At 68.1% G+C, this 55,954-nt stretch carries 57 protein-coding genes; 25 read left to right on the plus strand and 32 right to left on the minus strand.

Annotated elements, in window-relative coordinates; translation table 11 throughout:
• The first annotated feature begins 247 nt into the window (after positions 1-247).
• Together DKG74_RS03400 and DKG74_RS03405 are read left to right on the plus strand one after the other, a co-directional pair.
• The gene (locus DKG74_RS03400) at positions 248-988 is read left to right on the plus strand and encodes an arginyltransferase (RefSeq protein WP_109902675.1); all 741 of its coding nucleotides are present in this window, start codon (positions 248-250) and stop codon (positions 986-988) included.
• 34 nt (positions 989-1,022) lie between these two features.
• Positions 1,023-2,135 (plus strand): TRAP transporter substrate-binding protein, encoded by a 1,113-nt coding sequence (locus DKG74_RS03405; protein WP_109902677.1) that lies wholly within the window; start codon positions 1,023-1,025, stop codon positions 2,133-2,135.
• Positions 2,136-2,141: 6 nt separating this feature from the next.
• On the opposite strand, the gene DKG74_RS03410 is transcribed toward DKG74_RS03405, so the two are convergent.
• Together DKG74_RS03410 and DKG74_RS03415 are read right to left on the minus strand one after the other, a co-directional pair.
• Complete coding sequence (locus DKG74_RS03410; protein ID WP_109902679.1) at positions 2,142-3,635, minus strand: TRAP transporter large permease; 1,494 nt, start codon at positions 3,633-3,635, stop codon at positions 2,142-2,144.
• A complete protein-coding gene (locus DKG74_RS03415; RefSeq protein ID WP_109902681.1) occupies positions 3,632-4,183 on the minus strand; it encodes a TRAP transporter small permease subunit in 552 nt (183 codons plus the stop codon). The genes DKG74_RS03410 and DKG74_RS03415 overlap by 4 nt, the downstream gene beginning before the upstream one ends.
• A gap of 96 nt (positions 4,184-4,279) precedes the next feature.
• Here DKG74_RS03415 and DKG74_RS03420 point away from each other — a divergent pair, with 96 nt between their 5' ends.
• Positions 4,280-4,960 (plus strand): hypothetical protein, encoded by a 681-nt coding sequence (locus tag DKG74_RS03420; RefSeq protein WP_109902683.1) that lies wholly within the window; start codon positions 4,280-4,282, stop codon positions 4,958-4,960.
• A 7-nt stretch (positions 4,961-4,967) separates the two neighbouring features.
• Here the strand turns inward: DKG74_RS03420 and DKG74_RS03425 are convergent, their stop codons facing one another.
• The 4 genes from DKG74_RS03425 to yajC form a co-directional block, all read right to left on the minus strand.
• Positions 4,968-5,795 (minus strand): phytoene/squalene synthase family protein, encoded by an 828-nt coding sequence (locus DKG74_RS03425; RefSeq protein WP_109902685.1) that lies wholly within the window; start codon positions 5,793-5,795, stop codon positions 4,968-4,970.
• Entirely contained in the window at positions 5,796-6,173 is a 378-nt protein-coding gene (locus DKG74_RS03430) for an Mth938-like domain-containing protein (protein WP_109902687.1), read from the minus strand. It abuts the gene before it with no gap.
• A gap of 4 nt (positions 6,174-6,177) precedes the next feature.
• A complete protein-coding gene (gene secD, locus DKG74_RS03435) occupies positions 6,178-8,757 on the minus strand; it encodes a protein translocase subunit SecD (protein WP_109902689.1) in 2,580 nt (859 codons plus the stop codon).
• Positions 8,758-8,850: 93 nt separating this feature from the next.
• Positions 8,851-9,210 (minus strand): preprotein translocase subunit YajC, encoded by a 360-nt coding sequence (gene yajC, locus DKG74_RS03440; protein WP_243404011.1) that lies wholly within the window; start codon positions 9,208-9,210, stop codon positions 8,851-8,853.
• A gap of 110 nt (positions 9,211-9,320) precedes the next feature.
• On the opposite strand from yajC, the gene DKG74_RS03445 reads away from it, so the two are divergent.
• Entirely contained in the window at positions 9,321-10,181 is an 861-nt protein-coding gene (locus DKG74_RS03445; RefSeq protein ID WP_109902691.1) for an ATP-binding protein, read from the plus strand.
• A 15-nt stretch (positions 10,182-10,196) separates the two neighbouring features.
• Here DKG74_RS03445 and DKG74_RS03450 read toward each other — a convergent pair whose 3' ends face one another.
• The 17 genes from DKG74_RS03450 to DKG74_RS03530 form a co-directional block, all read right to left on the minus strand.
• A complete protein-coding gene (locus DKG74_RS03450) occupies positions 10,197-10,820 on the minus strand; it encodes a nucleotidyl cyclase domain-containing protein (RefSeq protein WP_109902693.1) in 624 nt (207 codons plus the stop codon).
• Between the two features lie 285 nt (positions 10,821-11,105).
• The gene (locus DKG74_RS03455; RefSeq protein ID WP_165837507.1) at positions 11,106-12,422 is read right to left on the minus strand and encodes a LysM peptidoglycan-binding domain-containing M23 family metallopeptidase; all 1,317 of its coding nucleotides are present in this window, start codon (positions 12,420-12,422) and stop codon (positions 11,106-11,108) included.
• A 31-nt stretch (positions 12,423-12,453) separates the two neighbouring features.
• The gene (locus DKG74_RS03460; protein ID WP_109902697.1) at positions 12,454-13,095 is read right to left on the minus strand and encodes a protein-L-isoaspartate(D-aspartate) O-methyltransferase; all 642 of its coding nucleotides are present in this window, start codon (positions 13,093-13,095) and stop codon (positions 12,454-12,456) included.
• Between the two features lie 4 nt (positions 13,096-13,099).
• On the minus strand, positions 13,100-13,903 hold the full coding sequence (surE, locus tag DKG74_RS03465; protein WP_109902699.1) for a 5'/3'-nucleotidase SurE: 804 nt from the start codon (positions 13,901-13,903) through the stop codon (positions 13,100-13,102).
• Entirely contained in the window at positions 13,896-15,164 is a 1,269-nt protein-coding gene (gene serS / locus DKG74_RS03470) for a serine--tRNA ligase (RefSeq protein WP_109902701.1), read from the minus strand. The genes surE and serS overlap by 8 nt, the downstream gene beginning before the upstream one ends.
• 69 nt (positions 15,165-15,233) lie before the next feature.
• Positions 15,234-16,073 carry a twin-arginine translocase subunit TatC gene (tatC, locus tag DKG74_RS03475; RefSeq protein ID WP_109902703.1) on the minus strand — a complete coding sequence of 280 codons (840 nt, stop codon included), beginning with the start codon at positions 16,071-16,073 and terminating at the stop codon, positions 15,234-15,236.
• Between the two features lies 1 nt (position 16,074).
• Positions 16,075-16,485 carry a Sec-independent protein translocase protein TatB gene (gene tatB, locus DKG74_RS22385; RefSeq protein ID WP_109902705.1) on the minus strand — a complete coding sequence of 137 codons (411 nt, stop codon included), beginning with the start codon at positions 16,483-16,485 and terminating at the stop codon, positions 16,075-16,077.
• Positions 16,486-16,579: 94 nt separating this feature from the next.
• On the minus strand, positions 16,580-16,813 hold the full coding sequence (locus tag DKG74_RS03485; protein ID WP_109902707.1) for a twin-arginine translocase TatA/TatE family subunit: 234 nt from the start codon (positions 16,811-16,813) through the stop codon (positions 16,580-16,582).
• Positions 16,814-16,936: 123 nt separating this feature from the next.
• Entirely contained in the window at positions 16,937-17,965 is a 1,029-nt protein-coding gene (locus tag DKG74_RS03490; protein WP_109902709.1) for an ABC transporter ATP-binding protein, read from the minus strand.
• A gap of 18 nt (positions 17,966-17,983) precedes the next feature.
• Positions 17,984-19,675, minus strand: coding sequence for an ABC transporter permease (locus tag DKG74_RS03495; protein WP_243404012.1), 1,692 nt, complete (start codon positions 19,673-19,675; stop codon positions 17,984-17,986).
• Between the two features lie 88 nt (positions 19,676-19,763).
• On the minus strand, positions 19,764-20,480 hold the full coding sequence (gene scpB, locus DKG74_RS03500) for an SMC-Scp complex subunit ScpB (protein WP_109902711.1): 717 nt from the start codon (positions 20,478-20,480) through the stop codon (positions 19,764-19,766).
• Positions 20,477-21,274, minus strand: a complete 798-nt coding sequence (locus DKG74_RS03505) for a segregation and condensation protein A (protein ID WP_109902713.1) — start codon at positions 21,272-21,274, stop codon at positions 20,477-20,479. The genes scpB and DKG74_RS03505 overlap by 4 nt, the downstream gene beginning before the upstream one ends.
• A 9-nt stretch (positions 21,275-21,283) precedes the next feature.
• Complete coding sequence (locus tag DKG74_RS03510; protein ID WP_207779226.1) at positions 21,284-21,976, minus strand: site-2 protease family protein; 693 nt, start codon at positions 21,974-21,976, stop codon at positions 21,284-21,286.
• Entirely contained in the window at positions 21,973-23,004 is a 1,032-nt protein-coding gene (nagZ, locus tag DKG74_RS03515) for a beta-N-acetylhexosaminidase (protein WP_109902717.1), read from the minus strand. Before nagZ ends, DKG74_RS03510 begins: the two co-directional genes overlap by 4 nt.
• Positions 22,991-23,950 carry an SPOR domain-containing protein gene (locus tag DKG74_RS03520; protein ID WP_109902719.1) on the minus strand — a complete coding sequence of 320 codons (960 nt, stop codon included), beginning with the start codon at positions 23,948-23,950 and terminating at the stop codon, positions 22,991-22,993. Before DKG74_RS03520 ends, nagZ begins: the two co-directional genes overlap by 14 nt.
• Complete coding sequence (argS, locus tag DKG74_RS03525; protein ID WP_109902721.1) at positions 23,950-25,710, minus strand: arginine--tRNA ligase; 1,761 nt, start codon at positions 25,708-25,710, stop codon at positions 23,950-23,952. The genes DKG74_RS03520 and argS overlap by 1 nt, the downstream gene beginning before the upstream one ends.
• Positions 25,707-26,891: a deoxyguanosinetriphosphate triphosphohydrolase gene (locus DKG74_RS03530; protein WP_109902723.1), complete on the minus strand. Its 1,185-nt coding sequence runs from the start codon at positions 26,889-26,891 to the stop codon at positions 25,707-25,709. Before DKG74_RS03530 ends, argS begins: the two co-directional genes overlap by 4 nt.
• 129 nt (positions 26,892-27,020) lie before the next feature.
• On the opposite strand from DKG74_RS03530, the gene erpA reads away from it, so the two are divergent.
• The 7 genes from erpA (at position 27,021) to DKG74_RS03565 (ending at position 32,117) form a co-directional block, all read left to right on the plus strand.
• Positions 27,021-27,410, plus strand: coding sequence for an iron-sulfur cluster insertion protein ErpA (gene erpA / locus DKG74_RS03535; protein ID WP_109902725.1), 390 nt, complete (start codon positions 27,021-27,023; stop codon positions 27,408-27,410).
• A 6-nt stretch (positions 27,411-27,416) separates the two neighbouring features.
• The gene (gene xth, locus DKG74_RS03540) at positions 27,417-28,184 is read left to right on the plus strand and encodes an exodeoxyribonuclease III (RefSeq protein ID WP_109902728.1); all 768 of its coding nucleotides are present in this window, start codon (positions 27,417-27,419) and stop codon (positions 28,182-28,184) included.
• Between the two features lies 1 nt (position 28,185).
• The gene (locus DKG74_RS03545; protein WP_109902730.1) at positions 28,186-28,638 is read left to right on the plus strand and encodes a GFA family protein; all 453 of its coding nucleotides are present in this window, start codon (positions 28,186-28,188) and stop codon (positions 28,636-28,638) included.
• 138 nt (positions 28,639-28,776) lie between these two features.
• Positions 28,777-29,274, plus strand: coding sequence for a MarR family winged helix-turn-helix transcriptional regulator (locus DKG74_RS03550; RefSeq protein WP_109902732.1), 498 nt, complete (start codon positions 28,777-28,779; stop codon positions 29,272-29,274).
• Positions 29,275-29,288: 14 nt separating this feature from the next.
• On the plus strand, positions 29,289-29,972 hold the full coding sequence (locus DKG74_RS03555; RefSeq protein WP_423841692.1) for a response regulator: 684 nt from the start codon (positions 29,289-29,291) through the stop codon (positions 29,970-29,972).
• Positions 29,960-31,315 (plus strand): ATP-binding protein, encoded by a 1,356-nt coding sequence (locus tag DKG74_RS03560; protein ID WP_109902736.1) that lies wholly within the window; start codon positions 29,960-29,962, stop codon positions 31,313-31,315. The genes DKG74_RS03555 and DKG74_RS03560 overlap by 13 nt, the downstream gene beginning before the upstream one ends.
• 4 nt (positions 31,316-31,319) lie before the next feature.
• Positions 31,320-32,117 (plus strand): hypothetical protein, encoded by a 798-nt coding sequence (locus DKG74_RS03565; RefSeq protein WP_109902738.1) that lies wholly within the window; start codon positions 31,320-31,322, stop codon positions 32,115-32,117.
• Here DKG74_RS03565 and DKG74_RS03570 read toward each other — a convergent pair.
• Positions 32,114-33,076 carry a GlxA family transcriptional regulator gene (locus DKG74_RS03570; RefSeq protein ID WP_109902740.1) on the minus strand — a complete coding sequence of 321 codons (963 nt, stop codon included), beginning with the start codon at positions 33,074-33,076 and terminating at the stop codon, positions 32,114-32,116. The genes DKG74_RS03565 and DKG74_RS03570 overlap by 4 nt on opposite strands.
• Before the next feature lie 134 nt (positions 33,077-33,210).
• Between DKG74_RS03570 and DKG74_RS03575 the strand changes: the two genes are divergently transcribed.
• The 14 genes from DKG74_RS03575 to cysE all read left to right on the plus strand — a co-directional run bounded on the left by DKG74_RS03575 (position 33,211) and on the right by cysE (position 49,263).
• Entirely contained in the window at positions 33,211-34,461 is a 1,251-nt protein-coding gene (locus DKG74_RS03575) for a sarcosine oxidase subunit beta family protein (RefSeq protein ID WP_109903735.1), read from the plus strand.
• A 10-nt stretch (positions 34,462-34,471) separates the two neighbouring features.
• Positions 34,472-34,759 (plus strand): sarcosine oxidase subunit delta, encoded by a 288-nt coding sequence (locus DKG74_RS03580; protein WP_109902742.1) that lies wholly within the window; start codon positions 34,472-34,474, stop codon positions 34,757-34,759.
• A complete protein-coding gene (locus DKG74_RS03585) occupies positions 34,756-37,707 on the plus strand; it encodes a sarcosine oxidase subunit alpha family protein (protein ID WP_109902744.1) in 2,952 nt (983 codons plus the stop codon). Before DKG74_RS03580 ends, DKG74_RS03585 begins: the two co-directional genes overlap by 4 nt.
• On the plus strand, positions 37,700-38,266 hold the full coding sequence (locus tag DKG74_RS03590; RefSeq protein WP_207779227.1) for a sarcosine oxidase subunit gamma: 567 nt from the start codon (positions 37,700-37,702) through the stop codon (positions 38,264-38,266). The genes DKG74_RS03585 and DKG74_RS03590 overlap by 8 nt, the downstream gene beginning before the upstream one ends.
• A 243-nt stretch (positions 38,267-38,509) precedes the next feature.
• Positions 38,510-39,736, plus strand: a complete 1,227-nt coding sequence (locus tag DKG74_RS03595; RefSeq protein WP_109903739.1) for an SAM-dependent methyltransferase — start codon at positions 38,510-38,512, stop codon at positions 39,734-39,736.
• 109 nt (positions 39,737-39,845) lie between these two features.
• On the plus strand, positions 39,846-41,363 hold the full coding sequence (locus DKG74_RS03600; protein WP_109902746.1) for a replicative DNA helicase: 1,518 nt from the start codon (positions 39,846-39,848) through the stop codon (positions 41,361-41,363).
• Positions 41,347-42,495: an alanine racemase gene (gene alr / locus DKG74_RS03605; RefSeq protein ID WP_109902748.1), complete on the plus strand. Its 1,149-nt coding sequence runs from the start codon at positions 41,347-41,349 to the stop codon at positions 42,493-42,495. The genes DKG74_RS03600 and alr overlap by 17 nt, the downstream gene beginning before the upstream one ends.
• On the plus strand, positions 42,492-43,268 hold the full coding sequence (locus DKG74_RS03610; protein WP_109902750.1) for an MlaE family ABC transporter permease: 777 nt from the start codon (positions 42,492-42,494) through the stop codon (positions 43,266-43,268). Before alr ends, DKG74_RS03610 begins: the two co-directional genes overlap by 4 nt.
• On the plus strand, positions 43,265-44,038 hold the full coding sequence (locus DKG74_RS03615) for an ABC transporter ATP-binding protein (protein ID WP_109902752.1): 774 nt from the start codon (positions 43,265-43,267) through the stop codon (positions 44,036-44,038). The genes DKG74_RS03610 and DKG74_RS03615 overlap by 4 nt, the downstream gene beginning before the upstream one ends.
• A complete protein-coding gene (gene radA, locus DKG74_RS03620; RefSeq protein WP_109902754.1) occupies positions 44,038-45,444 on the plus strand; it encodes a DNA repair protein RadA in 1,407 nt (468 codons plus the stop codon). The genes DKG74_RS03615 and radA overlap by 1 nt, the downstream gene beginning before the upstream one ends.
• 2 nt (positions 45,445-45,446) lie before the next feature.
• Positions 45,447-46,181 (plus strand): CvpA family protein, encoded by a 735-nt coding sequence (locus DKG74_RS03625; protein ID WP_109902756.1) that lies wholly within the window; start codon positions 45,447-45,449, stop codon positions 46,179-46,181.
• Positions 46,182-46,193: 12 nt separating this feature from the next.
• Positions 46,194-47,648, plus strand: coding sequence for an amidophosphoribosyltransferase (gene purF / locus DKG74_RS03630; RefSeq protein ID WP_109902758.1), 1,455 nt, complete (start codon positions 46,194-46,196; stop codon positions 47,646-47,648).
• A gap of 4 nt (positions 47,649-47,652) precedes the next feature.
• On the plus strand, positions 47,653-48,375 hold the full coding sequence (locus DKG74_RS03635; RefSeq protein WP_207779228.1) for an SDR family NAD(P)-dependent oxidoreductase: 723 nt from the start codon (positions 47,653-47,655) through the stop codon (positions 48,373-48,375).
• Between the two features lie 21 nt (positions 48,376-48,396).
• On the plus strand, positions 48,397-49,263 hold the full coding sequence (gene cysE / locus DKG74_RS03640; RefSeq protein WP_109902760.1) for a serine O-acetyltransferase: 867 nt from the start codon (positions 48,397-48,399) through the stop codon (positions 49,261-49,263).
• Positions 49,264-49,272: 9 nt separating this feature from the next.
• Here the strand turns inward: cysE and DKG74_RS03645 are convergent, their stop codons facing one another.
• The 8 genes from DKG74_RS03645 to rpsU all read right to left on the minus strand — a co-directional run bounded on the left by DKG74_RS03645 (position 49,273) and on the right by rpsU (position 55,696).
• Positions 49,273-49,644 (minus strand): type II toxin-antitoxin system RelE/ParE family toxin, encoded by a 372-nt coding sequence (locus tag DKG74_RS03645; RefSeq protein ID WP_109902762.1) that lies wholly within the window; start codon positions 49,642-49,644, stop codon positions 49,273-49,275.
• Between the two features lie 2 nt (positions 49,645-49,646).
• Positions 49,647-49,940 (minus strand): type II toxin-antitoxin system ParD family antitoxin, encoded by a 294-nt coding sequence (locus DKG74_RS03650; protein ID WP_109902764.1) that lies wholly within the window; start codon positions 49,938-49,940, stop codon positions 49,647-49,649.
• 93 nt (positions 49,941-50,033) lie between these two features.
• A complete protein-coding gene (locus tag DKG74_RS03655) occupies positions 50,034-50,927 on the minus strand; it encodes a hypothetical protein (RefSeq protein ID WP_109902766.1) in 894 nt (297 codons plus the stop codon).
• Between the two features lie 26 nt (positions 50,928-50,953).
• A complete protein-coding gene (der, locus tag DKG74_RS03660) occupies positions 50,954-52,369 on the minus strand; it encodes a ribosome biogenesis GTPase Der (RefSeq protein ID WP_109902768.1) in 1,416 nt (471 codons plus the stop codon).
• Positions 52,370-52,445: 76 nt separating this feature from the next.
• Entirely contained in the window at positions 52,446-53,795 is a 1,350-nt protein-coding gene (locus tag DKG74_RS03665; protein ID WP_109902770.1) for a PQQ-like beta-propeller repeat protein, read from the minus strand.
• Positions 53,792-54,493 (minus strand): tetratricopeptide repeat protein, encoded by a 702-nt coding sequence (locus tag DKG74_RS03670; protein WP_165837508.1) that lies wholly within the window; start codon positions 54,491-54,493, stop codon positions 53,792-53,794. The genes DKG74_RS03665 and DKG74_RS03670 overlap by 4 nt, the downstream gene beginning before the upstream one ends.
• Before the next feature lie 87 nt (positions 54,494-54,580).
• A complete protein-coding gene (gene panB, locus DKG74_RS03675; RefSeq protein ID WP_109902774.1) occupies positions 54,581-55,435 on the minus strand; it encodes a 3-methyl-2-oxobutanoate hydroxymethyltransferase in 855 nt (284 codons plus the stop codon).
• 54 nt (positions 55,436-55,489) lie between these two features.
• Positions 55,490-55,696: a 30S ribosomal protein S21 gene (rpsU, locus tag DKG74_RS03680; RefSeq protein ID WP_109902776.1), complete on the minus strand. Its 207-nt coding sequence runs from the start codon at positions 55,694-55,696 to the stop codon at positions 55,490-55,492.
• Positions 55,697-55,954 lie beyond the last annotated feature (258 nt).

Consider the following 55,954-nt stretch of genomic DNA (forward strand, 5'->3'; position numbering starts at 1 on the left):
TATAATCGACCATTCCTTGTCCGACAGATCGAAGCGGGCCATGAGCGAACTCCCTTGTATCAGGAAGTTTGAATCACGGCTCCGCTTCTTTGGGAATCCCGTTTATGGGTACAGAACCTAGGCGGATCGCCCGGCTTTCGACGCCCGTCCCACATCCGTGCCTTCGGCATCGCCGACATCCATTGACACGGCCGGCGGAAGGCCATGGAATTGCACATCGGATGCAGGACGAAAGAGACGCGATCCCTTGACCGAACACACCACGGTTCGATTTCCCTATTTCTTCGTGACCGTGCCCGCCCCCTGCCCCTATCTGCCGGGGCGGCTGGAGCGAAAGGTGTTCACGCGCCTGAACGGCGACGATCCGGCCGGCCTGAACGATAATCTGACCAACGCCGGTTTCCGCCGCAGTCAGAGCATCGCCTACAAGCCGGCCTGCGAGGGCTGCAACGCCTGTGTCTCGGTGCGTGTGCCGGTCGATCGCTTCACACCCTCGCGCGGTTTTCGCCGTGTGTTGGCCCGGAACGACGATCTGGTCATGGCCGAACGCCCGCCCGTCGCGACCGAGGACCAGTTCGCCCTGCTGCGCACCTATCTCGAAAGCCGGCATCCGGGCGGCGGCATGGTCGAGATGGATGCCCTCGATTATGCCGCCATGATCGAGGACAGCCCGATCGAGACTCATGTCGCCGAATATCGCGATCCCGACGGCCGACTGCACGCCGCCTGTCTGATCGACCGGCTGAGTGACGGCCTGTCCCTCGTCTACAGTTTCTACAACGCGGGCGATGCCGCCCGTTCCCTCGGCACCATGGTCGTGCTCAGCCAGATTTCACGCGCGCGCCAGCTGGGACTGCCCTACGTCTACCTCGGTTACTGGATCGAGGATTGCCGCAAGATGAACTACAAGGCGCGCTACCAGCCGCTGGAAGGACTTGGCCCCGAGGGGTGGAAACCTCTACAAATCAGTCCCGACCGCGATTCGTGACAAGCCGCCGGCACCCGAGGGGGGAATACGCAAGATGAAGGGTCCCATCGACGCCAAGCGTCGCCGCTTCCTTGCGTCGGCCGCCGTCGGCGCCGCCGCGGCCGCCGCGGCCTTTCCCGCCCCGGCCATCGCGCAGGAGAAGCGCGAATGGAAGATGGTCACCTCCTGGCCGAAGGGCCTGCCCGGCGTCGGCACCGGGGCCGAGCGGATCGCCCAGCGCATCACCGACATGTCGGGCGGCCGCCTGACGGTGAAGGTCTATGCCGCGGGCGAGATCGTGCCGGCGCTCGAATGCTTCTCGGCCGTCGCCGAGGGCAAGGCCGAAATGGGCCACGACGCCTCCTACTACCATATCGGCAAGCACCGCCAGGCCCCCTTCTTCACCACCGTGCCCTTCGGCCTGACCGCCAATGAATTGTCGGCCTGGATCCATTTCGGCGGCGGGCAGGAGCTGTGGGACGAGCTTTATGCCGGTTTCGGCCTGAAACCCTTCCTCGCCGGCAATACCGGCACCCAGATGCTGGGCTGGTACCGCAAGGAGCTGAAGACGGCCGACGACTACAAGGGCCTGAAGGTGCGCATGGCCGGCCTCGGCGCCGAAGTCGTCAAGCGCCTGGGCGCCACCGTCGTCACCGTGCCGGCGGGCGAGATTTTCCAGGCGCTGCAGAACGGCACGGTCGACGCGGCGGAATGGGTCGGCCCCTATAACGATCAGGCGCTCGGCCTCAACCAGGTCGCGGAATATTACTACGGCCCCGGCTTCCAGGAGCCGAGCGCCGGCCTCGAGCTGATCGTGAACAAGAAGCTCTATGACGAGCTGCCCAAGGATCTGCAGATGATCGTCGCCGTGGCCGCCCAGGCCGCGCATGACGATCTGTGGGCCGAATATGCCCTGCGCAACGGCGAGGCACTGGCCAATCTGATCACCAAGGGCACCAAGGTCGCCCGCGTGCCGAACGAGCTGATGATCGCCATGGGTTCGGCGTCCGGCGAAGTGCTGGCCGAGGAACGGGACAAGGCCGACGCCATCGGCAAGAAGATCTTCGAGTCCTTCCTGAAGGCGCGCGGCCCCGCCAGCGCCTACACCCGCATCGGGGAGCAGGCGATGGCCAACGCCCGGGCCCTCGCCTACAAATACATCGAATAGACGGGCCTATTGCCCGGCATCGGCCGGGTCGCCCTCGAAGTCATTCATGAAGGTCTTCAGCGCATCGCCCGGGGATTGCTCCCCGGCGGCGCCGGGCGTCGTCGCGCGCCCCGTCCGGAAGATCTGATCGGGCAGCCAGGTCGCCAGTACCGGCGCCGCCGCGACGATTGTCAGGGCCAGCAGCTGAATGCCGACGAAGGGCAGGACACCGCGATAGATGTCGGCGGTGCGGATCGCCGCCGGCGCGATGCCACGCAGGTAGAACAGGGCGAAGCCGAAGGGCGGGGTCAGGAACGAGGTCTGCAGGTTGACCCCGATCATGACGCCGAGCCAGATCGGGCTGATGTCGAAGCCGAGCAGCACCGGCCCCGCGATCGGCAGCACGATGAAGACGATCTCGAAGGTGTCGATGAAGAAGCCGAGGACGAACATCACGGCCATCACCGCGAACACCGCCCCGAAGGCCCCGCCCGGCAGGTCGCGCAGCACGGATTCGACCAGAAGATCGCCGCCAAGCCCCCGGAACACCAGACTGAAGGCCGAAGCCCCCATCAGGACGACGAAGACCATCGAGGAAATGGTCAGGGTGGAGCGCATGACCGAGCGCAGCTCGGCAAGGCCGAGGCGCCGCCGCAGGACGGCCAGCAGCATCGCCCCCATGGCGCCGACCGAGGCCGATTCGGTCGGCGTCGCGATCGACGCCATGATCGAGCCGAGCACGGCGAGGATGAGAAGGAGCGGCGGCAGCAGCGCGAAGACGACATCGCGGGCGAGCGAGGCGCCGGCCCTCGTTTCCTCGCGGAGGGCGGGGGCGGATGCGGGCTGCGTCCAGGCGCGGAACAGCACGAAGCCGAGATAGAGCAGGACGAGCAGCAGCCCCGGCCCCACCGCCCCGGCGAACAATTGCCCGACCGAGACCGGGTCCGGCGCGTAATTGCCCTTGGCCATCTGGGCCGAGGCATTGGCGCCCTGCAGGATGTCGCCGACGAAGATCAGCACCGTCGAGGGCGGAATGATCTGGCCGAGAGTGCCCGAGGCGCAGATGACCCCGGTCGCCAGCTTGGGATCGTAGCCGGCACGCATCATCGCCGGCAGGCTGAGCAGCCCCATGGTGACGACGGTCGCGCCGATGATCCCGGTCGATGCCGCCAGCAGGGCGCCGACCAGCACGACCGAGACGCCGAGACCGCCGCGCATCCGCCCGAACAGGCGCCCCATGGTCAGCAGCAGGCTCTCGGCGATGCCCGAGCGCTCGAGCACGACGCCCATGAAGACGAAGAGCGGCACGGCGACCAGCACCTCGTTGGTCATGGTGCCGAAATAGCGCTCGGCGAGGCTCGACAGATCGAAACTGAAGGCGCCGAAGGCTTCGCCGACGAAGGCGAAGAGCACGGCACTGCCGCCCAATGTGAAGGCGACCGGAAAGCCGATCATCACGAGAACGACCGACGACAGGAACAGCAGGACGGACAGCAGTTCGCCGATCTCGTGGCCGGTCATCGCGCCACCTCCCCCTCGCCTTCCAGCCGGCTGGCAAAGTCCTCCTCCCCGCGCAGCACGAGAATGGAACGGGCCATCAGCGCGAGGCCCTGCAGCCCGACCAGCAGGCAGAAGGCAACCAGCATGAACTTGAGGACATAGAGTGCCGGCAGGCCACCGGGCTGGCCCGACGATTCGCCGATGACATAGGAGGCGGCAAAGAAGCGCCAGGCCGCGCCGGTCACGACGATGAGCCAGGGAAACAGAAAGAACAGGCAGCCGAAGAGGTCGATCCAGGCCCGCCGCCGGGCCGAGGCCGGGCGGTAGAACAGATCGACCCGGACATGGCCGCCGACCTTGAAGGTAAAGCCGGCGCCGACGAGGAAGACCGCGGCATGAAGCCAGACGTAAGCTTCCTGCATCCAGACGAAACCGACCCCGGCGACATAGCGCAGCACGGCGACAAGGAAGCAGATCACGACGCAGGCCAGCGTCGCATAGGACAGAACGCCGCCCACCGCCTCGTTCAGGCGCTCGATCCAGCGGACGAAACCGCGCAGCAATGCCATGGTTACCCCTGCCCCCCAAGGCCCGCGATCTTGACCGAGCGGCACGCCCCCCACAAGGCGCTTGACCGCAGGCGGTCGACAGGGTCCCTTGTCGGGATGGTGCCGCTCCTTCGTCCCGTTGTCCTCGTCGCGCTGCTTGCCATCGCCGCCTGCGCCGAATCTCCCGATGCGGCGCCGGGCGTCGCCGTGCTCACGGCCGCGCCGCTGCAACCGCCGGTCATGCCGACCCGGCGACCGACCTGGAAGCCGGCCACCCCCCGCGAGGATGTCGGCGCGGTCCCGCCGCCGGCCCTGCTGGGCCAGCCTGCCACCTACGTGCCCGAGGCGCGCCCTCTCGCCCCCGGCGACCTCGCCGCGACGCCGCCGCCGCCGACGGTCACCCCGGCCTCGACCCCGGCCATTTCGCCCGGCGCGACCGCGCCCGGGCTACGCCTGTCCCTGCGCCTGCCGAAGAAGCTGCCGCACAGCGACGGCCCCCTGATTCTTCCGGTCGAAGCCAAACTGAGCAACATCGGCACCCGCGAGGCGCGGCTGAATGCCCCCACGCCATGCGATGTCGCGGTCTGGCAATTGCAGGATGCGCGAGGCGAGGTGCTGCTGGCCAAGGATGCCGATATCTGCGCCCAGGTCGTCGCCGAATCGAGCCTGAAGCCGGGCGAGACCCTGATTACCCGCGACCAGATCGCCATCCCCGGCCATCTGCTCGGCATCGGCAGCTATCGCCTGCGCTATGCCTTCTGGGGCACGGTCGCGGAAGAGACCGTCACCGTCGAATAGCGGCGCGCTACAGCCGGCCGCGCCAGCCGGCGAGGCCGACGCGCAGGACCTGTGGCAGGCCCCGCTCCGCCGGCAGGGCGAAGGGATCGTGCCCGGCCCTGTCCAGCGCCTTCAGCCAGCCCTCGGCGACGACGACGGGCAGCAGCGCCGGCACGGCCGTCTTCGGCAGGTCACGCGCGGCAAGGCGCGCCGCCTTCAGATGCTCCGCCGCATGGCCGGCCAGCTCAGCCACCAGCGCGCGCAAGGGAAGGCCGGACTTGCCGGCCGCGATCTCGTCGGTCTCAACGCCGTGGCGCGCCGTCAGGTCGGCGGGCAGATAGATCCGGTTGGCCCCGGCATGGAAGGGCAGCGCCCGCAGCAAGCCGGTCAGGCCATAGCCGATACCAGCGGCATGGGCCGCCTGCCGTCCCGCCGCCCCGGTGCCGAGCACGCCAAGGGCGAGTTCGATCAAGGCACCCGAAGCCCCGTCGAGATAGGTCGAGAGCGAGGCGAGGCTGGGCGGCGGCTGGTCGTCGAGATCGAGTTCCCGCGCGTCGATCAGGCGCTCGAAGGTGGCGAGGGGCAGATCATGGGTCCGGATCGCCTCGGCCAAAGGGGTGACCACTTCGTGGGCGCGGGGCGAACGCCCCTCGGCAATCTCGGTCAGGGCATCGCGCCACCATTGCAGGCGGATCTGGCCGATCATGGCGTCGGAGACGATCTCGCGAACCCGCGCGACCTCGAAATTGAAGGCGTAGAGCGCGAAGAGCGCCTCGCGCCGCTCCGGCGGGGCAAACAGGGCGGTCAGGAAACGGTCAGGGTCATGCGCCCGGACGAAAGCGGCGAGCGAGGTCACTCAGGGCACCGGCAGCAGGGCCGCCGCCACCCGCCGGCCTTCGGCGACCAGCACGTTATAGGTCCGGCAGGCCGCGCCCGTGTCCATTACGTCGAAACGGATGCCGGCATCGCGCAGGGCCTGTTTCGCCGCCTTGGGCAGCAGGCCGAACTGTGCCCCGCATCCGATCAGGACGAACTCGTAGTCGTCGCGCCGTGCGATCAGCGGCGCCATGGCCGCGGCGTCGAGCGCGTCCAGCGCCGCGACCGACCAGGGGGCGACACGCCCGCTGGTCACCAGCACGCCGCCCTCGTGGGACATGCCGCTGATGCGGAAACCGCCCGCGCCATAGCGTTCGATGCGACGCTCGGCCTGGTCGAGTTCCCGCAGCGGCGGCATGGCCTCAGCCCTTCTGCGGCGCCTGCGCGCCCGGATTGGCGGCCGCGGCCGCGGGCGAGCCCCGGCGCAGCTTGCCTTCGCCGAGGAACAGCAGGATCGGCGCGGCGATGAAGATCGACGACGAGGTGCCAACGACAACGCCGAACAGGATCACCTGGGCAAAGCCCGACACCGCCGAGCCGCCGAACACCGCCATGGGCGCCATGGCGAGGAAGGTGGTGACCGATGTGAAGATGGTCCTTGTCAGGGTCGAATTGATCGACAGGTCGATCAGCTCGCGCAGCGGCATCGTCTTGTATTTGCGCAGGTTCTCGCGCATCCGGTCATAGACCACGACCTTGTCGTTCATCGAATAGCCGATGAGGGTCAACAGGGCCGCGATCGCCGTCAGATTGAACTCGATGCCCGTCACCGCGAAGAAGCCCACGGTCTTGGTGATGTCGAGGATCAGGGTCAGCACGGCGCCGACCGCGAACTGCCATTCGAACCGCCACCAGATGTAGATCAGCATGGCGCCGAACGACAGCACGACGGCAAGCACGCCGCTGCTCACCAGCTGCTCCGACACCCGGGGACCGACGACCTCGACCCGGCGCAGGTTGGCGCCCGGCGCGATTTCCGCCAGCTTGGCGCGGACCTGTTCGACGGCGGCGCCCTGCGCCTGCTCCCCGCCATCCTGACGCGGCAGGCGCAGCAGGACGTCGGACGGGCCGCCGAATTCCTGCAGCGAGACTTCGCCGAGCTGCAGGGCATCGAGGCCGGAGCGCATCTTCGCGAGATCGGCCGGGCCTTCCGTCCGCACCTCGACGACGATGCCGCCGGCGAAGTCGATGCCGTAATGAAGGCCCGGGAAGAAGAACAGCACGATCGAGGCGGTCGAGAGCACGGCCGAGGTGGCGATGCCGATGAAGCGCCCGCGCATGAAGCGGATCGACGTGTTCTCGGGGATGATCTTGCGCGCGCCGAACAGGGCGTGGATGTCGAGGATCTTCTTCTTGCCCCACTTCACCCAATAGACCATCAGCACGCGCACCAGCGCGACCGCGGTGAACAGCGACAGGATGATGCCGATGCCCATCGCGATGGCGAAGCCGCGCACCGGACCCTCACCGAAGAAGAACAGGGTGGCGACGGCGAAGAGCGCGGTCAGATGGCTGTCGATGATCGTGGCATAGGCACGGTCGAAACCCTGATGCAGCGCCGCCATGGCACTTCGGCCCAATAGCGTCTCTTCCCGGATGCGTTCGTTGATCAGCACGTTGGCGTCGACCGCGATGCCGACCGACAGCACGAGACCGGCGATGCCCGGCAGGGTCAGGGTCGCGCCCATCAGGGTCAGCAGGGCGATGGTCAACACGATGTTGGCGATCAGCGCGACCACGGCGATGACACCGGTCACCGAATAGAACAGCACCATGAAGATGATGACGAGGGCGGTGCCGATCAGGCCGGAAATCTGCCCGGCGGCGATCGCGTCGGAGCCGAGGTCTGGGCCGACCGTCCGCTCCTCGATCACGGTCAGGGGCGCCGGCAGGGCGCCGGCGCGCAACAGGACCGAAAGGTCGTTGGCGCTCTGGACGTTGAAATTGCCACTGATCTGGCCCGAACCGCCGAGGATCGCCTCGCGGATCACCGGCGCCGAGATCGCCTTGCCGTCGAGCACGATGGCAAAGCGGCGGCCGACATTTTCCTTGGTCACGGCGGCGAAGCGCTTGGAGCCTTCAGCGTCGAACCGGAAACTGACCACCCACTGGCCGGACTGCGGATCCGCCTGGGCGCGGGCGTCGACCAGCATTTCGCCGGTCAGCAGCACCTTCTTGCGCACGGCGATCAGCTCGGGCGTGGAGCTGCCCGGCTGGGGTTCGCCCTCGATGATTTCGGTGCCCGCGGGGGCGCGGCCGGCCTTCAGTTCGGCGTCGCTGACATTCTCGACCAGGCGGAAGGTCATCTTCGCGGTCTGGCCCAGCAATTTCTTGATCCGCTCGGGATTCTGCTCGCCGGGCAGCTGGATCAGGATCTGATCGGCGCCCTGGCGCGCCACCGTGGCTTCCGCGGTGCCGGCGGCGTCAATACGGCGGCGGACGATCTCCAGGCTCTGGCTGATCGCGCCCGTCGTGCGCTCCTGAATGCCGGCGGGACTCAGGGTCAGGGTAAACTTGCCGTCGGACTGGCTCACGTCGATGTCGGGCACGCCGCCGCCGAGCACGCCGCCGCCTACCGGAGTCGCCAGATCGCGCAGCAGCTGGCGGGCATCGTCGAGCCTGGCGTTGTCCGTCACGGTGACGGTCACGCTCTGGCCCGAGACGCCGAGGCCCGTGTAGCGGATGCCGGCGCCGACGAGGGCGTTACGGGTGGAATCGACCAGCGTGTCCAGCCGCTCCTTGACCACCGCGCCGACATCGACCTCGAGCAGGAGGTGCGAGCCGCCGCGCAAGTCGAGGCCGAGGTTGAGCTGCTTCTGCGGCACCCAGCCCGGCAGGCCTTCGAGCGAGGCACGGCTGAACAGGTTCGGCGCGGCGAATATCACGCCCAGGGCGACAATCGCCATGTAGAGCATGATCTTCCAACGGGAATACTGGATCATCTTGTGCCGCTCGATCTGTCGACGGGGAGAGCCGAAAAGACATCGCCCCGCGGGCCGGGCCCACGGGGAGACGAAAAGGATGTGAAGGCCGCCTTACGCCGACTTTTCGTCGTCGGCGACCGGCTGGCCCTTGGTGCGGACTTCGGCGACGGTGCTCTTCAGGATGCGGATGCGCACGCCTTCCGCGACCTCGAGCAGGATTTCGCCTTCCTGCACCTTGGCGACCTTGCCGATGATGCCCGCGTTGGTGACGACGGTATCGCCACGGCGCACCGCCGCCAGCAGGGCGCGGTGTTCCTTGGCCCGCTTCTGCTGCGGACGGATCATCAGGAAATAGAACACCACCAGGATGAGCACCATCGGCGCGAACTGGAGGAGCATTTCCGTGCCGCCGGCACCGGGGCCGCCCGCGGCCGTCTGGGCATAGGCCGAAGAAATCAACAAGGACGACATGGACACCATCTCTGCACGGTTCGAAACGGGCGGACTATACCGGTTGAGCCTGCGAATGCAAATCGCGGGCGCTGTTCGGGGCCGGCCAATGTGTTAACGTCCCCGCCGTCATGACCGATACTGCCCTCGCCCCCCTGCTCGCCCGCATCGCCGACAGCCTGGAGCGCCTCGCCCCGCGCCCCATGCCCAGCGCGGACCCTTCGGCCTTCGATGCCTATGTCTGGCAGACCGATCCACCCCGCCTGCAGGGCGTCGCCGAGATTTCCCGGGTGCCCCTCGCCCTGTTGCAGGGGGTCGACCGCGTGCGCGACCTGCTGCTGGCCAATACGCGCCAGTTCGCCGCCGGCCTGTCCGCCAACAATGCCCTGCTGTGGGGCGCACGCGGCATGGGCAAAAGCTCGCTGGTCAAGGCGATCCACGGCGCGGTCTCGGCCGAGGTCGAAGGCCGGCTCGCCCTCGTCGAGCTGTCGCGCGAGGATCTGCACAGCCTGCCCGAGCTGCTGCGCCGCCTGCGTGGGGTCGAGCGGCGCTTCCTGCTGTTCTGCGACGACCTGTCGTTCGACGGTCAGGATGCCAGCTACAAGTCGCTGAAAGCCGTGCTCGACGGCGGGGTCGAGGGCAGGCCGCGCAACGTCCTGTTCTATGCGACCTCGAACCGCCGCCACCTTCTGTCCCGCGACATGATCGAGAACGAACGCTCGACCGCGATCAATCCGGGCGAGGCGGTGGAGGAGAAGGTTTCCCTGTCCGACCGGTTCGGCCTGTGGCTCGGCTTCCATGCCTGCGACCAGGACAATTATTTCGCCATGGTCGAGGGTTACGCCCGCCACTTCAACCTAAAGATCACACCGGATGACCTGCGCGCCGAGGCGATCGAGTGGCAAATGACGCGCGGCAGCCGGTCCGGGCGCGTCGCCTGGCAGTTTATTCAGGACCTCGCCGGACGGCTGGGCCAGCCCCTGCCCCCCTGACGGGCGGACACCGCGTTATTCCAGCGGATTTTCCAGCCGCTTCGCGGCCCTCTCGATCACCGCCCGGACCTGCGCGGCTTCCTCGGTCTTGTTCCATTCGACCGCAGCCTGCGTGGTGCCTGCGACCGCCGCCGGGGCCGCGGCCTGACCGTGAAAATCGCTGATCACCATGTGGCCCGAGCGGTTCACCTCGACCGCCTTGTCGGCGCCGCGACGGCGGCCATAACACATGGCCTTTTCGGCCCGCGCCACCAGGGCCTCCACCGTATCGCCGAATTCATACTGGGCGATCCCCAGGGTGACCCGCGGCAGGTTGGGGCCGCTTTCCGGCGCCAGCCGCCAGATCTTCTCCGCTTCCCAGCGGGCGGTTTCCGAAGCGTAGCCGATCATGATCGCCGCCAGCGTGCCGCTGCGGAGGCGCCCGACGACATCGGCCCGCGCAAGGAAAGCGCTCAGCCCCTCATAGCCGCCCCGGCGCAGATTGTTCGTCGCCTTCGCCTCGGTGCCGAGGTCGATGGCGACGACGGACAAGTCGCCGAAGCGATCGAGGAAGATGTCGATCAGATGCTCAAGCTCTCCAAACGTATCGCGTTCGGAATTGCCTGACGTCTTGGTTCCATAAAGTGAAGAATGTGCCATCGGGCCTCCAGTTTTTTGGGACAGGCGCAGGACTGCATTGCTGCCGCCCCTATCCGCCCTCAGGGATGTTTCCATTCCGCTGTCTATTTGGAGAAGCTTGGAGCAAATGAAACCACTCGCCATCCGACTAACGTCGGAAAGCCCTGCCCTAATCCCACATGAAGGATACGGGGAAAATTTCACGAACGCTTGTTGGAATTATTAAAATATTTTAGGTTTATGACAATTTGGTGACTGCAATCGACGGCAGTCTGCAGCCCGCGCGCGCCTCGTCGCGGTCGACGCTCAGCCGGCGTTGCCGTCGAGATATTTCAGGGGATCGACCGGGGTCCGGCCCTTGCGCACCTCGAAATGCAGCTGGGGCACGGTGACATTGCCGGTATGGCCGACACGGGCAATCTGCTGGCCGCGCACCACCTTGTCGCCCTGCTTCACCAGGAGGGTCGCATTGTGGGCATAGGCGGTCATCCAGCCGCCGGCATGGCGGATCAGCACGAGATTGCCGAACCCGCGGATTTCATTGCCGGCATAGGCGACGACGCCCGATTCAGCCGCCCGGACGGTGGTGCCCTGCGCAGCCTGGATATTGATGCCGTCATTGTGCTGGCCGCCGGGCTTGGCGCCGAACTCGGAGATGACGTCCCCGGCGACAGGCCAGACAAACCGCATGTCACCCGCCGATGGCGCCTCGCTCGACGCGGACCCCGGCCGGGCCGGCACGGTGGCCGCCGCAGCCGCCGTCGGCGCCGCGACCGGGGGGGGCACCGGCTTGCGCGCGGGTTGCGGCACTTCCGTCATGGCGAGCGCGGGCGCTGTCGCCGCGTCGGCCGCCGGCTTCGGCGGCGGCAGGCTGTCGGGATCGGGTTCGATGATTTCGGGGACCGGCGCGGGGTTTTCCACGGGCTCGGCCGCGGCCGGGACGGCAACCGGCGCCGCCACGGTCGAGGCCGGAGTTGGGGTCGTGGTTGGGGCCGGCGCCTGCACCTGCCCCGGAATGCGCAACTTCTGGCCCAGCTTCACAGTGAAGGGCGGCGAGATGCCGTTTTCCGCCATCAGGCTGGCCTGATCGACACCATAGCGCCGGCTGATGTTGTAGACCGTGTCGCCCGCCACCACGGTGTGATAGCGCACCTGCGGCAGCTGCAGCACCTGGCCCGGCTGCACCGTGAAGGGCGCCGCAAGATTGTTGGCCAGGATCAGGTCGCGCATGGGCACGCCGGTGCGCCGGGCGACCGCGCTCAGGGTCTCGCCCGGGGCGACAGTGGTCGTGCCGGCGGGCGCGGCTTCGGCGCCGGGCGAAATGGCGGGTGCCGGGGTCTCGACCGGCGCGGTTTCGACCGGTGTCGCCGCCGGACTGTCGAGGGGGGTCGCGGTAATGCCGCCGCCCCGGCTGACCGGCGCGAGGGGGGCCGCCTCGATTTCCGGCATGGGGCCGTCGCTGCCGCCACCGGTGATCGTCCCGGTCGAAGAAGACGAAGGAGAACCACCACCGACATATTCGACCGGCGCAAGCTCCGTCCGGCCGCCGCAGGACGCCAGCAGCAGCGTGCCGGCAAGCCACGCCGCCAGCCGAATCACGGGATAAGGGCCGCTCCGAACCATGGTCGCAGTCTCGGTTCGCCGATGTGCCGCGTCAATCGTCCCGCAGGACGCCTTCGACGAGGGGCACGAAACGCACGGGCATGAGTTTTTCATAGAGGGCTTCCGCCCCCTGACGGCGCACGCGCCAGATTTCCTGATCGCCATGCACCGGGCCGACCGGCAGGATCATCACCCCGCCCTCGGCCAGCTGGTCGATCAGCGCCTGCGGCACGGAAGGCGCCGCCGCCGTCACCATGATCCGCTCGAAAGGCGCCTGTTCGGGCCAGCCCTTGGCCCCGTCACCCAGCCGCGTCACCACATTGTGGATATGGATATCGCTCAGCAAGCGTTCGGCATGGCGCATCAGGTTGCGCCGCCGCTCGACCGTGTAGACCCGGCGGCACAATTTGGCGAGCACCGCCGCCTGATAGCCGGAGCCAGTGCCGATCTCCAGCACCCGGTGGCGGGCGCCGACATCCAGCATCTGGGTCATATAGGCGACGATGAAGGGCTGGCTGATGGTCTGGCCGCCGGCGATGGGCAGGGCCGTGTCCTCATAGGCCTTGTGGGCGAGCGCGGGCGGCACGAAACGCTCGCGCGGGATCGCCTCGATGGCGCCGAGCACGCGCAGGTCGACGATGCCCTGCTGGCGGAGGCTGAGGACCAGGCTGGCCTTTTCGGTGTCGGTCCCCATGGCGTCAGTCGTTCAGATTCAGGCCGGAAAAGGCCCGGCGCAGGCTGGCCTGGGTATCGTAATGGGTCAGGTCGAGATGCAGCGCGGTGACCGAGATCGCCCCGGCATAGACCGATTCGATGTCCGAATCCGGCTCCGGCGGCTCGGGACTGCGGCGATAGCCGAGCCAGTAATATTCATTGCCCCGCGCATCGACCCGTTCGTCGACGAAGAGGTTGCCGACACCGCGCCGGCCCTGATGGCTGACCCGGACCCCGGTCACCTCGTCCGGCGCCACCGGCGGGAAATTCACATTGATCAGCACGTCGCGCGGCCAGCCGGTCTCGATCAGCTTGCGAGCAACGGCGGCGCCATGGGCGGCGGCGCAGGCCCACTGGATCGGCTTTGTCCGGTCGAAGCCGATGACCTGACTGAAGGCGATGGAGGGCACGCCCAGCATGGTGCCTTCCATGGCAGCGGCGATCGTGCCGGAATAGGTCACGTCCTCGCCGATATTGCCGCCCCGGTTCACGCCCGACAGCACGAGGTCGGGCTTCCGTCCGGTGATGATCTTGTCGATCGCCATCATCACGCAATCGGTCGGCGTGCCCGAGACGGCGTAACGTTTCGGCCCCACCTTGCGGATGCGCAAGGGTTCGGTCAGCGTCAGCGAATGGGAGGCGCCGGACTGTTCGGTTTCCGGCGCCACGACCCAGACATCGCTGCTGAGTTCGCGGGCGATGGCGATCAAGACCTTCAGCCCGGGGGCATGAATGCCGTCGTCGTTGGAAACGAGGATGCGCAGCGGCTTGTCGGCGGCCTCAGGCATGGGGGCTGATCGTCTGGAGGCCACCCATGTAGGGCTGCAGCACGGTGGGCACCGCGATCGAGCCGTCGGCCTGCGCGTAATTCTCGAGGACGGCGACCAGCGTCCGGCCGACCGCGAGGCCCGAGCCGTTCAGCGTATGCACCGGGCGCGCGTTCTTCGCCCCCGGGGCCTTGGCCCGCGCCTGCATCCGCCGCGCCTGGAAGTCGCCGCAGTTCGAGCAGGAGGAGATTTCGCGATAGGTCTTCTGTCCCGGCAGCCAGACCTCGAGGTCATAGGTCTTGGTCGCGCCGAAGCCCATGTCGCCCGCCGCCAGCAGCAGCACGCGATACGGCAGGTCGAGGCGCTTCAGCACCTCTTCGGCGCAGGCGGTCATGCGCTCGTGCTCGGCCGCCGACTGTTCGGGGGTGGTGATCGAGACCAGCTCGACCTTGGCGAACTGGTGCTGGCGGATCATGCCGCGAGTGTCGCGCCCGGCCGCGCCCGCTTCCGACCGGAAGCAGGGGGTGAGCGCGGTCATGCGCAGGGGCAGATCGGCATCGTCCAGGATCTGTTCGCGGACCAGATTGGTCAGCGGCACTTCCGCCGTCGGCACCAGCCAGAAGCCGTTGGTGGTGCGGAACAGGTCTTCGGCGAACTTGGGCAGCTGGCCGGTGCCATAGACCGCCTGATCGCGGACGAGAACCGGCGGCGCCACTTCCATATAGCCGTTCTCGGTCGTGTGCAGGTCCAGCATGAACTGGCCGAGCGCGCGCTCCAACCGGGCCAGCGCGCCCTTGAGCACGACGAAGCGTGCGCCCGACATGCGGGCCGCCGCCTCGAAATCCATCAGGCCGAGGCCTTCGCCCAATTCGTAATGGGCGGCGCCTTCGGCGAGGCGGGGCGTGCCCCAGCGGCGGATTTCGGTGTTCGCCTCCTCCCCGCCCTCGGGCACTTCGGGCGCCGGCAGGTTGGGTATGGTCGAAAGCAGGGCTTCCATCTCGGCGGCCAGGGCCTTGTCCGCCTCGTCCGCCGCCTGGATGTCCGATTTCAGGGTCGCGATCTCGGCCATCAGCGCCGAGGCGTCGCCGCCCTTGCTCTTGACCTGACCGATTTCGCGCGAGGCATCGTTGCGCCGGGCCTGCATCACCTGCAGCCTCGTCTGCGCGTCGCGCCGCTTCAGGTCGAGGTCGAGCACCGCGGCGGCGGAGGCCGGAAAACCGCGCCGTGCGAGGCTGGCGTCGAAGGCTTCCGGATTGTCGCGGATCAGTTTCAGGTCATGCATGGGGGCGAAGCTCGAAAACGGCGATGTGCCCTGTCCTTATAGGGAACAGGGCACGAGTCCGTCCAGCACTCAGGGGGCCGCAGCCTCGCTGTCTTCCGCTTCTTCCGCCGCCTCGGCCGCTTCCCGCTTGGCGCGGCTGCGCTCGATCAGGCGGACGGCGATGACCGAGCCTTCGTAGAGGAAGAGCATGGGGATCGCCAGACTGACCTGGCTGATGATGTCGGGCGGGGTGACCACGGCGGCGAAGGCGAAAACGCCGACGATGGCATAGCGCCGCTTGGTCGACAGGGTCTTCGACGAGATGATCCCGGCCCGGCCGAGCAGGGTCAGCACCACCGGCATCTGGAAGCTGAGGCCGAAGGCGAAGATCAGCGTCATGACGAGGCTGAGGTATTCGTTCACCTTGGGCTCGAGTTCGATCGGCAGGGCGCCGCCGCCGCCGGGGGCCTCGAAGCCCAGGAAGAAATGCCAGGCCAGCGGCAGGATCAGGTAATAAAGCATCGCCGCGCCGGTGATGAACAGCACCGGCGTCGCCACGAGGAAGGGCAGGAAGGCGCCACGTTCGTTCCGGTAAAGGCCGGGCGCCACGAACATGTAGATCTGGCTGGCGATGATCGGAAAGGCGAGGAAGGCGCCGCCGAAGAACGAGACCTTCATGTAGGTGAAGAAGGCTTCGGTCAGGTCGGTATAGATCATCCGCCGCGTCGCCGCCGATTCCCCCATTGCCTGATAGAGCGGCTTCGTCAGGAAAGCATAGATCTGGTCGGAGATCAGATAGCAGCCGATCATGCAGACGATCAGCGCGGCGACACTGTACATCAGGCGCCGGCGCAGCTCGGTCAGATGTTCGACCAGGGGCGCGCGGCTCGCCTCGATATGCTCTTCGTCCTGCTTCTTGCTTGCTGCCATGTCAGGCTCCCGTGCTGCCTGCCGGCGGTTTTTCTGCCTCGGCCGGGGCCTTGGCCTCCGCGGCCTTGGCCGCGGCATCCGTGTCCTTGGTCACGTCGGCGACGGCATCGGCGACTTCGTCGCCGTACCAGTCTTCCTCTTCCTCGGGCTGAGGACGGGGATTGGACGCATAGGACGGCTTGGGCAGCGCCGGATCGCCGGACATTGCCCGCTCGAGTTCCTGGCGCGTCTTCGCCATTTCCTCGTCGCGCATCATCTGGTCGAAAGTCGACTGGAAGTTGGACGCCATCGAGCGCGCCTTGCGCACCCAGCGCCCGACCGTGCGGAGCAGATCCGGCAATTCCTTGGGACCGACCACCAGAAGCGCGACGATACCGACGAGGAGGATCTCGGACCACGCGAGATCGAACATGCGCCTGTCTCCACGGCAGGGCGCGGCCCTGCAAGCGGTTACGCCTGCAGGGAGCGGCCCTGCAAGCCCCTTACGAGAAAGAAACCGGTCCCGATCAGACCTTCTGAGCGTCCTGGCTCTTCGCCTTCTCGGCCGTGGCGTCGATCGTCACCTGGCGCGCGGAATCACCCGGGGCCGGCGGCGTCGGTTCGTCCGCCATGCCCTTCTTGAAGCTCTTCACACCCTTGGCCACATCGCCCATCAGCTCGGAAATCTTGCCGCGGCCGCCGAACAACAGAACGACCAGGGCGATGACGATCAGCCAATGCCACAAGCTCATCGCACCCATCGCCAATTCTCCTTCTATAAACCATGGCCCAGCGAGGCCGGATATTGCCCCAAGGGCATTGAAGAGGCAACGCGCAGAAATACGGTGCGCCGCCCGTCGTCCTGCTTATTTGGGGGCTTTCCGTTACGCCGCAAAGACAAAACACTGTCCGGGATCGACAGAAATGCGCATTTCTGTCCCGGCGGGGGGCAAATGCGGCGGCGAGAGTCGCGCGACCAGCGGCGAAAGCCCCGGCCCGAGGTCGAATTCAACCAGACTGTCGGCGCCGAGCAGGCGCGCGCGCAGAACGCGCAAGGGCAAGCTCTGGCCCGAATCGTCGAGCCGCAGCGCATGGGGACGAATCAGCACCTCCGCCCGGCTGCCCGGGCGCAGGGCCGGTGCCGGCACCGGGCCGAGCGGCGTCGCCACCTGCCCGTCGTCGCCCACCGTCCCGGCGAAACTGTTGGCCTCGGCGAAGAAACGGGCCGCGCCCGCGTCCGCCGGCCGGTTGTAGAGTTCCTCGGGCGTGCCGAGCTGCACCACCCGCCCTGCCCGCATCAGCGCGATGCGGCTGGCCATGCGCATCGCCTCCTCGGGATCGTGGGTGACGAGCAGCACCGCCGCCCCGGTCGAGGCAAGCAGCGCCAGCGTCTCGTCCCGCACCCGGTCGCGCAGGCGGACATCGAGGCCTGAGAAGGGTTCGTCCATCAGCATGACCGCCGGCCGCGGCGCGATCGCACGAGCCAAGGCCACGCGCTGCTGCTCGCCGCCCGAGAGCATGTGGGGGAAACTGCGCCCCCGATCGCCAAGACCGACCTTGTCGAGCGCGGCCTGTGCTTCGGCCAGGGCATCGCGCCTCGTGATGCCGAAGGCGACATTGTCGAGGATCGAGAGATGGGGGAACAGGGCATAGTCCTGGAAGATCAGGCCGACATGCCGCTTCTCGGGGGCAAGGCTGCCGCGCTCGTCCGCCACCACATGGCCGCCGATGGCGATTCGGCCCTGCTGCAGGGTCTCCAGCCCGGCGGCGAGGCGCAGCGTGGTGGTCTTGCCGCAGCCCGAGGGGCCAAGCAGGCAAACGACCTCGCCCGCCTCGATCTCGATGTTCAGGTCGTCGACGGCGATGCGCTGGCCGAAACGATGGGTGACATTGGAAAAGGCAAGACCGGCCATGACACTCGCTACACCTTGTCAGGAGCCGGCAGACTGCGACCCCGGCCGCGCCTTTGCAATGGCCCGGCTCATCAGGATGACGGGAAGGACGCCGACGGCGACGATGGCGAGGGACGGCAGCGCCGCCTCCGACAGACGCTCGTCGCTGGCCAGTTCATAGGCCTTGATCGCCAGCGTGTCGAAATTGAACGGCCGCATCATCAGGGTCGCCGGCAATTCCTTCATCACGTCGACAAAGACGAGCAGCGCCGCCGTGGTCAGGCTGGCGCGCATCATCGGCAGATGCACCCGGCGCAGCGTATCGAGCGGACTGCGCCCCAGGCTGCGCGCCGCCGCGTCCATGCTGGGCGTCACCTTCTCGAGCCCCGATTCCACCGTGTTGAAGGCGACGGCGAGGAAGCGGACGAGATAGGCGAAGATGACCGCGGCAATCGACCCGGTGAGGATCAGGCCGGTCGAGACCCCGAAATGCTCGCGCATCCAGGCATCGACCGCATTGTCGAGACCGGCGATGGGCACGAGCACGCCGACGGCGATTACCGCGCCCGGAATGGCGTAACCCATGGCGGCGATGCGGATCGCCACCTTGCCCGCCCGCGACAGGCCGAGCCGCCGGCCATAGCCGAGCAGAACGGCCAGCCCGACCGCGAGGGCCGCCGTCGGCACCGCGAGGGTGAGCGTGTTGCGGGCATAGGTCAGGAACGGTGCGAGGGCCATGCCGTCCTCCCCCGAGGCCCAGACCGCGAGGGCGACAGCCGGCAGCACGAAGCCGAGCAGGATCGGCAAGGCGCAGGCGAGCATGGCAGCGAAGGCGGATACCGGCTTCAGCGCCAGACGCGGCAGGGGCCGGTAGCGGGTCGTCGTATGGTGGAAGCGGGCGGCACCGCGCGCATAACGCTCGCCCAGCATGAGGGCGGCGATGGCGACCAGCAGCAGGGCAGCGAGATGGGCGGCGGACACCGGATCGCCGAGCCCGAGCCAGGTGCGGAAGATGCCGGAGGTGAAGGTGTCGACGGCGAAATATTGCACCGTGCCGAAATCGCCCAGCGCCTCCATCAGCGACAGGGCGACACCGGTCGCCAGCGCCGGCCGGGCCAGCGGCAGGCCGAGGCGCCAGAAGGCACCCCAGGGCGAACAGCCCAGCGTCCGTCCGATTTCGAGCACGCAGACCGATTGTTCGAGGAAAGCCGCCCGCGTGACGAGATAAACATAGGGGTAGAGCACCAGCACCATCATGGCGATGGCGCCGGGCATGGAGCGAATGTCGGGGAACCAGTAGTCCCGCACCGACCAGCCGGTCAGGTCGCGCAGCAGGCCCTGCACCGGCCCCGCGACGTCGAACAGTCCCGTATAGGTATAGGCCAGCACATAGGCCGGCACCGCCATGGGCAGGAACAGGGCCCATTCGAACAGCCGCTGGCCGGGAAAGCGGCACATGGTGACGAGCCAGGCCGTGCCCGCGCCGATGACCGCGGTGCCGACACCGACCCCCAGCATGAGGACGATGCTGTTGGTGATATAGAGCGAGAGCACCGTCTCGCTGAGGTGGCGCCAGGTTTCCCCCGCGGGCGAAAGGGCGGACGACGCGACCATGGCGACCGGCAGGGCGAAGATCGCCGCCGTGCACAGCGCCAGCACCGTCCAGCCGTTCAGGCCCCGGCGCCGCCCGGCGATGCGCCGGGCATTCAGGCGATAGTCGGTCAATGCCACTTTTGCCAAAACTCCCAGGGGCACGCCCTGGACTGGCGCGCCTCACTGCGAATGATTATCAGTAACTTCGCCGGACGCAAGCCCGCCGTCAAGTTTCGCCGCCGCCGGCCGGTGCGACATCTTCGCCCGTATCCAGCGCGTCAAGGGCCTCGTCTTCGTCCAGCGGCTCCAGATCCTCGTCACGGCCGATGACCGGCATGGCCTGTCGGGGATCGACGAGACCCGCCGCCTTCAGATCCTCGATCCCCGGCAGGTCGCCGATCTGGGCGAGGCTGAAATGGTCGAGGAAGATATCCGTCGTCTTGAAGGTGAGCGGCCGGCCCGGGGTCTTGCGCCGCCCGGCCGGCTTGATCCAGCCGGTTTCGAGCAGCACGTCGAGCGTGCCCTTGCTGACCGCGACGCCGCGGATCGCCTCGATCTCGGCCCGCGTCACCGGCTGGTGATAGGCGACGATGGCCAGGGTCTCGATCGCCGCGCGCGACAGGCGGCGCGTCTCCTCGGTATCCCGGCGCAGCAGGAAGGCGAGGTCGGGCGCCGTGCGGAAGGTCCAGCGCCCCGCGACCTCGATCAGGTTGACCCCCCTGCCCTCATAGGCCGCGCGCACCCGCTCGATCAGGGGGCGAACCTCGGTGCCGGGCGGCAGGCGCTGCGCGAGGCTGGCCTCGTCCAGCGGCTCGGCCGCGGCGAAGATCAGCGCCTCGACCATGCGGCTGTAGTGCAGCAGGTCGGCTTCGTCGAGGGTGCGCGGCGTGGCCTCGGTCTCGATGCCCGCATCCTCGGGCGGAAGCTCGGATTCTTCGGTCATTCGTCGCGGGCCTTGCGGATGAAGATGGGGGCGAAGGCCTCGGTCTGGCGCAGCTCGATCTTGCCCTGGCGGACCAGTTCGAGACTGGCGGCGAAGGTCCCGGCGAGGGCGGACCGGCGGCCGAGCGGATCGGTGAATTCGTCGGGCATGAACAGCTCCAGCCGGGTCCAGTCGAGTTCGATGCCCAGCATGGCGGAGAGGCGGTGGATCGCCGCCTCCATGGTGAAGATGGGCGGCAGCTTCACGGTCATGTGGCCGCCGGTCTTGCGCGCCGCCCAGTCGGCATAGGCCTTGATCAGATCATAGAGGCTGGTCGCCCAGTTCGACTTCCGCACCACGGTGACGCCCTCGGGCGCGCCCCGGGCGAAGACATCGCGGCCGAGCTGGTGGCGCGACATCAGCTTGGCCGCGGCGGCGCGGATCGCCTCCAGCCGCTCGAGCTGGAGCGCCATGCGGGCCGCCAGTTCCTCGCCCGAAGGCTCCTCCCCGGCCGGGGGCTCGGGCAGCATCAGGCGGGATTTCAGATAGGCGAGCCAGGCCGCCATGACGAGATAATCCGCCGCGAGTTCGAGGCGCAGTTTCCGCGCCTCGTTCACGAAGGCCAGATACTGGTCGGCGAGCTTGAGGATCGAGATTTTCTTGAGATCGACCTTCTGCGCCTTGGCGAGAGCGAGCAGGAGGTCGAGCGGGCCCTCGAAACCCTCGACGTCGACGGTCAGACTCTCCCCGTCCTCGCCGATGACCGGCGGAACCTGCTCCTCGAACGGCAGAGAGGGACCGGGCTTGTCGCTCATGCGCAAAGTTTACGAAAGGGGCGCGCGCGTGAGCCAGAGCAAAAGCTCGATGACGCCATTCATCACCGGGCCCAGCACCTGAAATACCGGATTGAAGTCGAGACCGAACTGGCCCGCGATCATGGGCAGCAGGAACACGGCACCGAAGACGATCAACATGCCGTAAGGCTCGACCCGGGCCAGCGGGTAAGCCAGCACCCGGGGCAGCAAGCCGACCGCGACCCGCCCACCGTCGAGCGGCGGCAGCGGGATCATGTTGAAGACGCCGAGGATGACGTTGATCTTGATGGCGTTGATGCAATTGGCGCCCAGCCAGATCGCCGCCTGTTCAGGCAGATAGGGCACGGCATGAAGCAGCAGCGCGGCGACCAGCGCCATCAGGACATTGGCGCCCGGTCCCGCCGCGGCGACCAGCACCGAATCCCGCCGGGGCCGCCGCAGGTTGCGGAAATTGACCGGCACCGGCTTGGCATAGCCGAAGGCGAAACCCGCCGTCATCAGGAGCAGCAGCGGCAGCAGCACCGTGCCCAGCGGGTCGATGTGGCGGATCGGGTTCAGCGATATCCGGCCGAGCAGCCGCGCCGTCGGATCGCCCAGCTTGTCGGCGACATAGCCATGCGCCGCCTCGTGCAGCGTGATGGCGAAGACGATCGGCAACGCCCAGACCGAGAGTTGCTGCAGGAATTGGGGCAGAGACATCATGCCTCTCCCTCCCCGCCCGCCGCGACGAGCGTGTCGAGTTCCGCCCGCGCCGCCGCCCGGTCGAAGGGCAGCGCCGGCCCGCGGCGCGACGCCGCGATCTTCCAGCGCGCCAGCGCGTCGCCATCAAGCAGGGGGATCGCCGGCAGCAGGTCGGTCATCTCGTCCAGCCGGCCGCTGCAATGAAGCGCGAGATCGCAGCCGGCATCGAGGGCCGCCGCCGCCCGCTCGGCCAGCGTGCCCGTCAGCGCCTGCATGTTCAGATCGTCGGAGACAAGGACGCCATCGAAGCCAAGACGGCCGCGCACCAGATCAGCGATACCGTCGGGCGACTGGGTCAGCGGGCACGCGGCGTCGATGGCCGTGTAGACGACATGGGCAGTCATGGCGATGGGCATGTCCGACAGGGCGGCGAAGGGCACGAAATCCGTCGCCTCGAGCAGCGCCAGCGGGGCATCGACCACCGGCAGGGCGACATGGCTGTCGGCCAGGGCGCGGCCATGGCCCGGCAGATGCTTGATCACCGGCAGCACGCCGCCGGCCAGCAAGCCTTCGCAAGCCGCGCGGCCGAGGTCGGCGACGGCACCGGGATCGGCCGAGAAGGCGCGGTCGCCGATCACGTCATGGGCGCCCTGCACCGAAATGTCGACGCAGGGGTGGCAGTCGACGTCGATGCCGAGATCCCGGAGATCGTCGGCGATCAGCCGCGCCTGCAGCCAGGCCGCGCGCTGCGCCGCACCACCGTCGAGCAGGCCGATGGTCCGCGCCGGGTAATAGGCCGGCCAATGGGGCGGCCGCAGCCGGGCGACGCGCCCGCCTTCCTGGTCGATCCAGACCGGGGCGTCCGCCCGGCCAAGGGCGGCGCGCACTTCGGCGACCAGGGCACGGACCTGTTCCGGCGTCTCGATATTCCGCGCAAACAGGATGACGCCGAGGGGGGGCGCCTTGGCGAAGAGCGCCCGTTCGCCCGCGCTCAGGGTCTTGCCGGCGAGGCCGACGACAATGGCGCGCGGCGCCTCAGCGGACGACATTGCAGTCCTGATTGCGCTGTTTCAGCTTGGCGCAGACCGCCGCCGCCGCATCCTTGCTGGCGAAGGGGCCGGCGCGCAGGCGGTAGAGCGTGGCGCCATTCACCTGCACCGGCTGGATGATCGGCTTCAGGCCGGCCAGCAGATCGGAGTTGGCCTTGGAAATCCGGGTCCAGGCCTGTTTGGCCGCGGCTTCGTCCTTCAGCGCCGCGAACTGGATCACGGCACCGCCGGCAGCCGGCGCGGTCGTGGCGGCGGGCGGCGCCGCCGGGGTCGCGGGCGCGGCGGGCGCCGGGGCGACGGCCGGCGCGGGCGCCGGTTTCGGCTTTTCCGGCGCGGGCGCGGGGGTCGCGACGGGCGCGGGCGTGACGGGCGCGGGCGCGGCTGCCGGTGGCGTCGCCGGCTTGGCCGGGGCGACCGGTGCCTGCGCGACAGGTGCGGGGGCAGCCGGCGCTGGGCTCGCGGCCGGCGCGGACGGGGTCGGAACCGGGGCCGGCGGCGCGGCGGCGGTCGTGTCGGGCGGCGGCGGGGGCGGCGGCGGGGCCGGCCGGGCCATGGGCTCGTCCGGCGGCGGCAGCAGCTGTTCGGGCAGGGTCGGCTCGCCGGTGCCCTCGCCGATACGGTTGAAGATCAGCTTGTCCTGATCCGGCACTTCGAGGCCACCCGGCTCGTCGGGCGGCACCTTGGCCGGCTCGGCGTCGGCGCGCACCAGGGGCACGCTGGCGGCATCGGTCGGCGCCGGCCCGTCGCCCCCGGTGAAGAGCGAAAGCACGAGATAGAGCAGCGCGCCACCCGCAAGGCCCATCAGCACCAGCCGGCCGATCTTCAGCCCGCCGCCGTCGTCCGAGGTCGAGGGCGGCACCAGCCGCTCCGCCGAGGGGGCGGGGCGATAGGGGCCCTGACCGTAGGGGTCGGGCGAATAGGGATCTTGAGGCTGATTGCCGGGCATCAACGCATCTCCTCGACCGGGGTCACGCCGAGAATACCAAGGCCGGAGGCGATCACGTCGCAGACGGCCTGAAGCAGGGCGAGCCGGGCCATCGTCAGGGCCGGATCGTCCTTGTGGATGAAGCGCAGCGCCGGCTCGTCCCGGCCCTTGTTCCACAGACCGTGGAAGCCGGCCGCGAGATCGTAGAGCGCGAAGGCGACGCGGTGCGGCTCATGCGCCTCGGCCGCGGCCTCGAGCTGGCGGGGGAAAGCCGCCATCAGCTTGACCAGGGCGAGTTCGTCGGCGGTGGCCAGCCGATCCAGCGGGGCGGCGGCCAGCGCGGCCCGGCCGGTGTCGAGACCGGGAATTTCGACGACGGCGTTGCGCAGCACCGAGCGGGCGCGGGCATGGGCATACTGGACGTAGAAGACCGGATTGTCCTTGGACTGTTCGGTCACCTTGTCGAAATCGAAGTCGATGGGCGCGTCGTTCTTCCGCGTCAGCATCATGAAGCGGACGACATCCTTGCCCACCTCGTCGACGACATCGCGCAAGGTCACGAAGCTGCCCGAACGCTTGGACATCTTCACCGGCTCGCCGCCCCGGGTCAGTTTGACGAGCTGGCAGATCTTGACGTCGAGATCGGCCTGCCCGCCCGAGATCGCCTTGACCGCGGCGCGCATCCGCTTGATGTAGCCGCCATGGTCGGCGCCCCAGACGTCGATCTGGCGGGTGAAGCCGCGGCGGTACTTGTCGAGGTGATAGGCGATGTCGGCGGCGAAATAGGTCCAGGCGCCGTTCGATTTCTTGAGCGCGCGGTCGGTGTCGTCGCCGAATTCGCTGGCCTTGAACAGGGTCTGCGGCCGCGGCTCCCAATCGTCGGGCTGCTTGCCCTTGGGCGCTTCGAGCACGCCTTCATAGATCAGGCCCTTGTCGACCAGCACCTGCAGCGCCTCGTCGATCCGGCCCGAAGTGTGCAGGCCGTATTCCGAGAAGAAGACGTCCTGATGGATGTTCAGGGCTTCGAGATCCTCGCGCACCATCGCCATCATGGCGGCGATGGCGAAGTCCTTCACCGGCTTCAGCCAGATGTCCTCGGGCTGGTGCAGGAAGCGGTCGCCGTATTTTTCCTTCAGCCCCTGGCCCACCGGCACGAGGTAGTCGCCGGGGTAGAGACCTTCCGGAATCTCGCCGATAGCCTCGCCATGGGCCTCGCGGTAGCGAAGATGGGCGGAGCGGGCCAGCGTGTCGACCTGGCCGCCGGCATCGTTGATGTAATATTCGCGGGTGACCGCATAGCCGACCTTTTCGAGGAGGGCGGCGAGCGCGTCGCCGAACACCGCGCCCCGGCAATGGCCGACATGGAGCGGCCCGGTCGGATTGGCCGAGACATATTCGACATTGACCGGCAGGCCCTGCCCCTTGTCCGAGGCGCCGAAACCGGCCCCGGCGGCGAGGATGGCGGCGAGCTGGTCGCGCCAGAAACCGTCCGACAGGCGCAGGTTGACGAAGCCGGGGCCGGCCACGCTGGCCTCGACCACGGCGGGATGGCCGCGCATCGCCTCGGCGATCTGCTGGCCCAGCGCCTGCGGCTTCAACCCGAGGGCCTTCGACAGGGCGAGCGCGGCATTGGTCGCGACATCGCCATGGGCAGGGTCGCGCGTGGGCTCGATCACCACGCCTCCCAGGCTCTCGGGCAGGGCGGGAATGGCGCCGGCGGCGGAAAGGGCGGAAAGCCGGCCCTTGAGGTCGTCGGCGAGCTGGTCGAAGAAATGGGTCATGTCATTACGCTGATATCGAAGAGCCGCGCATGTTCCTCGATCGCGAAGCGATCGGTCATGCCGGCGATAAAGTCGGCCACCAGTCGGGCGGTGCGGGGCGTGCCCGGCCCCTCGGCCCGCCGCGCCCAGTCGCCGGGCAGGCACTGGGGTTCGGCGAGCAGCAGCCCGAACAGGTCCCGGACGCAGCGCCTGGCCTTGGAGGTCATGCGGTTCACCCGGTCGTGGCGATACATACGGCTCCAGAGGAAAGCCTTCAATGCCCGATCCTGTTCGGCCATCTTTTCCGAGAAGGCGACAACGGGGCGGTGATGATGCCGGATCGCCTCGACCGAGGCCGGATTCAGCGCCGCGAGGCGCGCCCTTGTCTCGGTCAGCACGTCGTCGATCATGCGGCCGATCAGGGCGCGCACCGTTTCATGCGCCGTCCGTTCGCGGCCGATGCCGGGATATTTCGCCTCGACCCCGCGCAAAAGCTCGCCCACCAGGGGCAGGTCGCGAATATCGTCGAGGCGGAACAGGCCGGCGCGCAGGCCATCGTCGAGATCGTGATTGTTGTAGGCGATGTCGTCGGCGAGGGCGGCGACCTGCGCTTCCGGCCCGGCGTGGGTCGCAAGTTCCAGGTCCTGCTCGGCCATATATTCGGTGATCGCGACCGGCAGCGCCCTGTCCTTCAGGGGCCGGCCGTCGGCATGGACCAGCGGCCCGTTGTGCTTCACGACGCCTTCCAGCGCCTCCCACGACAGGTTCAGCCCGTCGAAATCCGCGAATCGCTTTTCCAGCTTGGTCAGGATGCGCAGGGTCTGGGCGTTGTGATCGAAACCGCCGAAGGGCGCCATGCAGGCATCGAGCGCATCCTCGCCGGCGTGGCCGAAGCAGGTATGGCCGAGGTCGTGGGCGAGAGCCAGCGCCTCCCCCAGATCCTCGTCGAGCCGCAGCACCCGGCAGATGGAGCGGGCGATCTGCGCCACCTCGAGGCTGTGGGTCAGGCGGGTGCGGTAATGATCGCCCTCCTGATAGACAAAGACCTGGGTCTTGTATTGCAGCCGGCGGAAGGCGCCCGAATGGATGATCCGGTCCCGGTCGCGCTGGAAGGCGCTGCGGGTCGGGCTGTCGGGTTCCGGGGTGCGGCGGCCGCGACTGCGGCGCGGGTCGCTCGCATAGGGGGCGCGGGCGTCGGTCATGGCCGCAACCTACAGGGCCGCCGGTTGCGCTTCAAGAAAGGCTGCAGCGCGCCTGGGGCAAATTGACTTGTCCGGCCATGCTCCTATGTTTGAGGACAAGATCGTCCTCTTCCGGTCAGGAGTTTAGCCATGTCCGCGACCCATGCCGCCGGCGGCGCCGGTGCCGCCCCCCCTGCCCCGCCCGTCGCGGAGCGCAGCGTCGGCCTGACCGACAGCGCGGCCGCCCGCATCGCCTTCCTGCTGCGGGAAGAGAATCAGCCCGGCCTGTTCCTGCGCATCGCGGTGACCGGCGGCGGCTGCTCGGGCTTCCAGTATAATTTCGATTTCGACCGCGAGGCGCAGGATGACGACCTCGTGATCGAGAAGAACGGCGCAAGCGTGCGCATCGACGGCGTCTCCCTCGACCTGCTGGCCGGCTCGGTCATCGACTTCGTCGAGGACATGATGAGCGCGTCCTTCCAGGTGAAGAACCCCAACGCCACCTCGTCCTGCGGCTGCGGCTCCTCCTTCGCCGTCTGACGGCCGATGCGGATCGCCAGTTTCAACGTCAACTCGGTCAAGGCGAGGATGGCCAATCTGGTCGACTGGCTGCGCGCGGCCGGGCCGGATGTCGTCTGCCTGCAGGAGTTGAAGACCATCGAGATGCCGACCGAGGAGGTCGAGGACGCGGGCTACAACGTCCGCTACGTCGGGCAGAAGACCTATAACGGCGTCGCCATCCTCGCGAAGGAAAGCATCGAGGTCGAGGAAGAGCGCCTCCCCGGCGAGGCGGAGGACGAGCAGGCGCGTTATCTGCAGGCGCTGATCGGCGGGCGCCTGCGCGTTGCCTCGATCTATCTGCCCAACGGCAATCCCATCGACACCGAGAAATTCCCCTACAAGCTGCGCTGGATGGCGCGGCTGCGCGACCAGGCCGCCGGCCTTCTCGCGCTGGAAGAACCCCTGGTGCTGGCGGGGGACTACAACGTCTGCCCGACCGACGGCGATTGCTACGACCCCGCCGCCTTCCGCGACGATGCCCTGTGCCAGCCGGAAAGCCGCTCGGCCTTCCGCCGGCTGCTGAACCTTGGCCTGACCGATGCCCTGATGGCGATCGACCCCGGGCCCCGGCGCTATACCTATTGGGATTATCAGGGCCGGGCACTCGAGCGGAACAACGGATTGCGCATCGACCACCTGCTGCTGTCGCCGCAGGCGGCGGACCTTCTGGTCGACGCCGGGGTCGACCGCGCCCCGCGCGAGAAGGAAAAGCCGTCGGACCACACGCCGGTCTGGTGCGAACTGGATATCTGACATGAGCGACGCCCCTGCCCGGCCGGTGACCGCTGCCGACCCGCTGACCGGCTCCTGCCTGTGCGGGGCGGTGCGCTACCGGATCACGGCGGCGCCGAATTCGGTCAGCCATTGCCATTGCACCCTGTGCCGCAAGGCCGCGGGCGCCGGTTTCGTCACCTGGGCGACGGTGCCCCGCGCCGCCTTCGCGCTGGAGGGGCGAGTAACCGAATATGCCTGGTCGCCCCGCTCGCGCCGGCAGTTCTGCGCCCGCTGCGGCAGCCAGCTCACCTTCCGCTTCGTCGAACTGGCGGAGGAGATCGACTTCACCTGCGCGACCCTCGACGATCCGTCGCGAATCTCGCCCGAATATCACACCTGGGTCTCGAAACAGCTGCCCTGGATCGTGCTCGGCGAAGACAACATCCCCCATTACGCCGAATGGGGCGTCGATTCGGTGCCCGAAGGCGCGTAAGGGACCGCCGGTCGGAACAGCCGGCACATTTTTGTCGCGTTTTATGTCAGAATTACTGACATATATATGGAAGCATCTTGCGCATTCCCGTCGAGAGGGCAGGATGCTGACCATCCTTTGGCGAAGATCGCGACTCCCATGAACAGCCAGCAGCAAGCGCGTCCCAATCCCCTGTTCCTGCGCGACGAGGAAATCCGGCAGGGGATCGAGCTGCTGTTCTTCGCCTATCGCGATTTCACCTCGGATGCCGATGCCGTGCTGTCGCGCCATGGCATGGGCCGGGCCCATCACCGGGTGGTCCATTTCGTCGGCCGCCGCCCGGGCATGACGGTCAACGAATTGCTGGGCATCCTGGGCATCACCAAGCAGAGCCTGTCGCGCGTGCTGTCGCAATTGATCGAGGAAGGCCTTGTCGTCCAGGCGCAGGGCACGCGCGACCGGCGCCAGCGCCTGCTGTCCCTGACCGACAAGGGCACCGAGCTGGAGCGGCAATTGTCCGGCCTGCAGCGTGCCCGGGTGACCAAGGCCTATCGCGAGGCCGGAGCCGAGGCCGTCGCCGGTTTTCGCAAGGTGCTGATCGGCCTGATCGACGAAGGCAGCCGCGAGACCATCCTCGCTTCGGTCGACAGGGACTGAGCCCGTTGAGCGAGATTGCCCCCGCCCATCTCCTCGTCGTCGACGACGACGCCCGGCTGCGCGCCCTCCTCGCCAAATATCTGGGCGATCAGGGGTTCCGGGTCTCGACCGCGGGCGATGCCGAGGAGGCGAGCCGCCAGGTCGAGGCCATCGCCTTCGATCTCGTCATCCTCGACGTCATGATGCCGGGCGAGGACGGGATTTCCCTGACCCGCCGCCTGCGCGAGGAGGCGGACCTGCCCGTCCTGCTGCTGACCGCGCGCGGCCAGCCGGACGACCGCATCGCCGGGCTGGAAGCCGGGGCCGACGACTACCTGCCGAAACCCTTCGAGCCGCGCGAATTGGTGCTGCGCATCCAGGCGATCCTGCGCCGCCACGCGCCGCCGCCGCCCACTCCCGGCACATCCGAGGTGATCAACCTCGGGGCCTGGCGCCTCGACCTCAACCGCGGGCAATTGCAGCGGGGCAGCGAGACGGTGCGCCTGACCTCGGGCGAATTGAAACTGATCCGCCTGCTCGCCGAGAAACCGGGCCAGCCGATCAGCCGCGAGGAACTGGCGATCGCCACCGGCCAGACCCAGGAACGCACCATCGACGTGCAGGTGACCCGCCTGCGCCGCAAGATCGAGGACGATCCCAAGGCGCCCAACCACCTGCAGACCGTGCGCGGCAAGGGTTACGTGCTGTGGCTGAACTGATCCGGCAGCCGGACGCCATCGACCGCGCCGGGCGCTTCATCCGCCAGATCCTGCCCAAGAATCTGTTCGCCCGCGCCCTCATCATCATCGTCGCGCCTGTCCTTCTGTCCCAGTCGATCCTGTCGTTCATCTTCATCGACCGGCATTGGGAACTGGTGACCCGGCGTTTCTGCAACGCGGTCGCGGGCGATATTTCCTATGTCATCGCCGAACTCGACATTGCGCCCGGCGCCGACAACACGCGCATGTTCGTCCGCGCCCGCCAGTCGATGCAACTCGACGCATCCTATGCCCCGGGGGCGGCCCTGCCCGAACCGGTCGAGGTCCGTTACCCGATCCTCGAGCGCGTGCTGAGGACCGAGCTGACCCGGGTCGTTGGCCTGCCGATGACCATCGACGCCGCCTCCGACGCCGACAATATCCACCTCGCCTTCGATCTCGGCGAGGGGGTGTTGCGGGTCTCGCTGCCCTTGAAACGCATCACGACCTCGACCAACGAGTTGCTGTTCTTCTGGATGGTCGGGCTTTCGGTGCTGCTGCTGACCGTCGCCATCCTGTTCCTGCGCAACCAGATCCGCCCCATCGTCCGCCTGACCGAGGCGGCGGAAGCCTTCGGCAAGGGCCAGCCCATCGGCGAATTCAAACCCTCCGGCGCGCGGGAGGTGCGGCGCGCCGCCGCCGCCTTCATCGCCATGCGCCAGCGGATCGAGCGCCACCTGCGCCAGCGCACGGAAATGCTGGCCGGTATCAGCCATGACCTGCGCACCCCCCTGACCCGGATGAAGCTGCGCCTCGCCATGATGGGCGGGGGCGAGGACGAGGCGGAATTGACCCGCGATGTCGAAGACCTCGAGCGGATGATCGAGGAATTCCTCGCCTTCGCCCGCGGCCAGGAGGGCGAGCAGCCGGCGGAGGTCGATGTCGCCGCGCTGATCGGCGAGGCGGTCGGCGCCGCCAACGCCGGCCATCGCCCGACCCCGGTGGAGATGCCGGCGCTGGAGCCGCTGACCGTGACCATCAGGCGGCAGGCGGTGAAACGCTGCCTGACCAATCTGATCGACAATGCCCAGCGCCATGCCGGCCATGTCCGCGTTTCGATGGCCGTGAGCGACCGCTGGATCGAGATCGTGGTCGACGACGACGGCCCCGGCATTCCCGACACACGGCGCGAGGACGCCTTCCGGCCGTTCGTTCGCCTCGACGCCGCGCGCAATCCGACCGACGGCGGCGTTGGCCTTGGCCTTGCCATCGCCCGCGATGTCGCGCGCAGCCATGGCGGCGACATCTTCCTCGAAACCGGGCCGATGGGCGGCCTCCGCGCCCGCATCCGCCTGCCGGTGTGACGCCATGCGCCGCGCCCTCGCCCTTTCCCTCGCCGTCGCCGCGCTGACGGCTGCCCCGGCGCGGGCCGAGGGGGGCTGGCAGGTCGATTGCGGCGCGACCTCGGCCATCCTCGGGGGCAAGGTCGTGCCGGGCGGGGCCTGCGCGGCAACGCTTGGCCTTGCCGACGGCACCAGCCTGAAGTTCTGGACCGGGGCGCGCAGCGCGGATGGCCTCGCATTGCGTGGCCCGGCACTCGCCATCGAGATGCCCCTGCCCGAAGATCGCCTCGACGCCCTCGCCGCCCGTTTCAAGGGCAATGCCGCCGTGCTGGCGGCCGGTGCCGCCTATCGCCTCGATCTGTCGTCCGGCGCCGCCATCGAGGGGCGCTGCGACCGCCTGTCGATCCCGCCACGGCGCGCCAGCCGCCCCGCCGACGGGCCGAAGACGCTGGGCTTCGAGCGCATGGGCTGCCAGATCGACGATGCCGACGGCACGATCCGCGACCGCCTGATCGCGGACGGAAGTTTCGCCTTCGCCCTGAGCATCGGCGGCGTCCGCCTCGCCCGCGCGGTCCATCTGGAGGACGGGGGCGACGAAGCCTATGCCGCCGCCCTCGCCCGCCTGGCGGGGGAGGCCGCGCCGCCGCCGCCCGTCGCCGCCCCGGCGGCACCGTCTTCCGCCAAGGCGCCGGGTCCGGCCGTGCCCAGTTACGAACTCGACGATCTGCCTTCGGGCGAAGGCGAAGGCAACGGCGGACCGACCCCGCCCGCCGCGCCGCCCGGCCCCCCGGTACAGAGCTTCGAGCTGGAAGACCTCGACTAGGCCCGCCCCGCGCGGCGCCAGCCCGCCGGGGCCGTGCCGTAATGTTCGCGGAATGCCCGGGTGAAATGGGCGACATTGACGAAGCCGGTCGCCAGCGCGATCTCGCTTACCGGCAGGGCCGACCGGCGCAGCAATTCCGCCGCCTTTTCAAGGCGCAGGTTGCGGTAGAACCGCATCATCGGCTGCCCGGTCTGCGCCGCGAACAGGCGCTGGATCTGCCGCGCCCCCACCCCGGCGAGCTGGGCGAGCTGATCGAGCGTCAGGGGATCGGCGATGTGATCGGTCATCAGGTCGACGGCGGCGACGAGGGCCGGATGGCTGAGGCCGTAAGTCTCTGCGACGCCTGCCTTCTGTGGATCGTCGGCAAGGCGGACGCGGGTGTGAATGAACCAGTCGCTGATCCGGCGGGCGAAATCGGCGCCATGTTCGGCGGCGATGATCGAATGCATCATGTCGAGCGGCGCGACACCGCCCGCGCAGGTGTAGCGGTCGCGGTCGATGACGAAGAGCCGCCGCTCCATCAGATAATCGGGCGAGCGGGCGCGCAGTGCCTCGAAATGCTGCCAGTGAATGGTGAAACGCCGGCTTTCCAGCAAGCCCGCCTCGGCCAGCAGGGCGGCCCCGCCGGATATCCCGCCCAGCCGCACCCCCGCCCGGTCCAGCCGGCGCAGCCAGCCACTCAGGGCAGGCTCGCGCAGGTCCAAAGGATCGCCACCCGCGACGACGAAGACGAGATCGAAATCGAGCCCGGCCTCGGCCAGCGGCACACAATCGAACGAAGCCCCGGCCGACGAGCGCGATTGCGTGCCCGACAGCGAAACGAAGCGCAGGTCGTAGAGCGCCCGCCCGGCAAGGAGATTGGCCGCGCGCAACGGCTCGATCGCCGCCGAGGTCGACATGAGGGCATAGCCGTCGATCAGGCAGAAGCCGATCCGCTGCGGTTTGTCGGGGCTGAACATGGCACGATCATGTCGTGATCAGCACAACAAATGTCAATTATGGAATAAGGCGCGACGATGTTTCGCCGCTATCGTCGAGAGCTATCGGGGTGACCATCCGGCTGCCCCGCCAAAGCCGGAAGAGGCGGTCCGCCGTGCGCTATTCAGGGTTCAGGATCATTCGCGAGGCGCTGACCGGCCACAGGGGCTGGGGCCCCGCCTGGCGCGACCCGGTACCGCAGGCCGCCTATGATTACGTCATCGTCGGCGGCGGCGGCCATGGCCTCGCCACCGCCTATTATCTGGCGAAGACCTATGGCAAGGCGCGGATCGCCGTCCTCGAAAAGGGCTGGATCGGCAGCGGCAACGCCGGCCGCAACACGACGATCATCCGCTCCAACTACCTGCTCGACGGCAACGAGCCGTTCTACGAGCTTTCGATGCAGCTCTGGGAAGGGCTGGAGCAGGAGCTGAACTACAACGCGATGATCAGCCAGCGCGGCATCCTGAACCTGTGCCACAGCGACGGCCAGCGCGACGCCTATCGCCGGCGCGGCAATGCCATGCGCCTGAACGGGGTCGACGCCGAACTGCTCGACCGCGACGGGGTGCGGGCCATGGCGCCGTTCCTCGATTTCGACAATGCGCGCTTTCCGATCAAGGGCGGCCTCGTGCAGCGCCGGGCCGGCACGGCGCGCCACGACGCGGTCGTCTGGGGTTACGCCCGGGGCGCAGACCGGCTGGGCGTCGACATCATCCAGAACTGCGAAGTGACGGGGATGCGCATCGAGGGCGGCCGCATCCTCGGCCTTGAGACGACACGGGGCTTCATCGGCGCGGGCAAGGTCGGCGTCGCCGTCGCCGGCAATTCCAGCCGGGTGATGGCCATGGCGGGAATGCGCCTGCCAATGGAAAGCCATGTCCTTCAGGCTTTCGTCTCGGAAGGCCTGAAGCCGCTGATCCCGGGCGTCATCACCTTCGGCGCCGGACATTTCTACGTCAGCCAGTCGGACAAGGGCGGCCTCGTCTTCGGCGGCGATATCGACGGTTACAATTCCTATGCCCAGCGCGGCAACCTGCCCGTGGTCGAGGACGTCTGCGAGGGCGGCATGGCGCTGATGCCGATGATCGGCCGCGCCCGCCTCCTGCGCATCTGGGGCGGCATCATGGACATGTCGATGGACGGCTCGCCCATCATCGACCGGACCGATGTCGACGGGCTCTATTTCAACGGCGGCTGGTGCTACGGCGGTTTCAAGGCGACGCCCGGTTCCGGCCTGTGCTTCGCCCATCTGCTGGCGACCGACAGCCCGCAGGCGACGGCGGCGGCGATGCGCCTCGACCGCTTCCGCCGCGGCCTGCTGATCGACGAGAAGGGCGTGGGCAACCAGCCCAACCTGCATTGAGAGGCCCGCGATGCTGATCCCCCACCCGCTGCTCGGCCCGCGCGATGCCCAGGAATTCACCTATCTTGGCGACGCCGCGCTGATCGACCGGCCCGACGGCCTTGCCGCCGATGCCGCGGAACGCTTCTTCGATTACGGTTACCTGCGCGACAATCCGCCGGGCGAGCACCGGGAACTGTGGTTCCACGAACAGGGCGACCGCTCCTGGCTGGTGGTGACCCGCAACATCACGACCCATGAAATCGTCCGGGTCGAACTCGCGCGCGATGTCGCCCTTGCGCGGGGGCGTGGCCGATGAGTCAGACGATGCGCCTTGCCGGCGGCCGGATCGACCGCGCCACCACCCTGTCCTTCGCCTTCGACGGCAGGCTTTACCGCGGTCATCCGGGCGATACGCTCGCCTCCGCCCTGCTCGCCAACGGCGTTCGGCTGATGGGGCGCAGCTTCAAGTACCACCGCCCGCGCGGCCCCCTGTCCGCCGGGTCGGAGGAGCCGAACGCCCTCGTCGAATTGCGCAGCGGTGCCCGGCGCGAGCCGAACACCAGGGCGACGGTGGCCGAGCTGTTCGAGGGGCTGGTGGCGACCAGCCAGAACCGCTGGCCTTCGCTGGCCGTCGACGCGCTGTCGGTCAACGACCGCCTGTCCAGCTTCCTCACCGCCGGCTTCTACTACAAGACCTTCATGTGGCCGAAGGCGTTCTGGGAAAAGCTTTACGAGCCGGCGATCCGCCGCGCCGCCGGCCTCGGCCGCCTGTCGGGCGAAGCGGACCCCGATGTTTACGACAAGGGCTTCCTGCACTGCGACCTCCTCGTCATCGGCGCCGGTCCCGCCGGCCTCGCCGCCGCGCTGACGGCCGGCCGGGCCGGGGCTCGGGTCATCCTTGCGGATGAGGATTTCCTGCCCGGCGGCCGCCTGAATGCCGAGACCATCACCCTGGACGATGCCCCGGCACGGGCCTGGGTCGAGGCGACCCTGGCCGAACTCGCCAGCCTCGGCAATGTTCGCCTGATGACGCGGACCACGATTTACGGCGCCTTCGATCACGGCATCTTCGGTGCGCTGGAGCGGGTTACAGACCATCTGGCCCAGCCCCGGCCGGGCACACCGCGCCAGATCCTGTGGCGTATCTATGCGAAGCGCAGCCTGCTCTGCGCCGGCGCGACCGAGCGGCCCATCGCCTTCGAGAACAACGACCGTCCGGGCATCATGCTGGCGGGCGCGCTGCGCGCCTATGCCAACCGCTGGGCGGTGGCCGCCGCGCGGGATGTCGCCGTCTTCACCAACAATGACGACGGCCATCGCACCGCCCGCGACCTCGCCGCCGCCGGCATCCGCGTCGCCGCCGTGATCGACAGCCGGGAAGACGCGCCCGACACCCCCGGCGTGCCGCTGTTCCGCAGCGCCGTGGTCACCGGCAGCAGGGGCCGCCTCGGCCTCAAGGCCATCACCGTCCGCACGGCGGGCGGCCGCACGGAGGAAATCGCCTGCGGCGCCCTCGGTGTCTCGGGCGGCTGGAACCCCAATCTGCAATTGACCTGCCACCAGCGCGGCCGGCCGCGCTGGGACGATGCGCTGGCGACTTTCGTGCCCGTGGGCGGGCCGTCGGGCCTTGCAGTCGCCGGGGCCGCCGCCGGCATCTTCTCGACCCATGGCGCCCTTCGCGGCGGCGCGGCGGGGGCGCGGGCCGCCCTTGCCGATCTCGGCATCGCGGCCAGCCTGCCCGCCCTGCCCCGGGCCGAGGACGCGCCCGTCCGCATCGCGCCGCTGTGGCAGGTGAAAGGCAAGGGCCGCGCCTGGCTCGACCAGCAGAACGACGTCACGGTGAAGGACGTCACCCTTGCCCATCAGGAAAATTTCCGCGCCATCGAGCACCTGAAGCGTTACACGACCCTGGGCATGGCGACGGATCAGGGCAAGACCGCCAATATCCCGGCCATCGCCGTGATGGCGGAATTGACCGGCAAACCGATCGCCGAGGTCGGCACCACGATCTATCGCCCGCCCTATACGCCGGTGTCCCTCGGTGCCCTGGCCGGGCGCTCGCGCGGGGCGGAATTCCGCCCGCGCCGGCTGACCCCCAGCCATCACTGGGCGGAAGGACAGGGCGCGGTCTTCGTCGAGGTCGGCAACTGGATGCGCGCACAATGGTTCCCCCGCCCGGGCGAAACGCATTGGCGCCAGTCGGTCGACCGCGAGGTGCTGGCGACGCGGCAGGCGGTTGGCATCTGCGACGTCACCACCCTCGGCAAGATCGACGTGCAGGGCACGAACGCTGCGGCCTTCCTCGACCGGCTGTATTGCAACGGCATGGCGAAACTCGCCGTCGGGCGGGTGCGCTACGGCCTGATGCTGCGGGAAGACGGCATGGTGAAGGACGACGGCACCGTCGCCCGCCTGGCCGAGGATCATTTCGTGGTCACGACGACGACGGCCAATGCCATCGCCGTATTCCGCCACATGGAATTCTGCCGCCAGTGCCTGTGGCCGGGGCTGGATGTCCAGCTGATCTCGACGACCGACGCCTGGGCGCAATTCTCGGTCGCCGGGCCGAAATCCCGTGCCCTGCTGGAAAGGATCGTCGATCCCGCCTTCGATCTCTCGAACGAGGCCTTCCCCTATATGGCCTGCGGCGGGGTCACGGTGTGCGGCGGCCTGCGCGCGCGGCTGTTCCGCATCTCCTTCTCGGGCGAACTCGCCTATGAGATCGCGGTACCGGCGCGTTATGGCGACGGGCTGATCCGCGCCCTGATGGCGGCGGGCGAGGACCTGGGCGTCACGCCCTATGGCACCGAGACGCTGGGCGTCCTCCGCATCGAGAAAGGCCACCCCGCCGGCAACGAGCTGAATGGCCAGACCACGGCGGCCAACCTCGGCCTCGGCAAGATGGTCTCGTCCGCCAAGGACGCCATCGGCACGGTGCTGTCCCGGCGCGAAGGATTGAACGGGCCGGACGATATCCGCCTCGTCGGGCTGAAGCCGCTGTCGCCCGCCGATGTCATCGTCAACGGCGCCCATCTGATGACCGAGGGCAGCCCGGTCGACGCCGCCCACGATCAGGGCTGGGTCACCTCGTCGTGCCATTCGCCCCATGTCGGCCATGCCATCGGTCTCGGCTTCCTCAAGCGCGGCGACCGGCGGACGGGCGAAATCGTCCGCGTCGTCAACCCGCTGGCCGGCACCGACATTCGGGCCCAGGTGGTCGCCCCCTGTTTCGTCGATCCGGAAGGAGTGCGTCTGCGTGGCTGAAGCTCTCGCCCCCCTGACCGTCTTCGGCAAGACCGAGGCACGGCTCGACCGCATCGGCGCGCTGAGCATCGCCGAGCGGCCGGACATCGCGCTGGCCTCCCTCGCCGCCCGGCGGGAACGGCTGACGTCGCTCGAGGCGGCGGCGCCCGCCGTGCTCGGCACGGCGCTGCCCGGCGTCTCGCGCGTGGCGGGCGGCACGATCCGCGCCTTCTGGACCGGGCCGGCGCAATGGCTGGTCGAGGCCCCCTACGATACCCATGAAGACCTCGCCGCCGTCCTCAAGCAGAACTTGGGCGGCGATGCCTCGATCACCGAACAGAGCGACGGCTGGTGCGCCTTCGACATCGAAGGGGATGCGACCATCGCCCTTCTGGAGCGGCTGTGCGCCGCCGACACCCGGGCGATGACCCCGGGCGACGTGCTGCGCACGACGATCGAGCACATGGGCTGTTTCCTGATCTGCGAACAGGCGGGGCACGCCTTCCGCCTGTGGACCGCCCGCTCCTCCGCCCTGTCGCTGCATCATGCGCTGACGACGGTCGCCGCCGCCCTGCCGTAGGGGCCGGGCCGGGGGCGGAGGGGGCCAGAATCCCGGGGGATCTGCGCAAGATCGCCTATTGCGCGGCGCGCAGGCTTCACTTTAAAGTCATTCAAGAGTGTTGACCGCTTAATCCCGGCGTTTGGGACACTGTGTCAACTGCCGCGCTCCCGTCCGCCATTGCCCGCGGGGGCGCAGGCCTTTGTCGCCAGTGCCTCGGCGTCGATCCATGTCCTGAACCGCTTTCCCATGGGGGTTCATGTGATGTTGCTCGACAGTCTGCTCTCGCAAGTCATCCGCCATGGCCGTCTCGGCGTCATCTATCCGAACGGTCGCCGCCAGACCTATGGCGAAAAGGGCGACGGTCCCTGTCCGACCCTCCGCATCCACGACCGCTCGGTGCTGATCGCGGCGGCGCTCGACCCCAGCCTCGGCATCGCCGAAGCCTATATGGACGGGCGCGTCACCATCGAGGACGGCGACATTTACGACGTCTGCATGGTCGTTGTGCATAATTTCGAGAAGGTCGGCCTCGCCGGCCTGTCGCGGCTGAAATCGGCGCTGCGCCATCTGCTGCGCCCCATCGAGCAGCTGAACCGGGCGCGGGCGTCACGCCGCAACGTCGCCCATCACTACGATCTCTCCGGCGCGCTCTACGATCTCTTCCTTGATGCCGACCGACAATATTCCTGCGCTTATTTCGCACGGCCGGACATGAGCCTCGAGGCGGCGCAGGCCGCCAAGAAGGCGCATATCGCCCGCAAGCTGCGGCTGGAGCCGGGGATGCGCGTGCTCGACATCGGCTCGGGCTGGGGCGGCCTCGCCCTCACCCTCGCGCGGGATCACGGCGTCGATGTCACCGGCATCACGCTCTCGACCGAACAGCTCGCCCTCGCGCGTCAGCGCGCGGCCCGGGCCGGCCTCGCCGACCGGGTGAAATTCGAGCTGATCGACTACCGCGCCGTCACCGGCCGCTTCGACCGCATCGTCTCGGTCGGCATGTTCGAGCATGTCGGCGTCGGCTACTACGATGCCTATTTCGGCAAGATCCGCGAGTTGCTGGCACCCGATGGCGCCGCCATGGTGCATACCATCGGAAGGGCCGGGCCACCGGGGCCGACCAACAGCTTCATCGCCAAATATATCTTCCCCGGCGGCTATACCCCGGCCCTGTCCGAGATGATGGCCTCGGTCGAGCGTTGCGGTCTCGTCGCCGCCGACGTGGAAATCCTGCGCCTGCATTATGCCGAGACGCTGAAGGAATGGCGCCGCCGCTTCCTCGCCAACCGGGACAAGGCCGAGGCGCTCTACGATGCCCGCTTCTGCCGCATGTGGGATCTTTACCTCGCCTCCTGCGAAGCCTCGTTCCGGGTCGGCGGCCAGGTGGTGTTTCAGGTCCAGCTGGGCCACGATGTCGCCAGCCTGCCGATCACCCGCGACTACCTCTATGTGCAGGACACGACGGAGCACGCGCGCCACGCGGCCCAATAAGCGTGTTCATCCCCGACGTTCACAGGCTGTGGACAAGATTCCTGGGGATGGTTGGGAAAGCCGGCGGTTCGGCCCTCGCTTCGGCGGCGCAAGCGGCTAGACTGCGGCGATGGATACCGCCCGCCCCTTTCCCGCCCCGGTCATCGCGATGAACGATACCGGCGCGGAGCCTCATTACCGCACGCCGCCCCACAACATCGAGGCCGAACAGGCCCTGCTGGGGGCGGTTCTCGTCAACAATGAGGCGATCACGAGGGTCACCGAATTCCTGCTGGCCCAGCATTTCTACGAGCCGCTGCACCAGCGCGTCTACGAGCACGCGCTGAAGCTGATCGAGCGCCAGCAGATCGCCAATCCGGTGACCCTGCGCCCCTTCTTCGAGCAGGACGCGGCCATGGCCGAGGTCGGCGGGCCCTCCTATCTCGCCCGCCTCGCCGCCAATGCCGTCACCATCATCAATGTCGCCGACTACGGCAGGGCGATCTACGACCTCGCCCTGAAGCGGGAGTTGATCCAGGTCGGCGAGGAAATCGTCAATACCGCCTATGAGGCGGATATCGACACCAACGCCGAGGAACAGATCCAGGCGGCCGAGGGCAAGCTGTTCAACCTCGCCGAGGCGGGCAGCCGCGAAGGCGGGCTGATGCCCTTTGCCCATGGCCTGACCGCGGCGATCGAGGCGGCGGAACGCGCCTTCAAGTCGGACGGCCGGCTGACCGGCGTCACCACCGGCCTCGTCGATCTCGACCAGAAGCTGGGCGGGCTGCACCGCTCGGACCTTCTCATCCTCGCCGGGCGCCCGTCCATGGGCAAGACCGCCCTCGCGACCAATATCGCCTTCAACGCCGCCCGCGCCGCCCGCTTCGAGAAGGATGCCTCGGGCCGCAACGTCGTCACCTCGGAAGGCGCGGTCGTTGCCTTCTTCTCGCTCGAAATGTCGTCCGAGCAGCTGGCCATGCGTATGCTCTCGGAGCAGTCGCGCATCGTCTCGGAGAAAATCCGCCGCGGCCAGATGAACACCGACGAGTTCCATCACCTCGTCCAGGCGGCGCAGGAAGTGCAGAGCCTGCCGCTCTATATCGACGATACGCCGGGCATCACCATCTCGGCCCTGCGCACGCGCTGCCGCCGGTTGAAGCGGCAATATGGCCTCGGCCTCGTCATCGTCGACTATCTGCAGCTGGTCAATCCGTCGGGCAAGTCGCGCACCGACAACCGCGTGGGCGAATTGTCGGAAATCACCCGCGGCCTCAAGATGCTGGCCAAGGAACTGGACGTGCCGGTGATCGCCCTCTCCCAGCTCTCGCGCCAGGTCGAGAACCGCGAGGACAAGCGGCCCCAGCTGTCGGACCTGCGCGAATCGGGCACGATCGAACAGGACGCCGACGTCGTCATGTTCGTGTTCCGCGAGGAATATTACCTGATGCGGCGCGAGCCTCGGGAGGGCACCCCCGAGCACGCTGCATGGCAGGACGAGATGGAACAGGTGCATAATCTGGCCGAGGTGATCATCGGCAAGCAGCGCCACGGCTCCATCGGCATCGTGAAACTGCGCTTCGACCCGTCCCTCACCCTGTTCCAGAATCTGGCGCGTGAGGATTATCTGCCCGATGCTGAAGAATATTGAGCCTGCCGCTGCCGAAGGCCCCGTCGGTGCCACCACCCGCCTGACCGTCGATATTTCCGCCATCGCCGCCAACTGGCGGATGCTCGCCGGCCTCGCCGCCCCCGCCGTCGCCGGGGCGGCGGTGAAGGGCGATGCCTATGGCCTCGGCGCCGCCCGCGTCGCCCCCGCGCTCCATGCCGCCGGGTGCCGCCATTTCTTCGTCGCCCATCTCGGCGAGGGGATCGCGCTGCGCCCGCATCTGCCCGCCGATGCCGCGATTTTCGTGCTGCACGGCATTCCGAAGGGCACGGCGGAAGAATTCACCGCCCATGGGCTTACCCCCGTTCTCAACAGCCTCGGCGATATCGCCGCCTGGTCGCGGGCGGGCATGGCCATCCAGCGGGCGCTGCCGGCCGCGCTCCATGTCGATACCGGCATGAGCCGGCTCGGTCTGTCGGCGCCGGAGGTCGAGCGCCTCTGTGCCGCGCCCGAGCTGCTGGACGGCGTCAGCCTCGATCTCGTCATCAGCCATCTCGCCTGCGCCGACGATCCGGCGAACCCGATGACGGCGGCGCAGCGCCTGCGCTTCCTCGATATCTGCGACCGCCTGCCGACCACCGGCCGGCCGTTCCGCCGCGCCCTCGCCAATTCCGCCGGCATCTTCTGGGGCGCCGACTATGCCTTCGACCTGGTGCGGCCGGGCATCGCGCTCTATGGCGGCAATCCCGTCAACGGCCGTCTCGCCCCGGTGCGCCCGGTGGTGCGGCTGGAGGCCGGCATCCTGCAGGTGCGCGAGATTGACCCGCCGGACACCGTTGGCTACGGTGCGACGCACAAGGTGGTCCGGCCGACACGGGTCGCGACGGTCGCCGTCGGCTATGCCGACGGTTACCTGCGCGCCGCGGGGAACCGGGGCCTGGCGCTGATCGACGGCCGGGAAGTGCCGGTTCTGGGACGGATTTCGATGGATTTGATGACGATCGACGTGACCGACGTGGCGCCGGAGCGCTGCCGCCCGGGCATGGATATCACCCTGGTCGGCGATTCCCTGACCATCGACCGCGTCGCCGCCACCATGGACACCGTGTCCTACGAGCTGCTGACCCGTCTCGGCCGGCGTTTCGCCCGCGTCTATACCGGCGGGGCGGCATGAACAATCCGCTGGCGCTGGTCGGCCGCGCGACGCTTTCGCTGTTCGGTCTCGCCGGGCGGCTGACGGTCTTCGCCGGCAATTGCCTGCAGCATATCGTGCGGCCGCCGATCTATTTCGGCCTGATCGGCCGGCAGATGATCGCCATCGGCTATTTCTCGCTGCCGGTCGTCGGCCTGACCGCGGTCTTCACCGGCATGGTGCTGGCGCTGCAGATCTATATCGGCTCGTCCCGCTTCAACGCGGAAAGCGCGGTCGCGACCATCGTCGTCATCGGCATCACCCGCGAACTCGGCCCGGTCCTCTCGGGCCTGATGGTCGCGGGGCGCGTCTCGGCGGCCATGGCGGCCGAGCTCGGCACCATGCGGGTGACCGAGCAGATCGACGCCCTGACCACGCTGTCGACCAATCCGTTCAAATATCTGATGGCGCCGCGCCTGATCGCCGCCACCCTGACCATGCCGCTTCTGGTCTTCGTCGCCGACATCATCGGCGTCATGGGCGGCTATCTGGTCGGCACGGCCAAGCTCGGCTTCAATTACGGCAGCTATCTGAAGTCGACCGTCGACTATCTGGAGCCGATGGACGTGATCTCGGGTCTCGTCAAGGCCGCGGTCTTCGGCTTCCTGCTGGCCCTCATGGGCTGCTACCATGGCTATTACAGCAAGGGCGGGGCCCAGGGCGTCGGGGCCGCCACCACCAACGCGGTCGTTTCCGCCTCGGTGCTGATCCTCGCCGCCAATTACCTGATCACCGAACTGTTCTTCACCTCATGACGACGGCGAAACTGAAACTCGAGGGCGTGGCCAAGCATTTCGGCCACAAGAAGGTGCTCGACGGCATCGACCTCGAGGTCGGCCGCGGCGAATCCGTGGTCGTCATCGGCGGCTCGGGCACCGGCAAGTCGGTCATGCTGAAATGCGTGCTCGGCCTCATCCATCCCGACAGGGGCCAGATCCTGGTCGACGGCGAGAATGTCGTCGGCCTGCGCGGCTCGGCCAAGGAAGAGTATCTGTCGAAATTCGGCATGTTGTTCCAGGGCTCCGCCCTCTTCGACAGCCTGCGGGTGTGGGAAAACGTCGCCTTCGGCCTCATCCAGGGCCGGGGCATGAAGCGCAAGGCCGCGAAGGACATCGCCATCGAGAAGCTGGGCCGGGTCGGCCTGAAGGCGGATGTCGGCGAACTTTCCCCGTCCGAGCTTTCGGGCGGGATGCAGAAGCGCGTGGCCCTGGCCCGCGCCATCGCGACCGAACCCGAGATCATCTTCTTCGACGAGCCGACCACCGGCCTCGACCCGATCATGGCCGATGTCATCAACGACCTGATCGTCGAATGCGTGAAGGACCTCGGGGCCAGCACCCTGACCATCACCCACGACATGGCCTCGGCGCGCAAGATCGCCGACCGGTTGGCCATGATCTACAAGGGCCACATCATCTGGTGCGGCCACAAGGACCAGATCGACAATTCGGGCAATGCTTACGTCGACCAGTTCATCCATGGCCGGGCCGACGGCCCGATCACCATGGACGTGCTGAAGCCCTGATGGCGCGCCCGGGCGAGAACTGGGTCTGCCAATCCTGCGGCACGGCGGCGCGCAAATGGTCGGGCCGCTGCGAAGCCTGCGGGGCGTGGAATTCCATGGTCGAGGAAGCGGGCGCGCAGGCCCTGCCCGGCGGCCTCGATCCCAAGGCGCGCAAGAAGGGCCGCGGCCCCGAATTCGCCGACCTGCGTGGCGGCGAGGCCCCGCCGCCTCGCCTGCCCTCGGGGATCGAGGAATTCGACCGGGTGGCCGGCGGCGGCCTCGTGCCCGGCTCTGCCCTGCTCGTCGGCGGCGATCCCGGCATCGGCAAATCCACCATCCTGCTGCAGGTCGCGGCCGCCCTCGCCCGGGCGGGCCGGCTCTGCGCCTATATCTCGGGCGAGGAGGCGGTCGGTCAGGTGCGCCTGCGCGCCGGGCGCCTCGGCCTTGGCGATGCGCCGGTGCGGCTCCTGGCGGAAACCGGCCTCGGCGAGATTTTCGCCGCGCTCGACGGACTCGGCCGGCCCGATGTCGTCATCATCGATTCGATCCAGACCATGTTCGCCGAGAATATCGAGTCGGCGCCCGGCACCGTCTCGCAGGTCCGGGCCGTCGCGGGCGAACTCGTGCGCTACGCCAAGAAGAAGGGCGTGACCGTCATCCTGGTCGGCCATGTCACCAAGGACGGGCAGATCGCCGGTCCCCGGGTGGTCGAGCACATGGTCGACACCGTGCTCTATTTCGAAGGCGAGCGCAGCCACCAGTTCCGCATCCTGCGCGCGGTCAAGAACCGCTTCGGCCCGACCGACGAGATCGGTGTGTTCGAGATGACCGGCGGCGGCCTCGCCCAGGTCGCCAATCCGTCCGCCGTCTTCCTCGGCGAGCGGCAGGAGGATGTCTCGGGCACCGTCGTCTTCGCCGGGATCGAGGGCTCGAGGCCCCTGCTGGTCGAGATTCAGGCGCTGGTCGCGCCGTCGGCGCTGGGCACGCCCCGGCGCGCCGTGATCGGCTGGGATTCGGGCCGCCTCGCCATGGTCATGGCCGTGCTCGAGGCGCGCTGTGGCATTGCCTTCGGCCCGCGCGATGTCTATCTGAACGTCGCCGGTGGCCTGCGTATCGTCGAGCCGGGCGCCGACCTTGCGGTTGCCGCAGCCCTCGTCTCCGCAATGGTCGATGTTGCGTTGCCGCGAAACATGGTAGTCTTCGGCGAAATCGGCCTGACGGGTGAAGTCAGGCCGGTAACCCAGACCGAGGCAAGACTGAAGGAAGCCGCCAAATTGGGCTTCGATCAGGCGCTTGTCCCTGCGGGTGGGGCAAAACGTGCAACGTCCGCCGGCATAACGGATATCTCCCGGCTTGCGGACATGGTCCACCGCCTTGTAGGAGAAGGGGTGGGGGCCGCTGGTGGCCACCCTCCGAGGAATCGCTGATCATGTCCGATCTGCCCTTCAATCTGGTCGACGGGGTGGTTATCGCTCTCGTCGTCATGTCCGCGCTTTTCGCCTTCTTCCGGGGCTTCACCCGGGAAGTGCTGTCGATCGCGGCCTGGGTCGGCGCGGCGCTGGTCGCGCTCTATCTGCAGGACAATGTGAAGCCCTACGCCCTGCAGGCGACGGGTCACGAGGTGCTGGCGCAGGCGATCGCCGTCGGCGCGCCCTTCATCGTCGCCCTGCTGGTGTTCTCGATCCTCACCCATCTCGTCGCCAGCCGCGTGCAGCAGAGTGCGGTCGGCCCGCTCGACCGCACGCTCGGCTTCGCCTTCGGCATCCTGCGCGGCCTCGCCGTCGTCTCGATCTTCTATCTCGTCGTCACCAACCTGGTGAAGGAGCCGGAAGACCCGGCCTGGATGCGCGACGCCAAGACCCTGCCGATCATCCGCGCCGGGGCCGAGATCGTCTTCGACATCCTGCCACCCGAGCTGCGCTCCGATCAGGTCCTGTCCCGCCTGCGCGACGAGGGCGGCGTCGTGCTGGACGGCGCCCGCACCTTCGAGACCATCGCCCCCGTGCTCTCGCCCAATGCACCGGGCGGCCCGGCGCCGACGCCGGCACCGCCCCCGGGGCCGCAGGGCGCCCTGCCCGGCAACGGTGAAACCAGCTATTCGACCCAGCAGGTCAGCGATTTCAATCGCCTGATCGACAGCGTGGGCACCACCAAAGCGAACTGAGGAGGAAGGTCGTTGACGACCCCTTTCGATGACGATCACCTGCGCGAGGAATGCGGCATCTTCGGCATTTCCCGCCATGCCGATGCCGCCCGCCACGTCGCGCTCGGCCTTCATGCCCTGCAACACCGGGGCCAGGAAGCGGCGGGAATCGTCTCCTTCGACGGGGCGCGTTTCCAGGCCCATCGGGCCATGGGCCATGTCGCCGAAGCCTTCGAATCCGACAAGGTGATGGCCGATCTGGCCGGCTATGCCGCCATCGGCCATGTCCGCTACGCCACTTTCGGCGCGACCATCCTGCGCAATGTCCAGCCGCTTTTCGCCGACCTCTCGTTCGGCGGTTTCGCCATCGCCCACAACGGCAATCTGACCAACGCCATGGCGCTGCGCCGCCGGCTGGTCAAGACGGGCTGCATCTTCCAGTCGACCTCCGACACCGAGGTGATCCTCCACCTCGTCGCCACCTCGCAGAAGAACAACGTCGTCGACCGCCTGATCGACGCCCTCAGGCAGATCGAAGGCGCCTACAGCCTGGTCGCCCTGACCGACAGCATGATGATGGGAATGCGCGATCCGCTCGGCGTCCGCCCCCTCGTCATGGGCAAGCTGGCGGATGACACCATCGTCTTCGCTTCCGAGACCTGCGCCCTCGACATCATCGGCGCCGACTTCATCCGCGACGTCGAGCCGGGCGAGATCGTCATCGTCTCCGACGAGGGCATCACCAGCCTGAAGCCGTTCGATGCGCCGAAGCCTCGCTTCTGCATCTTCGAGCATATCTATTTCGCCCGTCCCGATTCGGTGGTCGAGGGCCGTTCGGTCTATGACGTGCGCAAGCATATCGGCGCCGAACTGGCACGGGAGAGCGGGATCGACGCCGATGTCGTCATCCCCGTGCCCGATTCCGGCGTGCCGGCGGCCATCGGCTTCGCGGCCGAAACCGGCATTCCCTTCGAGCTGGGCATCATCCGCAATCACTACGTCGGCCGCACCTTCATCGAGCCGACGCAGCAGATCCGCAATCTCGGCGTCAAGCTGAAGCATAATGCCAACCGCCCGCAGATCGAGGGCAAGCGCGTGGTGCTGGTCGACGATTCCATCGTTCGCGGCACCACTTCGCTGAAGATCGTGCAGATGGTGCGCGATGCCGGCGCGCGCGAGGTGCACATGCGCATCGCCAGCCCGCCGACCACCCATTCCTGCTTCTACGGCGTCGACACGCCGGAGCGCAGCCAGTTGCTCGCCGCGACCCACGATGTCGAGGGGATGCGCAGGTTCATCCAGGCCGACAGTCTCGCCTTCATCTCGATGGACGGGCTCTACCGCGCCATGGGCGCAGCCGGGCGCAACCCGGCCCAGCCGCAGTTCTGCGACGCCTGCTTCACCGGCGACTATCCGATTTCCCTGACCGACCATTGGGGCGGCGACGAGGACCAGTCGCGGCCCCATCGCGTGAAAGCCGCGGGCTGATCCCTTGAGCATCGAAAAACCCCTGGCAGGGCGGATCGCCCTGATCACCGGCGCGTCGCGCGGCATCGGCTGGGCCGTGGCCAAGGCCTATGCCGCAGCCGGCGCCGACCTCATCCTGCTGTCCCGGACGACGGGTGCGCTCGAGGAGCTGGACGACGCGATCCAGCTCGCGGGGGGCAAGCCCTCGACCCTCGTGCCCCTCGACCTTGCTGACGGGCCGGGCATCGACCGGCTGGGCGGCGCCATCGCCGAGCGCTGGGGCAAGCTCGACATTCTCGTCTCCAATGCCGGCGTCCTCGGGATGCTCGCCCCCCTCGGCCATATCAAGCCGAAGGACTGGGACGCGCTGATGACCATCAACGTGACCGCCAACTGGCGCCTGATCCGTTCGCTCGACGTGCTGCTGCGGGCCAGCGATGCCGGCCGCGCGATCTTCGTGACCTCGGGCGCCGCCACCAAGGGCGAAGCCTATTGGGGCGGCTACGCCACCTCGAAGGCCGCGCTGAACGCCATGGTCACCGCCTATGCGGCGGAGACGGAAACCACCAATCTGCGCGTCAACCTGCTTTCGCCCGGGCCGATCGACACTGGAATGCGCGCCAAGGCCTTCCCCGGCGAGGACAGGGCGACCCTGCCGAAGCCCGCCGATGTCGCGCCCCTGTTCGTCGAACTGGCCCGCAAGGAAGAAACGCGCCACGGCCAGATTGTGCGCTATAGTCGGGCCTGATCACCGATCCGGAGGCAGGTCATGCCCCTCGAGCAGTTGAAGCCCTTCACTCTCGCCCTTGCCTCGCCGCCCAGGGGCGAGGAAGGGCCGCGCGGTCCGGCGGCCCCGACCGACGTCTGGCAGGCGCTGACCGATCACGCCGCGCATATCGCCGCGACCGAGCCGCTGCTGGCCGCCCTCGCCCGTCACTGGATCCTGAGCAAGCCCGATTTCGCCGCTGCCCTCGGCGCCATGCTGGCCGACAAGGCCGCCTGCGAGATGACCCCGCGCGACACGGTGGCCGACCTCGTCGCCGAAGCCGTCACCTTCGATCCCGAGATCGCGGCGGCCGCCCGGGCCGACCTCGCCGCCATCCTCGCGCGCGATCCGGCGGTCAAGGGCGCGGCCCATCCGTTCCTGTTCTTCAAGGGGTTCCAGGCCCTGCAGATGCATCGCATCGCCCATCACCTGTGGACCGTCGGCCGTCACGACGCCGCCCTGTTCTTCCAGAGCCGGGGCGCGGAAGTCTTCGCCATCGACATTCATCCGGCGGCGCCCATCGGTCGCGGTGTCATGCTCGATCATGGCACCGGCCTCGTCGTCGGCGAGACCGCCTCGATCGGCAACGATGTCTCGATCCTGCAGAAGGTCACGCTCGGCGGCACCGGCAAGGAATCCGGCGACCGCCACCCCAAGGTGCGCGACGGCGTGCTGCTGTCGGCGGGCGCCATCGTGCTCGGCAATATCGAGATCGGCCGCAATGCCAAGGTCGGCGCCGGCAGCGTCGTCCTGCACGACGTGCCGCCCTGCGCCACCGTCGCTGGCGTGCCCGCGCGCATCGTTGGCTGGTGCAAGGAAGGCGCCCCCGCCCTGTCCATGGATCACGAACTGCCCGAAGGTCACGGCTGATCGGGCGCCCTATTCATCGCCGTAGGACGCGGGCAGATGGCGCTCCAGTTCCATCGCATCGTGCAACAGGCGGCCGACGCCGACGGCGCCCGCGGGTGTAACGCGATAGAGCAGGAAATGCCGGGGGCGACGGACCGGGCCATGCGCCTGCCGTGCACGGTCCCGGCTGTGACGCAGATGGTAGCTGCGAACACATTCGCCGAGTTCAGCGCGGTCGATACTGCCGCCACGGAAGGGATCGGCGGCGAGATCGCGCAGGGCCGTGGCGATCAGGACTTCATAGCGCCGCCGGCCATTCTCGCCGAAACGCTCCTGCGTCCAGACGAGCGCGTCGACGATGTCCTCCCGGGCCGCCGCCGAGAGAAGAATGCCGCCCGCCATCGTCAGGGCACTGATTTCCGCACCCGCGCTTCCGCTTCCCGTCCGAGGGCCCCGATGACGTCATCCAGCGCGTCGCCCGAAACGGCGGCGAGACGCCCCTCATCGAGATCGCGGAAGCCAGCCTGCGCGGCAGCCCGCAAGGCTTCGAGCTTCGCCGCGTCGAGGGCTTCGATCTGTTCGACCAGGCGCAGGCCTTCCCTCAGGACTTCGCTGGCATTCTGATAGCGCCCGGATTTCACCAGCCGCTCGATCACGGCTTCGTGATGGTCGGTCAGGACGACGTTGCGCGTGGGCACGGAGACACCTCCCGCTGCGGATCGAGAACCTAGGTTATCCTCTATGGCATATCATGCCAATAGCGCGGCGCTCCCATCGGCCAGGCCTGCCGATCAGAGATTGGAGGAGCAATCCTCGAGGGTGGTCACGATCGTCACCGAATGGAAATCGCGCTTGGCGTGGAAGCGCCGCTCGATCGTCGCGCCTTTTTCCATGAACAGGCGAAGCAGCGGATCCAGGCAGGTCGCATGGTGCATCTGCACCGTCATGGCATCGGGATTGAGGAAAGCCCCCTGCGGCAGTTCGTAGGCATAGTCGTAGCGCACGGTGCGACCTTCGGCGGTGACCTCGACCAGTTCGGTATAGGGATCGACGGGCACCGGACCCCGGAAGCTGCGGGCGATTTCATCGGTGACGGCGTGAAGGCCGCGTTCGTCGATCTGGAGCGAGACATTGGCGAGTTGCAGCGCCTGCTCCGTCTGATTGCGCGCGATGAAATCCTGTCTGGCCATGAAGCCGGAATAGAACCAGAGCACGGCCAGCCCGGCATAGCCGACACCGCCCAGAATACCGATCGCCGTAAGGAGCCATTGGGGCCAGCGCGACGTCCGCTCCCCCGGCCCCGGTAAAAGGACGAGAGCGATGCCGGCCAGCGGGACGAAAGCGGCAAAGGCCGGCCAGGTGCGACCGAAGGCTTCGCGCGAACGCGCGCGGGCCGCCAGCCCGAGCGCGAGACCGAGGATGACGAGACCGATGGCCCAGCCCGCCATGAGCGGCGTGAGCCAGCCGCCGAGATAGGCATCCGGCACGAGCCAGAACAGGGCATTCGCAGCGATCAGGCCGCCGAAGATCGGCAGCAGGACAAGGACGAAAGCACTGCGACCAAGGCGCCAGGGGCGCTGACCAAGCCAAAGACTGAACAGCCCGCCAAGACCGACCGCGAAGGCCGCCGGCACCAGCGGCGGCCAATCCGCCGCGTGTAGATAAAGCCAAAGCGACTTGTCCACGCCCCACCATCCTAGCTGCAAAAGGCTCAATCGTCGTCGTAAGGATTCTCGTTCTTGCGCAGGATCAGGCGCACGGGCACGCCTTCCATGTCGAAGACTTCGCGCAGGCCGTTCATCAGATAGCGGTTATAGGATTCGGGCAGTTCGCCCGGCCGGTTCATGAACAGGGCGAAGGTCGGCGGCCGGGCCTTCACCTGGGTCATGTAGCGCGGACGCAGGCGGCGGCCGCCGACGGCCGGGGCCGGGTGACGCTCCGTCGCCTCGGAGAGCCAGCGGTTCAGCTTGGCCGTGGGCACGCGCCGGTTCCATTTGGTATAGGCCGTCAGGGCCGCCGGCATCAACTTGTCGAGACCCCGGCCGGTGCGGGCCGAGACGGTGACCACGGGCACGCCCTTCACCTGCGGCAGGTGGATTTCGAGCTTTTCCTTGAGGTCGACCAGGGTCTTGTTGTGATCGGCGACCGCGTCCCACTTGTTGAAGGCGACGATCAGTGCCCGCCCTTCATAGAGCGCGCGATCGGCGATGATGAGGTCCTGGCGGTCGATGCCCTGCACCGCGTCGATCAGCAGGATCACCACCTCGGCGAATTTCACCGCCCGGATCGTGTCGCCGGCCGAGAGTTTCTCGAGCTTGCTTTCGACCCGCGCCTTCTTGCGCAGGCCCGCGGTGTCGAACAGCTTGATCGGCCGACCCTGCCATGCCCAGGGCACCGAGATACTGTCGCGCGTCAGCCCCGCCTCCGGCCCGGTGATCATGCGATCCTCGCCCAGCAGGCGGTTGATCAGGCTGGACTTGCCGACGTTGGGCCGGCCGACGACGGCGACGCGCAGCGGCTTCTGCGGGTCTTCGACCACCTCGACATCCGGGTCGAACGGCTCCGCCGCCTCGCCGTCCTCGTCCCCCGCCTCGTCCGGCCAGGGGTTGATGCCCCGGGCCTTCAGGCGGTCGACGATGGTCTCGTAGAGGTCGAGCATGCCGTCGCCATGTTCGGCCGAGAGGTTGACGCATTCGCCGAGGCCGAGTTCCCAGGCCCCGGCGGCGCCGATCTGGCCCTCCTTGCCTTCGGCCTTGTTGGCGCAGAGGACGATGGGCGTCTCGCTCTTGCGCAGCAGGCGGGAAAAGGCGAGGTCGAGCGGCGTCACCCCGGCGCGGGCGTCGAACAGGAACAGGACGACGTCGGAATCGGCGATGGCCCGTTCGGTCTGGCGCCGCATCCGGCCTTCCATCGAATTGTCGATCACATCCTCGAAACCGGCGGTATCGAAGACCGAGAAGTTGAGATCGCCCAGCCGCCCGTCACCCTCGCGGCGGTCGCGCGTCACCCCCGGCGTATCGTCGACGAGCGCGAGCTTCTTGCCGACGAGGCGGTTGAACAGGGTCGATTTGCCGACATTGGGCCGGCCGACGATGGCGACCCTGAGCTTGGCATGTTCCGAGACCATAGGGGTCCCCTTCCGGTGAAATGCAAAGCGGCACGCGCCCCCTTGGCCGCGTGCCGCCCCATGCTTGAATATGAGATCAGCGCAGCGCGACCAGCGTCCCGCTGGTGGTCAGGACATAGACCGTGCCATTGGCGACGACGGGCGTGATCACGGTGCGGCCCGGCAGCTCGATGGCGCCCAGCACCTCGCCCGAATAGGGCGAGACCGCGGTCATCACGCCGCTGTTCGAGGCGAGCAGCAGACGGTCGCCCGCCAGCACCGGCCCGGTCCAGACGATGGCGCCGGTGGCATCCTTCTCGTCCTCGAAGCGGGGCAGCGGGGTGACCCAGCGCACCCGGCCCTCGTTGCGGGTCAGGCAGATCAGCTCGTTCTCGTCCGACAGGATGTAGATGTAATCGCCGCCGGCCCAGGGCGTGCCCGAGGAGCCGATGGCGCGGTCCCACAGGCGGCTGCCGGTGCGCAGCTCGATGCCGACGGTCGAGCCGCTGTGGCTGGTCGCGAAGACGTCGCCGCGGTCGATCACGACCTGGCCGCGGATATCGTTCAGGGCGGCGATCGGCGTGGTCGCGCCGGTGCGGATCAGGTTGTCCGACCAGACGACGCGGCCGTTCTCGACCCGAAGGGCGAAAATCTCGCCCGAGGAGAAGGGCACCACGACAGCTTCGCCCGCGACGGCGGCGGAAGCCGCGCCGAGGAAGCCCGCGCTTTCCGAGATGCCGACATGGTTCCACAGCACTTCGCCATTGTCGGTCGACAGCGCGAAGAGCTGGTTGTCCTGGGTGACGGCGAAGACGCGGCCGCCGTTCACCGTCGGGCCGGAGCGGAAGGGAATGCCGATGGACCGCTTCCAGACGACGCTGCCGTCGGAAGCGTTGAGGGCATAGACATCGCCATAGCCGGTGGAGGCATAGACGCGGCCCTGGTCATAGGAGACACCGCCGAAGAAGCCGGTCGGCGAATCCTCGTCCTCGGGCTGCAGATTGGCGGACCAGCGGCGCTGACCGTTGAGGTCCAGCGCATTCACATGGGCCGAAGTGTCGAGCACGAAGATCGAATCGCCGCTGACCACCGGCTGCGCCACCAGACGGGTATCGGCGGTATCGCCCGAACCCGCATTGGCGGTCCAGGCGACCTTCAGATCGGGACCGACTTCGAGATGATACATGGCGTGGGCGGGATAGCCGCCGGGCTGCGGCCATTCCGGATTGGCATAGGGCGGCGGCAGTTGCACCGGGACATCGGCGATGGAGGCATCGACGCTGACCGTGGCCGACTGGCTGGGCAGCACGGCGATCCGCTCGCCCTCGACCTGCTGCGTCGGCCCCGAATCGAAGGGGTTCAGGCTGGAGCAGGCGCCCAGCAGACCCGCCAGCATGACCGCGGCCAGCGGCGCGAGAGAGGAACGGTGACGACGGCTTGCGATCATGGGCGTTGCCCCTCGCTCTCGGGCGGTTGTACGGACGGCTGGGCCGGAGCAGCCGGCAACCGGCCCCCCAGCGCATCGAGAACTTCCTGCGCGCGCGCCTTCAGGCGCGACGGCGCGGCATTGTCGTCGACGACTTCGGCAAGAAGACGGCGGGCCTCGTCGGTCGCGCCGGCTTTCAGGCGGACATAGGCGCGCAGCTCCTTCACCGCCGGTGCGAATCCGGCTGCGGCCCCGACCGCGTCGAGTCGGGCGTCGAGATCGGCGGCCGGCGCCGTGTCCATCAGCGCCTGAACGGCGAGCACGCGGGCAAGGGCGGCGATGGAGACATCGCCGCTGGAGCCGGCGACCGCGTCATAGGCGGCGACGGCACCGGCGACATCGCCCCCGGCGAGGGTCGCGGCGGCGGCGTTCATGCGGGCGAGATCGCCGTAATTGCCGCCGGCCTCATTGGCGAGATCGGCGAAAGCCTTGGCGGCTTCGGCCTGCTTGTTATCGGTCACCAGCTGCGCGGCCGCGGCCAGTGCCTCGGCATTGGCGTCGAGCTGCGCCGACTTGTAGTCGCGCCAGCCCATGTAGCCGCCGATACCGACCAGCACCCCGAGAGAGAGCGCGACCACCGCCGTACCATGACGCCGCCAGAACCCGAGAAGGCGTTCCCGCCGCAGGTCTTCGTCGATTTCCTGAAAGATGTCGGACACTTGTACCCCACGGAAGGCAGCGCTGGCCCAAAAGGCGAGGAACGATAGCCAAAGCCCGATGGCTTGGCAAACGCGCCGGGCCGCTTCTTAAGTCCCGGTGCCGCCGGGGCCCCGGTTGTCGCCCTTGAGGCGGTAGGTATAGGCTTCACTCGGAAACTGGCGGCTGCGCACCTCGGCCGCATAGGCGGCCGCGGCCTCGCCGATGGCGACGCCGAGTTCGGCGTAGCGTTTCACGAATTTCGGCGTGCGGTTGGACATGCCCAGCATGTCGTCGATCACCAGAACCTGGCCGTCGCAAGCGGCGGAGGCGCCAATGCCGATGGTGGGCACGTCAATGCTCTCGGTGACGCGGACGGCCAGCGGCTCGCTCACCGCCTCGACGACGATCGAGAAGGCGCCGGCCGCGGCGACGGCCTGGGCATCGGCGATGATCGCGTCCCAGCCCGCGGTATCCTTGGTGCCGAGGGCGGCATAGCCGCCACTGGTATTGACCGACTGCGGCAGCAGGCCAATGTGTCCCATCACCGGAACACCACGGGCGGTCAGGAAGCGGATGGTTTCCGCCATGACGACGCCGCCTTCGAGCTTCACCGCCGAGGCACCCGTTTCCTGCAGGATGCGCACGGCGTTGCGATAGGCCTGCGCCGGGCTTTCCTCATAGGTGCCGAACGGCATGTCGATCACGACCAGCGCCTTGCTGGCGCCGCGCACGACGGCGGCACCATGGGCGATCATCATGTCCATGGTGACGGGAACCGTGCTCGGCAGGCCGTATACGACCATGCCCAGCGAATCGCCGACCAGCAGCAGATCCGCGTGCGGATCGAGCAGCTGGGCCATGGGCGCGGTATAGGCGGTCAGGCACACGATCGGCTCCCCACCCTTGCGGGCGCGGAGCCGGGGAACCGTATTGGTCTTGATGACGGTCGACTGGGCCGACATGACGCGCGAACCTCGATCGACCTGAAAATCAGCTGATGACGGCCAACAGGCCGATCATGCCACGCCGTCGCGCTGGGCGCGCTTGCGGGCCAGCTTGCGGGCGCGGCGGACAGCTTCGGCCTTTTCGCGGGCACGCTTCTCGGAGGGCTTCTCGTAGTGGCCGCGCAGGCGCATCTCGCGGAAGATACCCTCGCGCTGCATACGCTTCTTGAGAGCCCGCAGCGCCTGATCGATATTGTTGTCCCGCACCAAAACCTGCATTCGACTAACCTCTTCAAGCCCCTTGGTCCGCCGACGAACCTTCAAGCGGGGCGCGATCGAAAAGAAAAACCCGTTCGGTGGCGGGAAGCCTGCCACCGTGAGGAGGGCTGTATATCACGCACCCGGCGCCTTGGGAAGAGCCACGCAACGGATGAAAACCCGCTGTTTCGGGGGCGGAAACGGGCAGGAAACCTGCGACGCTGCCACTATCTTTCCACATTCGTCATGCTAGTGTGCCGCGCCATGGGGCCGGTATTC

The sequence above is a fragment of the Zavarzinia aquatilis genome, from assembly GCF_003173035.1.
In the GTDB taxonomy this organism is placed as follows: domain Bacteria; phylum Pseudomonadota; class Alphaproteobacteria; order Zavarziniales; family Zavarziniaceae; genus Zavarzinia; species Zavarzinia aquatilis.

What these genes read in the sequence shown, in the direction of transcription:
- DKG74_RS03405 (WP_109902677.1), top strand. Translation starts at nt 1,023, where the DNA reads ATGAAGGGTCCCATCGACGCCAAGCGTCGCCGCTTCCTTGCGTCGGCC.
- DKG74_RS03410 (WP_109902679.1), bottom strand. Translation starts at nt 3,635, where the DNA reads ATGACCGGCCACGAGATCGGCGAACTGCTGTCCGTCCTGCTGTTCCTG.
- DKG74_RS03415 (WP_109902681.1), bottom strand. Translation starts at nt 4,183, where the DNA reads ATGGCATTGCTGCGCGGTTTCGTCCGCTGGATCGAGCGCCTGAACGAG.
- DKG74_RS03420 (WP_109902683.1), top strand. Translation starts at nt 4,280, where the DNA reads ATGGTGCCGCTCCTTCGTCCCGTTGTCCTCGTCGCGCTGCTTGCCATC.
- DKG74_RS03430 (WP_109902687.1), bottom strand. Translation starts at nt 6,173, where the DNA reads ATGCCGCCGCTGCGGGAACTCGACCAGGCCGAGCGTCGCATCGAACGC.
- secD (WP_109902689.1), bottom strand. Translation starts at nt 8,757, where the DNA reads ATGATCCAGTATTCCCGTTGGAAGATCATGCTCTACATGGCGATTGTC.
- yajC (WP_243404011.1), bottom strand. Translation starts at nt 9,210, where the DNA reads ATGTCGTCCTTGTTGATTTCTTCGGCCTATGCCCAGACGGCCGCGGGC.
- DKG74_RS03445 (WP_109902691.1), top strand. Translation starts at nt 9,321, where the DNA reads ATGACCGATACTGCCCTCGCCCCCCTGCTCGCCCGCATCGCCGACAGC.
- DKG74_RS03450 (WP_109902693.1), bottom strand. Translation starts at nt 10,820, where the DNA reads ATGGCACATTCTTCACTTTATGGAACCAAGACGTCAGGCAATTCCGAA.
- DKG74_RS03455 (WP_165837507.1), bottom strand. Translation starts at nt 12,422, where the DNA reads ATGGTTCGGAGCGGCCCTTATCCCGTGATTCGGCTGGCGGCGTGGCTT.
- DKG74_RS03460 (WP_109902697.1), bottom strand. Translation starts at nt 13,095, where the DNA reads ATGGGGACCGACACCGAAAAGGCCAGCCTGGTCCTCAGCCTCCGCCAG.
- surE (WP_109902699.1), bottom strand. Translation starts at nt 13,903, where the DNA reads ATGCCTGAGGCCGCCGACAAGCCGCTGCGCATCCTCGTTTCCAACGAC.
- serS (WP_109902701.1), bottom strand. Translation starts at nt 15,164, where the DNA reads ATGCATGACCTGAAACTGATCCGCGACAATCCGGAAGCCTTCGACGCC.
- tatC (WP_109902703.1), bottom strand. Translation starts at nt 16,073, where the DNA reads ATGGCAGCAAGCAAGAAGCAGGACGAAGAGCATATCGAGGCGAGCCGC.
- tatB (WP_109902705.1), bottom strand. Translation starts at nt 16,485, where the DNA reads ATGTTCGATCTCGCGTGGTCCGAGATCCTCCTCGTCGGTATCGTCGCG.
- DKG74_RS03485 (WP_109902707.1), bottom strand. Translation starts at nt 16,813, where the DNA reads ATGGGTGCGATGAGCTTGTGGCATTGGCTGATCGTCATCGCCCTGGTC.
- DKG74_RS03490 (WP_109902709.1), bottom strand. Translation starts at nt 17,965, where the DNA reads ATGGCCGGTCTTGCCTTTTCCAATGTCACCCATCGTTTCGGCCAGCGC.
- scpB (WP_109902711.1), bottom strand. Translation starts at nt 20,480, where the DNA reads ATGACCGAAGAATCCGAGCTTCCGCCCGAGGATGCGGGCATCGAGACC.
- DKG74_RS03505 (WP_109902713.1), bottom strand. Translation starts at nt 21,274, where the DNA reads ATGAGCGACAAGCCCGGTCCCTCTCTGCCGTTCGAGGAGCAGGTTCCG.
- DKG74_RS03510 (WP_207779226.1), bottom strand. Translation starts at nt 21,976, where the DNA reads ATGATGTCTCTGCCCCAATTCCTGCAGCAACTCTCGGTCTGGGCGTTG.
- nagZ (WP_109902717.1), bottom strand. Translation starts at nt 23,004, where the DNA reads ATGTCGTCCGCTGAGGCGCCGCGCGCCATTGTCGTCGGCCTCGCCGGC.
- DKG74_RS03520 (WP_109902719.1), bottom strand. Translation starts at nt 23,950, where the DNA reads ATGCCCGGCAATCAGCCTCAAGATCCCTATTCGCCCGACCCCTACGGT.
- argS (WP_109902721.1), bottom strand. Translation starts at nt 25,710, where the DNA reads ATGACCCATTTCTTCGACCAGCTCGCCGACGACCTCAAGGGCCGGCTT.
- DKG74_RS03530 (WP_109902723.1), bottom strand. Translation starts at nt 26,891, where the DNA reads ATGACCGACGCCCGCGCCCCCTATGCGAGCGACCCGCGCCGCAGTCGC.
- erpA (WP_109902725.1), top strand. Translation starts at nt 27,021, where the DNA reads ATGTCCGCGACCCATGCCGCCGGCGGCGCCGGTGCCGCCCCCCCTGCC.
- xth (WP_109902728.1), top strand. Translation starts at nt 27,417, where the DNA reads ATGCGGATCGCCAGTTTCAACGTCAACTCGGTCAAGGCGAGGATGGCC.
- DKG74_RS03545 (WP_109902730.1), top strand. Translation starts at nt 28,186, where the DNA reads ATGAGCGACGCCCCTGCCCGGCCGGTGACCGCTGCCGACCCGCTGACC.
- DKG74_RS03550 (WP_109902732.1), top strand. Translation starts at nt 28,777, where the DNA reads ATGAACAGCCAGCAGCAAGCGCGTCCCAATCCCCTGTTCCTGCGCGAC.
- DKG74_RS03565 (WP_109902738.1), top strand. Translation starts at nt 31,320, where the DNA reads ATGCGCCGCGCCCTCGCCCTTTCCCTCGCCGTCGCCGCGCTGACGGCT.
- DKG74_RS03570 (WP_109902740.1), bottom strand. Translation starts at nt 33,076, where the DNA reads ATGTTCAGCCCCGACAAACCGCAGCGGATCGGCTTCTGCCTGATCGAC.
- DKG74_RS03580 (WP_109902742.1), top strand. Translation starts at nt 34,472, where the DNA reads ATGCTGATCCCCCACCCGCTGCTCGGCCCGCGCGATGCCCAGGAATTC.
- DKG74_RS03585 (WP_109902744.1), top strand. Translation starts at nt 34,756, where the DNA reads ATGAGTCAGACGATGCGCCTTGCCGGCGGCCGGATCGACCGCGCCACC.
- DKG74_RS03595 (WP_109903739.1), top strand. Translation starts at nt 38,510, where the DNA reads ATGTTGCTCGACAGTCTGCTCTCGCAAGTCATCCGCCATGGCCGTCTC.
- DKG74_RS03600 (WP_109902746.1), top strand. Translation starts at nt 39,846, where the DNA reads ATGGATACCGCCCGCCCCTTTCCCGCCCCGGTCATCGCGATGAACGAT.
- alr (WP_109902748.1), top strand. Translation starts at nt 41,347, where the DNA reads ATGCTGAAGAATATTGAGCCTGCCGCTGCCGAAGGCCCCGTCGGTGCC.
- DKG74_RS03610 (WP_109902750.1), top strand. Translation starts at nt 42,492, where the DNA reads ATGAACAATCCGCTGGCGCTGGTCGGCCGCGCGACGCTTTCGCTGTTC.
- DKG74_RS03615 (WP_109902752.1), top strand. Translation starts at nt 43,265, where the DNA reads ATGACGACGGCGAAACTGAAACTCGAGGGCGTGGCCAAGCATTTCGGC.
- radA (WP_109902754.1), top strand. Translation starts at nt 44,038, where the DNA reads ATGGCGCGCCCGGGCGAGAACTGGGTCTGCCAATCCTGCGGCACGGCG.
- DKG74_RS03625 (WP_109902756.1), top strand. Translation starts at nt 45,447, where the DNA reads ATGTCCGATCTGCCCTTCAATCTGGTCGACGGGGTGGTTATCGCTCTC.
- cysE (WP_109902760.1), top strand. Translation starts at nt 48,397, where the DNA reads ATGCCCCTCGAGCAGTTGAAGCCCTTCACTCTCGCCCTTGCCTCGCCG.
- DKG74_RS03645 (WP_109902762.1), bottom strand. Translation starts at nt 49,644, where the DNA reads ATGGCGGGCGGCATTCTTCTCTCGGCGGCGGCCCGGGAGGACATCGTC.
- der (WP_109902768.1), bottom strand. Translation starts at nt 52,369, where the DNA reads ATGGTCTCGGAACATGCCAAGCTCAGGGTCGCCATCGTCGGCCGGCCC.
- DKG74_RS03665 (WP_109902770.1), bottom strand. Translation starts at nt 53,795, where the DNA reads ATGATCGCAAGCCGTCGTCACCGTTCCTCTCTCGCGCCGCTGGCCGCG.
- panB (WP_109902774.1), bottom strand. Translation starts at nt 55,435, where the DNA reads ATGTCGGCCCAGTCGACCGTCATCAAGACCAATACGGTTCCCCGGCTC.
- rpsU (WP_109902776.1), bottom strand. Translation starts at nt 55,696, where the DNA reads ATGCAGGTTTTGGTGCGGGACAACAATATCGATCAGGCGCTGCGGGCT.